The sequence below is a fragment of the Paenibacillus methanolicus genome, from assembly GCF_008124765.1.
Classification (GTDB): domain Bacteria; phylum Bacillota; class Bacilli; order Paenibacillales; family Paenibacillaceae; genus Paenibacillus_Z; species Paenibacillus_Z methanolicus.
Genome location: NZ_VNHS01000003.1, coordinates 1 through 57,671, shown reverse-complemented (window position 1 = coordinate 57,671; position 57,671 = coordinate 1). Strand labels below are relative to the sequence as shown.

At 59.2% G+C, this 57,671-nt stretch carries 43 protein-coding genes (1 of these 43 running past the window's edge); 28 read left to right on the top strand and 15 right to left on the bottom strand.

Features of this window, described 5'->3' with window-relative positions; all coding sequences use genetic code 11:
- From BCM02_RS09290 to BCM02_RS09255, 8 genes are all read left to right on the top strand, one after another.
- Positions 1 to 752 carry the final stretch of a response regulator transcription factor gene (locus BCM02_RS09290; RefSeq protein WP_148928815.1) on the top strand. Its footprint begins 859 nt before the window's first position, so the window shows 752 of its 1,611 coding nt (coding positions 860–1,611); its start codon lies off the left edge, out of view; its stop codon occupies positions 750 to 752.
- Positions 753 to 938: 186 nt separating this feature from the next.
- Positions 939 to 1,865 (top strand): Gfo/Idh/MocA family protein, encoded by a 927-nt coding sequence (locus tag BCM02_RS09285; protein WP_148928814.1) that lies wholly within the window; start codon positions 939 to 941, stop codon positions 1,863 to 1,865.
- Between the two features lie 16 nt (positions 1,866 to 1,881).
- Positions 1,882 to 2,886, top strand: coding sequence for a Gfo/Idh/MocA family protein (locus BCM02_RS09280; RefSeq protein ID WP_148928813.1), 1,005 nt, complete (start codon positions 1,882 to 1,884; stop codon positions 2,884 to 2,886).
- A 342-nt stretch (positions 2,887 to 3,228) separates the two neighbouring features.
- The gene (locus tag BCM02_RS09275) at positions 3,229 to 7,845 is read left to right on the top strand and encodes a carbohydrate binding domain-containing protein (RefSeq protein ID WP_187434111.1); all 4,617 of its coding nucleotides are present in this window, start codon (positions 3,229 to 3,231) and stop codon (positions 7,843 to 7,845) included.
- A gap of 176 nt (positions 7,846 to 8,021) precedes the next feature.
- Positions 8,022 to 8,573, top strand: coding sequence for a hypothetical protein (locus BCM02_RS09270; RefSeq protein WP_148928811.1), 552 nt, complete (start codon positions 8,022 to 8,024; stop codon positions 8,571 to 8,573).
- A 50-nt stretch (positions 8,574 to 8,623) separates the two neighbouring features.
- Positions 8,624 to 9,784 carry a serine hydrolase domain-containing protein gene (locus BCM02_RS09265; RefSeq protein WP_246183288.1) on the top strand — a complete coding sequence of 387 codons (1,161 nt, stop codon included), beginning with the start codon at positions 8,624 to 8,626 and terminating at the stop codon, positions 9,782 to 9,784.
- Positions 9,785 to 10,089: 305 nt separating this feature from the next.
- Positions 10,090 to 11,691, top strand: a complete 1,602-nt coding sequence (locus tag BCM02_RS09260) for an ABC transporter substrate-binding protein (RefSeq protein WP_187434110.1) — start codon at positions 10,090 to 10,092, stop codon at positions 11,689 to 11,691.
- Positions 11,692 to 11,923: 232 nt separating this feature from the next.
- On the top strand, positions 11,924 to 12,793 hold the full coding sequence (locus tag BCM02_RS09255) for an SDR family oxidoreductase (protein WP_148928810.1): 870 nt from the start codon (positions 11,924 to 11,926) through the stop codon (positions 12,791 to 12,793).
- Between the two features lie 157 nt (positions 12,794 to 12,950).
- Here the strand turns inward: BCM02_RS09255 and BCM02_RS09250 are convergent, their stop codons facing one another.
- Positions 12,951 to 13,400 (bottom strand): GNAT family N-acetyltransferase, encoded by a 450-nt coding sequence (locus BCM02_RS09250; RefSeq protein WP_148928809.1) that lies wholly within the window; start codon positions 13,398 to 13,400, stop codon positions 12,951 to 12,953.
- 248 nt (positions 13,401 to 13,648) lie between these two features.
- On the opposite strand from BCM02_RS09250, the gene BCM02_RS09245 reads away from it, so the two are divergent.
- From BCM02_RS09245 to glpX, 4 genes are read left to right on the top strand one after another with little or no spacing between them, the layout of a single operon-like run.
- On the top strand, positions 13,649 to 15,718 hold the full coding sequence (locus tag BCM02_RS09245) for a bifunctional aldolase/short-chain dehydrogenase (RefSeq protein ID WP_148928808.1): 2,070 nt from the start codon (positions 13,649 to 13,651) through the stop codon (positions 15,716 to 15,718).
- Between the two features lie 27 nt (positions 15,719 to 15,745).
- The gene (gene rhaA, locus BCM02_RS09240; protein WP_148928807.1) at positions 15,746 to 17,008 is read left to right on the top strand and encodes an L-rhamnose isomerase; all 1,263 of its coding nucleotides are present in this window, start codon (positions 15,746 to 15,748) and stop codon (positions 17,006 to 17,008) included.
- A 24-nt stretch (positions 17,009 to 17,032) separates the two neighbouring features.
- Positions 17,033 to 18,508, top strand: coding sequence for a rhamnulokinase (locus tag BCM02_RS09235; RefSeq protein ID WP_148928806.1), 1,476 nt, complete (start codon positions 17,033 to 17,035; stop codon positions 18,506 to 18,508).
- Between the two features lie 54 nt (positions 18,509 to 18,562).
- Positions 18,563 to 19,564, top strand: coding sequence for a class II fructose-bisphosphatase (gene glpX, locus BCM02_RS09230; protein ID WP_148928805.1), 1,002 nt, complete (start codon positions 18,563 to 18,565; stop codon positions 19,562 to 19,564).
- 73 nt (positions 19,565 to 19,637) lie between these two features.
- Here the strand turns inward: glpX and BCM02_RS09225 are convergent, their stop codons facing one another.
- The gene (locus BCM02_RS09225; protein WP_148928804.1) at positions 19,638 to 20,078 is read right to left on the bottom strand and encodes an SRPBCC family protein; all 441 of its coding nucleotides are present in this window, start codon (positions 20,076 to 20,078) and stop codon (positions 19,638 to 19,640) included.
- 230 nt (positions 20,079 to 20,308) lie between these two features.
- On the opposite strand from BCM02_RS09225, the gene BCM02_RS09220 reads away from it, so the two are divergent.
- Positions 20,309 to 20,914 carry a GNAT family N-acetyltransferase gene (locus tag BCM02_RS09220; protein ID WP_148928803.1) on the top strand — a complete coding sequence of 202 codons (606 nt, stop codon included), beginning with the start codon at positions 20,309 to 20,311 and terminating at the stop codon, positions 20,912 to 20,914.
- Positions 20,915 to 20,986: 72 nt separating this feature from the next.
- On the opposite strand, the gene BCM02_RS09215 is transcribed toward BCM02_RS09220, so the two are convergent.
- Positions 20,987 to 22,258 (bottom strand): sensor histidine kinase, encoded by a 1,272-nt coding sequence (locus tag BCM02_RS09215; protein WP_148928802.1) that lies wholly within the window; start codon positions 22,256 to 22,258, stop codon positions 20,987 to 20,989.
- Entirely contained in the window at positions 22,258 to 22,938 is a 681-nt protein-coding gene (locus tag BCM02_RS09210; protein ID WP_148928801.1) for a response regulator transcription factor, read from the bottom strand. Before BCM02_RS09210 ends, BCM02_RS09215 begins: the two co-directional genes overlap by 1 nt.
- Positions 22,939 to 23,178: 240 nt before the next feature.
- On the opposite strand from BCM02_RS09210, the gene BCM02_RS09205 reads away from it, so the two are divergent.
- From BCM02_RS09205 to BCM02_RS09195, 3 genes are all read left to right on the top strand, one after another.
- Complete coding sequence (locus BCM02_RS09205; protein ID WP_148928800.1) at positions 23,179 to 24,012, top strand: polyphosphate polymerase domain-containing protein; 834 nt, start codon at positions 23,179 to 23,181, stop codon at positions 24,010 to 24,012.
- Positions 24,006 to 24,689: a DUF4956 domain-containing protein gene (locus BCM02_RS09200; RefSeq protein ID WP_148928799.1), complete on the top strand. Its 684-nt coding sequence runs from the start codon at positions 24,006 to 24,008 to the stop codon at positions 24,687 to 24,689. Before BCM02_RS09205 ends, BCM02_RS09200 begins: the two co-directional genes overlap by 7 nt.
- A gap of 64 nt (positions 24,690 to 24,753) precedes the next feature.
- The gene (locus BCM02_RS09195; protein WP_148928798.1) at positions 24,754 to 26,793 is read left to right on the top strand and encodes a carbohydrate-binding domain-containing protein; all 2,040 of its coding nucleotides are present in this window, start codon (positions 24,754 to 24,756) and stop codon (positions 26,791 to 26,793) included.
- A gap of 710 nt (positions 26,794 to 27,503) precedes the next feature.
- On the opposite strand, the gene BCM02_RS09190 is transcribed toward BCM02_RS09195, so the two are convergent.
- The 4 genes from BCM02_RS09190 to BCM02_RS09175 all read right to left on the bottom strand — a co-directional run bounded on the left by BCM02_RS09190 (position 27,504) and on the right by BCM02_RS09175 (position 30,627).
- On the bottom strand, positions 27,504 to 27,980 hold the full coding sequence (locus BCM02_RS09190) for a nitroreductase family protein (protein WP_246183287.1): 477 nt from the start codon (positions 27,978 to 27,980) through the stop codon (positions 27,504 to 27,506).
- Complete coding sequence (locus BCM02_RS09185) at positions 27,949 to 28,344, bottom strand: hypothetical protein (RefSeq protein ID WP_148928796.1); 396 nt, start codon at positions 28,342 to 28,344, stop codon at positions 27,949 to 27,951. Before BCM02_RS09185 ends, BCM02_RS09190 begins: the two co-directional genes overlap by 32 nt.
- Before the next feature lie 169 nt (positions 28,345 to 28,513).
- Positions 28,514 to 29,587: a bifunctional glycosyltransferase family 2/GtrA family protein gene (locus tag BCM02_RS09180; RefSeq protein WP_148928795.1), complete on the bottom strand. Its 1,074-nt coding sequence runs from the start codon at positions 29,585 to 29,587 to the stop codon at positions 28,514 to 28,516.
- A 35-nt stretch (positions 29,588 to 29,622) separates the two neighbouring features.
- Positions 29,623 to 30,627, bottom strand: coding sequence for a phosphodiester glycosidase family protein (locus BCM02_RS09175; RefSeq protein ID WP_148928794.1), 1,005 nt, complete (start codon positions 30,625 to 30,627; stop codon positions 29,623 to 29,625).
- A gap of 351 nt (positions 30,628 to 30,978) precedes the next feature.
- On the opposite strand from BCM02_RS09175, the gene BCM02_RS09170 reads away from it, so the two are divergent.
- The 3 genes from BCM02_RS09170 to BCM02_RS09160 all read left to right on the top strand — a co-directional run bounded on the left by BCM02_RS09170 (position 30,979) and on the right by BCM02_RS09160 (position 35,442).
- A complete protein-coding gene (locus tag BCM02_RS09170) occupies positions 30,979 to 33,273 on the top strand; it encodes an arylsulfatase (RefSeq protein WP_148928793.1) in 2,295 nt (764 codons plus the stop codon).
- 86 nt (positions 33,274 to 33,359) lie between these two features.
- Positions 33,360 to 34,181, top strand: a complete 822-nt coding sequence (locus tag BCM02_RS09165) for a phosphatase PAP2 family protein (RefSeq protein ID WP_148928792.1) — start codon at positions 33,360 to 33,362, stop codon at positions 34,179 to 34,181.
- Between the two features lie 361 nt (positions 34,182 to 34,542).
- Complete coding sequence (locus BCM02_RS09160) at positions 34,543 to 35,442, top strand: hypothetical protein (protein WP_148928791.1); 900 nt, start codon at positions 34,543 to 34,545, stop codon at positions 35,440 to 35,442.
- Positions 35,443 to 35,572: 130 nt separating this feature from the next.
- On the opposite strand, the gene BCM02_RS09155 is transcribed toward BCM02_RS09160, so the two are convergent.
- Positions 35,573 to 35,788, bottom strand: coding sequence for a hypothetical protein (locus BCM02_RS09155; protein WP_148928790.1), 216 nt, complete (start codon positions 35,786 to 35,788; stop codon positions 35,573 to 35,575).
- 217 nt (positions 35,789 to 36,005) lie between these two features.
- Here BCM02_RS09155 and BCM02_RS35200 point away from each other — a divergent pair, with 217 nt between their 5' ends.
- The gene (locus tag BCM02_RS35200; protein ID WP_187434109.1) at positions 36,006 to 36,152 is read left to right on the top strand and encodes a hypothetical protein; all 147 of its coding nucleotides are present in this window, start codon (positions 36,006 to 36,008) and stop codon (positions 36,150 to 36,152) included.
- A 153-nt stretch (positions 36,153 to 36,305) separates the two neighbouring features.
- Here the strand turns inward: BCM02_RS35200 and BCM02_RS09150 are convergent, their stop codons facing one another.
- Positions 36,306 to 37,211, bottom strand: coding sequence for a helix-turn-helix transcriptional regulator (locus tag BCM02_RS09150; RefSeq protein WP_246183286.1), 906 nt, complete (start codon positions 37,209 to 37,211; stop codon positions 36,306 to 36,308).
- 130 nt (positions 37,212 to 37,341) lie between these two features.
- Between BCM02_RS09150 and BCM02_RS09145 the strand changes: the two genes are divergently transcribed.
- From BCM02_RS09145 to BCM02_RS09110, 8 genes are all read left to right on the top strand, one after another.
- Positions 37,342 to 38,838 (top strand): tagaturonate reductase, encoded by a 1,497-nt coding sequence (locus BCM02_RS09145; protein ID WP_148928789.1) that lies wholly within the window; start codon positions 37,342 to 37,344, stop codon positions 38,836 to 38,838.
- A complete protein-coding gene (locus BCM02_RS09140; RefSeq protein ID WP_148928788.1) occupies positions 38,831 to 40,324 on the top strand; it encodes a UxaA family hydrolase in 1,494 nt (497 codons plus the stop codon). The genes BCM02_RS09145 and BCM02_RS09140 overlap by 8 nt, the downstream gene beginning before the upstream one ends.
- 178 nt (positions 40,325 to 40,502) lie before the next feature.
- Positions 40,503 to 41,702, top strand: a complete 1,200-nt coding sequence (locus tag BCM02_RS09135) for a tetratricopeptide repeat protein (protein ID WP_148928787.1) — start codon at positions 40,503 to 40,505, stop codon at positions 41,700 to 41,702.
- A gap of 29 nt (positions 41,703 to 41,731) precedes the next feature.
- The gene (locus BCM02_RS09130) at positions 41,732 to 42,460 is read left to right on the top strand and encodes a glycosyltransferase (protein WP_246183285.1); all 729 of its coding nucleotides are present in this window, start codon (positions 41,732 to 41,734) and stop codon (positions 42,458 to 42,460) included.
- Positions 42,457 to 43,581, top strand: a complete 1,125-nt coding sequence (locus BCM02_RS09125; RefSeq protein WP_148928785.1) for a glycosyltransferase family 4 protein — start codon at positions 42,457 to 42,459, stop codon at positions 43,579 to 43,581. Before BCM02_RS09130 ends, BCM02_RS09125 begins: the two co-directional genes overlap by 4 nt.
- A 40-nt stretch (positions 43,582 to 43,621) precedes the next feature.
- Positions 43,622 to 44,134, top strand: coding sequence for a hypothetical protein (locus BCM02_RS09120; RefSeq protein ID WP_148928784.1), 513 nt, complete (start codon positions 43,622 to 43,624; stop codon positions 44,132 to 44,134).
- Between the two features lie 57 nt (positions 44,135 to 44,191).
- A complete protein-coding gene (locus tag BCM02_RS09115; RefSeq protein ID WP_148928783.1) occupies positions 44,192 to 44,701 on the top strand; it encodes a hypothetical protein in 510 nt (169 codons plus the stop codon).
- Positions 44,702 to 44,718: 17 nt separating this feature from the next.
- Positions 44,719 to 45,456, top strand: coding sequence for a class I SAM-dependent methyltransferase (locus BCM02_RS09110; protein WP_246183284.1), 738 nt, complete (start codon positions 44,719 to 44,721; stop codon positions 45,454 to 45,456).
- 85 nt (positions 45,457 to 45,541) lie between these two features.
- On the opposite strand, the gene BCM02_RS09105 is transcribed toward BCM02_RS09110, so the two are convergent.
- The 5 genes from BCM02_RS09105 to BCM02_RS35660 are packed head-to-tail and all read right to left on the bottom strand — an operon-like array spanning position 45,542 to position 57,645.
- The gene (locus BCM02_RS09105; RefSeq protein ID WP_187434108.1) at positions 45,542 to 46,582 is read right to left on the bottom strand and encodes a glycosyltransferase; all 1,041 of its coding nucleotides are present in this window, start codon (positions 46,580 to 46,582) and stop codon (positions 45,542 to 45,544) included.
- A 27-nt stretch (positions 46,583 to 46,609) separates the two neighbouring features.
- The gene (locus tag BCM02_RS09100; RefSeq protein ID WP_187434107.1) at positions 46,610 to 48,481 is read right to left on the bottom strand and encodes a glycosyltransferase family 2 protein; all 1,872 of its coding nucleotides are present in this window, start codon (positions 48,479 to 48,481) and stop codon (positions 46,610 to 46,612) included.
- A gap of 30 nt (positions 48,482 to 48,511) precedes the next feature.
- Entirely contained in the window at positions 48,512 to 50,320 is a 1,809-nt protein-coding gene (locus BCM02_RS09095) for a tetratricopeptide repeat-containing glycosyltransferase family 2 protein (protein WP_187434106.1), read from the bottom strand.
- On the bottom strand, positions 50,277 to 52,304 hold the full coding sequence (locus tag BCM02_RS09090) for a glycosyltransferase family 2 protein (protein ID WP_148928779.1): 2,028 nt from the start codon (positions 52,302 to 52,304) through the stop codon (positions 50,277 to 50,279). The genes BCM02_RS09095 and BCM02_RS09090 overlap by 44 nt, the downstream gene beginning before the upstream one ends.
- A gap of 58 nt (positions 52,305 to 52,362) precedes the next feature.
- On the bottom strand, positions 52,363 to 57,645 hold the full coding sequence (locus BCM02_RS35660; RefSeq protein ID WP_246183283.1) for a DUF6385 domain-containing protein: 5,283 nt from the start codon (positions 57,643 to 57,645) through the stop codon (positions 52,363 to 52,365).
- Positions 57,646 to 57,671 lie beyond the last annotated feature (26 nt).

Below are 57,671 nucleotides of genomic sequence, written 5' to 3'. Positions count from 1 at the left end.
AGCCGCTATCAGCGGCGCAGCTGGCCGCGCTCCTGCGGGAAGGATTGGAGGGAGCCGCCGGGTACTTCTACCACCCGGGATCGCCGATCGTGGCGAAGCGGACGCCGGCGCTGCAGCGTCTGGACGCGGAGAAGGGCCGGGAGCGAATCGCGGCCGCGGTTCGGGCGCTTACGCGCGAGCAAGCGGAAGATTTCCAAGGCGTCGTCTTCGCCATGACGCAGCTTGGCGACCCGCCGATTCATCCGTCGGATCTGCTGCGGATGACCCGGCAAATGCTGAACCCTGAGCTTGTGCCGCTGCCCGGCTTGGTGACGTCCCGCCTCGAGGAAATCGACCGACTCGCGAGCTGGTCGGATTACTGCCGGTGGTGGACGGACACGGCTGAGGCGGTGACGGCATGGTTCGCCGGCCGGAAGAAGCCGCCTGTCCCGACTCGCAAAGAAATCCGGTACATGCTAAGTTACATCCATGAGCATTTCAAGGAGGACGTGCAGCTGACGGAGCTCGCGAAGCACGTGCATATGCATCCTTCGTATGCGGGGCAGATGTTTAAGCAGGAGGTCGGCGAGAACTTCTCGGATTACGTGAACCGGGTGCGGATGGACAAAGCCGGCGAGCTGCTGGAGCGAACGGCGATGAAAATCTACGAGGTGTCCGGCGCCGTGGGGATTACCGATTACCGCTATTTTTGCAAATTGTTCAAAAGTTACGCGGGCGTCACGCCTACGCAGTATAAGCATCGGCTAACGTAATCGCAGCCTTGCCGTCAGAATCCGATTCTGACGGTTTTTCTATAGATGGACCACGATTTCTTGACCTGGCCGGCTAGTCTGCCGGGGCGCTCCCGCCTATACTGGACTCGCAGGCTTGTTGATTAGGGGAGTTTCGGAAGGAAGAAGGGGAGGATTCCAATGGCATATCGAAGGAGGCAATTGCACATGAACGAGCCGACGCTGCGTATCGGCATGATTGGGCTGGATACCTCGCATGCAATCGCATTCGCCGAGCTGCTGCACGACGGGCAGCATGCCTATCACGTCCCGGGCGGACGCATAACGGCCGCTTATCCGGGAGGCTCGAGCGATTTCGAGCTTAGCTATTCGCGCGTGGGCGGATTCACGGATCGGCTGCGCGACCAATATGACGTGGACATCGCGGATTCGCCGGAAGCGGTCGCGGAAGCGTGCGACGCGATTTTGCTCACCTCGGTCGACGGCCGGGTGCATCCGGAGCAGTTCCGCCGGATCGCCGGATTTCGCAAGCCGGTGTTCGTCGACAAGCCGCTGGCGGTTACGTCCGCCGACGCCGAGGCGATATTATCGCTTGCCCGTCAGTACGGCACGCCGGTGATGAGCTGCTCCGCGCTCCGATTCGCGGAAGGGTTGTCGGAGGCGCTGCGGGACGAAGCGGCGGGACGAATCATCGGGATGGACAGCTACGGCCCGATGGCGCAGCAGCCGACGCAGCCCGGCTTGTTCTGGTATGGCGTCCATCTGGCCGACATGCTGTTCCGCTCGCTTGGCCCGGACTGCGTGCAGGTGAGCGCCGTGAGTAACGACGCGCATGACCTGATCGTCGGCGAGTGGGCGAACGGGGCAATCGGAACGATGCGCGGCAATCGCATGGGCAACGACCGGTTCGGCGTGATGCTGCATCGGGAGAACGATACGCGATCCGTGGATGTGTACGCGCATCCCAAGCCATATTACGCGAGCATGTTGGAACAGATCATGGGGATGTTCCGGACGGGCGTGCCGGCCGTAGCGCTGGAGGAGACGGTGCGGATCATGCGCTTCCTGGAGGCGGCCAATGAAAGCCGCGCGACCGGCCGCGCCATTCGCGTGAAGGCCCATATCGCGGAGTAGAGGAGGATTGCGAAACATGACGGAAACATTGAGAGTCGCGCTGCTGGGCGCAGGCGCGATTGCCGATTCGCATTTGGACGCGATTGGACTCGCGCCGCCATTTACGGCGGTCGCCGTGGCGGATCTCGACGAGACGAAGGCGCAGGCGGTAGCTACCCGGCACGGCTTTGCGGCCTATCGCGATTACCGGGAGATGATCCGACATGAACGGCCGGATGTGGCGGTGATCGCGCTGCCCCATTTCCTGCATCGGGATGCCGCCGTATTCGCCGCCGAGCATGGCTGCCACCTGATGCTCGAGAAGCCGATGGCGCTGTCGGTCGCGGAATGCGATGCGATTATCGAGGCGGGCAGACGCGCCGACATCCGGATTCTCGTAGGCCACACGCAGCATTACATCGCCGAGAATATCGAGGCCAAGCGCATCATGGACAGCGGGGAGCTGGGGGAGCTCGTGATGATTCACGATACGCGGCACACGCATTATTTTCAGCCATCGCGTCCCGGGTGGTTCTTGGAGCGAGCGTTGTCGGGCGGCGGCATTCTGGCGAATCTCGGCACGCATTCGATCGACAAGCTGCAGTGGCTGAGCGGCCGGTATGTCCGCAAACTAAGCGCGTCCGCTAGTTATTATGGCGATCGGGGCGACGTGGAGGGCAGCGGGATGATATACGCGGAGCTGGAAGGCGGCATTCCGGCCGCGATCGTGCAATCCGGCTACCTCGGCGCGCAGCGCAACGAGACCGAACTGATCTTCACGCGCGGCATGCTGAAGGTGGCCACAGGCGAGAGCTTATGGATCAGCCGGGGCGGCGGCTACGAGGAGGTAGACGTGGACCGCTCCGTCTCGCCGTTCGCGCTGCAATATTCGGATTTGCTCGCGGCGATCAAGAGCGGGGGGCAGCCAAGCTGCACGCCCGCGTATGCCCGGCAAGTGATCGCGGTACTGGAGGCGGTCTACCGCTCGGCTCGAACCGGCACGGAGCAGAAGGTGGGACAGGTAGAAGAACCGTCGGGGTAGCCCGGCGGTTTTTGGCCTAGGGGGATTGGTTGATGGGCCGCTTGCTGAGGCTGGATTGGGATTCGTTGTCGCGTGCGCGTTTACTCTTGGCCGGTACCCTAGTCTGTATCTCCACGCAATCCGCTCACCTTGAATTGTTGGACATTTTGTTGAACGGATTCCCTATTTCGGCATTTTCGGCCGTTCTATAATGAATTGAAGACCGCTATGAAAGCGCTTCACTTCATGGCGGATCTATCAAAAAACGGATGAGAAAGGAATGATGTCACGTTGCATCGATTCAAAGCATCGCGTTTTTTAGCCGTTGTCTTGACGTGGGCCATGCTGCTTCAGGGGGGGAGTTTGACGACCGCGCCTGCGAAGATTAGCGCAGAGGCGCAACCGCAGCCGCTTCCGGCGAATGCCGGATTCGAACAGGTGTCCGGCGGGCTGCCGGTCTCATGGTCGGTTATGAGCGGTACCGTCGCTTCCTCCGCGAGTATTGCGCACAGCGGCAGTTACAGCGTGCAGTTGACGGACGGGAGCGCGACGGCCTCCGTCGGACTGCGCAGCCAGAAGATTCCGGTGGAGCCGGGCAAGGAGTACGAGGCATCGGTCTACAGCAACAACGTATCGGGCGCCTCGCAGCTCTATTTCGAATTTTGGGATGCCAACAATCAGCTTATCCTGAACCCGCTCCCGATCGCGGGCAATAACACGATGAATCAGTGGAAGCAGCTGGTTATCAATCAGATCGCGCCGGCAGGAGCGAAGACGGCGAGCCTGCGCGTGTATTCCGGGCAAGGGAACGTCGGGACTTCTTATTTCGACGATGCTTCGTTCCAGCTGGTCGTGCAAGATCCGAATTCGCTGCTGAAGAACGGCGGCATGGAGCTCGAGACCGACGGCAAACCGCGCAGCTGGAGCGCCGTATTCGCGGGGCAGCCGTTCGAATCCGCGCAGGCCAGGAAACGAACGGGCGAACGCAGCGTGAAAATCGTGGATACCAATGCTAGCGGGGGAATCGGGATCCGCAGCGAACTCATGCCCGTGACGGCGGGCGTGAAGTACGAGGCGGAGGTATTCGCCTATATTGAATCCGGGGCAGCGACGATCTTCATCGAATATTGGGAAGATGTCGGGAAGATCATGACGGATAAGAACGTCATCGTGAAGGAGGATACGCCCGGCCAATGGAAGCCGATTCGCGCGGCGGGACCTGCGCCGGCCGGGGCGAAATACGCGACGGTGCGCTTGTATTTGGCTGCGGACAACGTCGGAACGACGTATTTCGACGATGCCAAGTTCGGTCTTGCGCCGCCCAAGGCAAGCGCGAACTTGAATAACGGTCGCTTCGAGCGGCTCGAGAACGGCAGACCGGCCGACTGGCGCGAGGTCGATGGCACGGTGGACGTGAGTACGTCGCCTGTCCAGGAAGGCGCGCGAAGCGTCAAAGTCGTTAACGCCGCAGGCAAAACCGCGGGGCTTCGCAGTCACCTGATACCGGTATCCGCAGGAGCGCTCTATACGGCGAGCGTCTACGCCAGCGCCGTATCCGGTACTCCGGAACTTCGGATGGAGTTCTGGGACGCCGACAAGGTGTTTCTCTCCCAGGCGTCCCAAGCCGGCGCATCCGGCAACGCCTGGACGACCGTGTCGCTATCGCCAGAGATTCCCGAAGGCGCCGCCTATGCCAGCTTGCGTCTTAGTACGTTGTCATCCGCCGCAGGCGAGGTCTACTTCGATAACGCGACGTTCACAAGCATCGGGCAGAGCAGCAAGACCGCCACGACGCTCTACGACGCGGAGAAGGTCGCGAACGCCCGTTACAATGTCCAGCAATACCCATGGGCGACGGAGATGAAGAATGCAGCGGTAGCCAAGGCCGATGCTTATCTTGCCAAAGGGTGGGATTACCTGTGGAAGTCGGTCCCGTCCCAAGGACTGCCGCGCAGCTATGCCGTCAATAAGAACACCACGAGTCCGGTAACGGGCGTCAAAATCGATGGCCGCGGCAACTATCCGTTCGAGCCTGATCCGAACGCGCCATGGAAAATCATCGATCCGATAGCCAAGGTAGAGGGCACCAACGAAAACTACCGATTCCCGACGAACGACTTCCAGGCGTACTATGAAAGCGGTCTGGACGAGCACGGTTTGTTTCAGCGGGAGCTGGCGGATCCGGCCTTGCTGGTAAATACGCTGTATCCCGACAAAGGCGCAAAATGGGGCGTCGACGACGGATTCGGTTGGAAAGCGTCGGATGGAACTATCCACACGTTCGTCGCTTATTACGTGCATTGGATGGCGTGGTACGGAGAGCGGTCGTTCGTGCAGCAGGCGCTGAACACGCTGCGCGATGCTTATTTGTACACCGGTGACGCGAAGTATGCCAAGGCCGGCATCGTCCTGCTCGACCGGGTGGCGGATGTGTATCCGGAGATGGACATCAGTCAATATGACAACAGCATCTACGTGAATTCATCGGGCAAATCCTACGGCAAAGGCAAAGTGCTCGGCGGAATCTGGGAGACCGAACTGGTGAAAACGTTCATCAGCGCCTATGATGCGTTCTTCCCGGCCATGGAAGATCCGCAGGTTGTCTCGTTCCTAGACGGCAAAGCGCGGCAATACCGACTGACGAACAAGAAAAACACCGGCAGCCTCATTAAGCGCAACATCGAGGACGGCATTATCGAGCAAGTATACCCGGCCGTGAAAAAGACGCAAATTCTCGGCAACGACGGCATGCATCAGAGCGCCCTCGCGATGGCGGCGGTCGTCTACAACACGATGCCGGCGACCGGCGAGTGGTTGGATTTTATTTTCAAAAGCGGTCAAGTCATGCAGGGACCTACCCAGTTAACGGGAGGCAACATGCTCAATTCGTTCGTGCGGGACGTCGACCGCGACGGCATGGGCAACGAAGCTTCGCCGGCTTATAACGCGCTATGGCTCCACAATCATCGCATGACGGCGGATGTCCTGGACGGCTACGGGCTGTACCCGAACGCCAACCTGTATGACAATCCGAAGTTTCGCAAAATGTTCTCCGCCGCGGGCAAGCTCATTCTGAGCGATCAATATACGCCGGCGATCGGGGACACGGGACGAACGGGCAATCCGTTCATCGTCGAGCGCCTGACCGATTCGATCAAAGCGTTCGAGAAATTCAACGATCCGATCTACGCGCAGCAAGCTTATTTCCTCAACAACAATTCGAGCGCGGGTCTGCACGCCGACGTCTTCACGGCGAACCCGAACGCGATCGCGAACCAAGTGCAGGCGGTCATCAACCAGCATGGGCCGCTTTCCTTGAAGAGCGACAATATGTTCGGTTATGGTTTTGGCGCGCTTCGCGATGGCAAATCGAAGACGGAAACAGGCGGGACCGCGAGCACGCTGCGGGACTTGTGGATGTACTACGGCGCTTCGACACATCATGGCCATATGGATACGTTGAATATAGGTCTCCATGCGTACGGACTGGACTTGGCGCCTGATCTCGGCTATCCGGATTACGCCGACAACGTGAGCACACATCGTTCGCAGTGGATGCACAATACGATCAGCCACAATACCGTCGTCGTCGATAAGAAGAAACAGATGTCCCAAGCAGACGACGCCTTAACGGTGCATGCCGACGATACGGATCGGGTGAAGCTGATCGACGTCCAAGCGCCGGGAGAGTATACGCAAACTTCGCTGTATCGACGGACGACCGCGATGATCAAAATCGACGCTCAGCGTTCGTATGCCGTGGACTTCTTCCGGGTCAAAGGAGGCAACGACCATTATTTCAGCTTCCATTCCGCGGAAGGAACGGTCGCGACGCAAGGTTTGCAGCTGACGGCGCAGCCGACGGGGACCTATGCGGGTCCGGACGTCGATTACGGAGTGCGGGCGCCTGACGACACGGTGACGGCGAACGGACCGGACGGAGCAGGGTACAAAGGGAGCGGCTTCCATTACTTGAAGAACGTGGAGCGCGACGCTTCGCCGTCCAATCTATTCAGCATCGATTGGAACGTGAAGGATACGTGGAACGTCTATGGCCAAGGCGCGGGGGCTCCGACGGACGTGCATCTGCGGCTTACGATGGTCGGTCAGACGGGCGACGTGGCGCTCGCCGACGGCGTGCCGCCGACGAACAAGGTTGGCAATCCGGCGGCGGTGCGGTATTTGATCGCCCACAACGGGGGCACGAACATCGAGAGTAACTTCATCTCCGTCATCGAACCCTACAGAGTTGCTCCGTATATCAGCATCATAGAGCCGCTCATCGTGAAACATGCCGGCGCAGCCGTGAGCGATATCGAAGCGCGCGCCGTTCGCGTCACGTTGGCGAATGGAAGGACCGACGTTGTAATCAGCGCGCTGGATGCAAGCAAGACCTATACGATCGAAGGCGCGAACTTGTCTGCCACGCTTACATTCAAAGGGGCCTTCGGCTGCTATAGCGAAACGCCGAACGGTCCTACGCACACGTACGTGCACGATGGCGCCTATATCGGCACGAGCGGCACGACCCCGAACCGGGCGGGAGCCGTGACTGGCACCATCGAGGATTTCACGAGAACGCTGGCCGTGAACAACGAGATCATCGTGAATGCTTCTGCGCTGCCGAGCCAGTTGTCCGAATTGAACGGGAAGACGATCATCATTCAGAACGACGGCCGCGCCAATGCCGCTTACCGAATCAAAGGCGCAACGGTAATTAGCGGAACGCAAGTCAAGCTCGATATCGGCGACGTAACGCTGATCCGCGCCTATGCGAATCCGGATGATTTTCAGCAGGGGTATGTGTACAATATTTCGCCCGGCATGACATTCCGTATTCCGCTTACCTATGCCATTGGATATCTCAACGGAGGATCGGCTCAGCTGCCAGGCAATGTGTCGGACCCTAACGAACCAATCGAACCAATCGAACCGATCGAACCGCCGGGAACGGAACCCGTCGAACCGCCAAAAGATTAATTCGCCCTCTTAGGGGAAGAAGCGAGAAGAATCTATAGCACTTCTTAGAGGAAGAGCGCGCGCCGCTCTTCCTTTTCGACGTTTCCTCTCGTTCGATTAAGAGTCGCGATCCCGCGGGAAGGAGAATGAAAATCGTGGTAGAATAGAGCGTGTTGTTGGATAAACGAGAAAAGTCGGTGAACGAAATGCACCAGGATGATCGCGATCAAGCCCAAGCGCTGTTCAAACGCCATCGCGGCAATATGATTCGCATGCACAAGGAAGGCGTCCTTCAAACCTATAAAGCGTACGACGTGCCAAAGGAAACGGAAGCGGAATGGACGGCGGAACTCATCGACGAATTAACCAAGTCGTTATCCATTCTCAAAACGGACGCGCTCGAAGAGCTGGAGGCGATGTACAAAATCGGCCAACAGCCGGACATTTACGAAGGCATCCTCAAATTCGCGTCCAAGCAGGTATTGAGCGCGGATAGCATCGTGAGGCTGATCTATGCCGATACGATTTTGAACTTGTTCAAGCTGATGCGGCAGGCGCCGCCCAAAGAAACGCATTACAAGTCGCTCCAGGTGACGACGGAATTGTTGGAGGACGTCATCGCGAAGCCGCTCGTTCTGGATCAGGGCCGAGAGCTGAAGCCATATGGCTTATCGGACAAAAAATCGTTGAACATCCGGGCGCGCCAAAGTTTGGACGAAGCTCGAGAGGTATTCGGCCGGTTCAAGTAGAAGAGGAAGACGAAGTTAAAATTCGCCAATCGCCGGAGGTGCCGTACAAAATGAATGTGGAACGGTTAGAACGTTTGCGCCCGCTGCTGCGCCGCTTCGTCGATCAGGGACCGGCAGGATGCTCCTGCTTGGTCGTACATAACGGGAACGTCGTGTTCGAGGATCATGTCGGGTATGCCGACGAAGCCAGCGCGCGGCCGATCGGGCCGGAGACGATATTCCGCATCTTCTCGAATACGAAGGTCGTCACGTGCGCGGCCGCGCTGATCCTGCTTGAACGCGGAATGTACCTGCTGAATGACCCGCTGGAGGAGTACTTGCCGGCATTCAAGCAGCCGCTCGTCTATCGCGAGGAACAAGGGGAATGGAAGGCGGTACCTTCGACGCGACCGATTCGGGTGAAGGACCTGTTCACGATGTCGTCCGGACTGACCTATCCGGGCGAACACGGTGAGACGGAGCGGGCGACGAAACGGCTTGAAGAAGAACTTAAGGCAGCCAATCGCTTCGATAACCGCTCGCTGGCTCAAGGGCTCGCCGCGATCCCGCTCGCTTTCGAACCGGGGACGCGCTGGCAGTACGGCTATAGCCATGACGTGCTCGGCGCGCTGATCGAGACGCTGTCGGGCAAGACGCTCGGACAATTCATGCAAGACGAGCTATTCGGGCCGCTCGGGATGAATGATACGTTCTTCCGGATTCCGGCTGACAGACGCGATCGGCTGGCGACGATGTATATCCGGGACGAAGCGGGTGTCCGGTCGCCAAGCGGAGAGTTCGAGGCGAACTATCAGCCGGATGCGACGTTCGAGAGCGGCGGGGCGGGCTTGTTGTCCACGCTCGCGGACTACGGCCGTTTCGCCGCCATGCTGGCGCAGGGCGGCGAGCTGGACGGCGTACGCATCCTCGGCGCTCGTACTGTCGATCTGATGGCGGTCAATCAGCTGTCCGGTCAACAATTGGCGGATTACAACTGGCCGTATTTGGCCGGTTACGGGTACGGTCTCGGCGTACGGACGATGATGGATCCGGCGGCCGCGGGCAGCGGCGCCTCGATCGGGGAATTCGGCTGGAGCGGACTTGCCGGGACATGGACGATGATCGATCCGAAGGAGAAGCTGGCGGCGGTCTACATGCAGCAGATGCTGCCGAATCTTGAGGCGATTCATCAGCCGCGGCTGCGCAACGTGATTTACGGCGCGATGGAATAACGAGATGACAAGGTGAAACGGCCGGCGCCTTCAAACTGCGGCGGCGAGCGTTTCGTTCCGGAGAAATATTGGAGCAGAAAGGCCGATTGCCGGTTGTCCGGCGATCGGCTTTTTGCCGTTCGCGGCTAGGCGTCATTCTAGAAAACGCGGTTCGGAATGACTGTCATTTATATTGACGATCATTGATTTCGTATTACATTTCGTTGTTCCGCGCAATTAAGAAAAACGCTTTCATAACCTATAATTATATTTGTAAGCGTTACCATATTGAAAACGAACGGCTATACGAAGGGGGAACTCGCGGAATGCTGCACAAACAAAGAACGGTAATAATGGCTATGCTCCTCACGCTCGTCATGGTGCTAAGCGCGTGCTCGGGCAACAATGGCGGAGGTAACGGAAACAATGGAGGCAACGCGGAACCTGCCAACGCGCAAGCGGCGGAAAGCACCGGCAATGCTGCCGAACCGGCCGCTGCAGGAAGCGAAGGCGGCGCCGACACGACCGAGGAAGTCGCGCTGAAAATGATCTTCGTCGGACCGAAACCGGCCGACTACGACGCCGTGTTCGCGGAGTTGAACAAGAAGCTGAAAGAAAAAATCAACGCGACGTTGGAAGGCGAATTTCTCGACTGGTCCGATTGGGCGCAGAAATATCCGCTCAAGCTCGCCGCGAACGAGGATTTCGATCTGATCTACTCCGCGAACTGGGCCGGCTACCACGACCAGGCGCTGAAAGGCGGCTTCCTGGAGATCACCGAGGACATGATCGCCAAGTATTTGCCTAAGACGCTGGAAGCGATGCCGCAGGTGAGCTGGGACCAAGCGAAGGTGAACGGCAAGCTGTATATGGTGCCGCAGAACCGCGGCGAGTCGGTGGAGAAGCTGATTTTGTACCGCGAAGATCTGCGCAAGAAATATAACCTGCCGGCGATCGACAGCCCGGAAGCATACGCCACGTACTTGAAGACGGTCGCCGAGAAGGAGAAGGGCATCGCGCCGTTCACGCCGGAGACGGGCGATTGGAAATACCACAACCTCGATCGCGTCCTGCTGAAGCAGCAGAACGAGTGGAACATGTTCGACCTGGATATGCCGTTCGCGTTCAAGCTGTCGGACGCGAAGGGTCAAGTGTTCAACGTGTATCAAACGCAGGAGTTCAAAAATCTGCTGGCTTACTATAAAGACCTCGCGGACAACAACGCTTGGGCGAAAAACGTACTCAACAGCAAAGACGACCACCAACAAAAGTTCAAGCAAGGCCTGACGGCGTCGATTACGCACAACAACGGCACGCTCGGCAACCTGATGACCCAAATGAAGCAGGAAAATTCGCCTTACGAGGTCGCGCTGGCGGACGTGACGCCGGATAAAGCGAAATCAATCGCGATCTCGACGCAGAACGGCACGTCGATCCACGCGACGAGCAAGCATCCGGAGCGCGCCTTGATGCTGATCGACCTGATGCAGAACGACAAGGAGATTCACGATCTGATCATGTACGGCGTGCAAGGCGTCCATTACGAACCCGTCGGCGACACGGTCTTCAAGGCGACCGACAAAAACGCGAATTTCACGGGCTTCTCCAACTGGAGCTTCAACTCCCCGCTCAACCGGGACAACGAAGCGTTCCCGAGAGAAGCGTCCGATCTCGTCGCCAAGTGGGAAAGCGGCGTCTACCACTATCCGCTGGAAACGTTCGTATTCGACAATACCAAGGTGAAGAACGAACTCGCGAACATCGGCAACGTCATGCTGCGTTACGCGCTTCCGCTCGAATACGGCGTCGTGAAAGACGTCGATAAAGGGCTTGCGGAATTGAACGAACAGCTGGAAGACGCGGGCGTCGAGAAAGTACGGCAAGAGCTGCAAGCGCAGATCGACGCATTCTTGGCGGCGCAGCAATAACCATTAGATTCGAATGCGCGGCTGAGCGCCGTAAATAAAGTAGAGAGCCAAAACCCGGATTCGCGTCGACGCGAATCCGGGTTTTTCGCGCGTCGCGAAAGACCGGAGCCGCGAACGGTATGGAGGGCGTGGCGCATATGGCGAAACGAACGAGGTGGTTGACAAAAAACCAAACATGTAACTATAATAGTTACAGCTAAGGCGAGAACAATAACGAGTGGAGGACAACAATATGAAATTATTAGTTACCGGGGCTACAGGCAAATTGGGCTCGAAGGTGGTCGAAGCGTTGCTGAAGAAGGTTCCGGCGAGCCAATTGGCGGTCAGCGTGCGCAATCCGGAGAAAGCGGCTGAACTGAAGGCGCAAGGCGTCGAGGTGCGGCAAGGCGATTTCGACCGTCCGGAGACGCTGGATGCGGCGTTCGCGGGTATTGACCGTCTGCTGATGATCTCGGCGGACGGCGATACCGAGACGCGCATTCGGCAGCATACAGACGCGGTCGCGGCGGCGAAACGGGCGAACGTCGGCTTCATCGCGTACACGAGCGCGACGAACGCGCGCGAGAGCTCGCTGTTCCTGGCCGAGGTGCATCGCGTGACGGAAGAAGCGATGATCGCGACGGGCATTCCGTACGCGTTCCTGCGCAACAACTGGTATTTGGAGAACGAGCTCGGCAGCATTCAAGGCGCGCTGGCCGGTCAGCCGTGGCTGACGTCTGCGGGCGGCGGGAAGGCGGGCTGGGCATTGCGCCAAGAGTACGCGGAGGCTGCAGCGGCCGTATTGGCAGGGGAAGGACACGAGAACGCCGTCTACGAGCTGGGCGGTCCGCTCCGTACCCAAGAAGAGCTGGCAGCCGCGGTTAGCGCGGTCATCGGACGCGACATTCCGGTTCATCAGGCCGACGATGCCGAATATGCGTCGATCATGGCGGGAGCGGGCGTACCCGATTTCGTCGTTCCGATTCTGGTCGGCATTCAGAAGGGCATTCGCGAAGGCGCGCTCGAAGTGGCCAGCGGCGATCTCGAGAAGCTGATCGGCCGTCCGGTAACGACGCTCGATCAAGCATTGGCCGCGCTCGTGAAAGAACTGCCGTCCGCATAATCGAGCACGACAGCGTTTAGACAACCAACCGGCGACCGCGATCCCGGACGAGATGGCCGTCTTGACGGCAAATTGCCGATAACTGCGAGGGGCCGTCCCAGGCGTCATGAATAATGACTGCCGGGACGGCCCTTTTTCGCGGTGTAGCGACTGCTCCTTATTCGAAACGCAATTTCATATCGATATGCGGAATGTTATCCTCCAAATAAACGTCCGATACGTTCGCGAAGCCGAACGAATGATAGAACTTCTCCAGGTAGGCTTGCGCTTGAATCTTAACCTCGGTCTCTCGCCAATCCTCGCGTATGTAGTCCAATCCTCGCTGCACCAGCTCGGCGGCGATTCCCTGCCCTCTATACTTTTGACTGACCAGCACTCTACCGATAGAAGCTTCCTTATAAGCAAGTTCCGGGGGCAAAATGCGCAGATAGGCAACCACGTTCCCCTCTTCGTCCACCCGATATAGATGAACCGACTCCAAATCTTTGCCGTCCGTCTCGGGGTAAGGGCATTGCTGTTCCACGACGAATACTTGCGTACGCGCCTGCAATATGCGGTAAAGCTCCAGCGTCGTCAGCTCGCCGAATGTTTTTAAGATCCAGGTCATGTCGGGTTCTCTCCTTAAATTGCGAAACTTCGCGATCTGTTGACATGATACACGAAAAGAGGAATGACCGCATCGTCAAAACAGCTCTTGCGCACGACTTGTTTCCGTTTCGGGCGCGGTTCGCTTCGCAAAATCGCTTTTTGTTTTTGTTTTCTTTTGTTTTTTATTTAATTTTCTATTTTCAAAACAAAACAAACATGTTACTATCCGATTATAGAACTAATTCCATACATTCGGAGGTAAACAAAATGGTGCAAAGCTTGTGGCAAGAGGCGGAAGCGTCCCAACATACGAACGGACTCGATCAGCTGGTGTACCGGTCCAACCTGATCGGCGCCGATCGCCGGGTGTGCAATATTTTCGGCGGCAATACGTCGAGCAAGACGACCGTGCAGGATTTTCGCGGGCGCGATATCGAAGTGATGTACGTGAAAGGAAGCGGCTCCGATCTCGGCTCGATGAAGGCGGGCAACTTCACGGGTCTTCGCATGGACGACATTCGACCGCTGATCGAGCGAGAATCGATGTCCGACGAAGAGATGGTCGCCTACCTCGGCCATTGCATGATCGACGCCAAACATCCGCGCGCCTCGATCGAGACGCTGCTGCACGCGTTCCTGCCGTTCAAGCATGTGGACCATACGCATCCGGATGCAATTATCAGCCTGTGCTGCGCGGACAACGGCAAGGAGCTGGCGCGCGAGATCTTCGGCGACCGCTTCGTCTGGGTGCCTTACGTGCGTCCCGGATTCACGCTGTCGAAGATGATCGCCGAGGGCGTGTTCGCGAATCCGAACGCCGAGCTCGTGCTCATGGAGAAGCATGGCCTGGTTACGTGGGGCGAGACGAGCGAAGCGTGCTACTCGCAGACGATCAACATCATCAACGAAGCGGAAGCGTTCATCGAAGCGCGCGTGAACGAAGCTCGTCTGTTCGGCGGTCAGAAGCACGAGGCGCTGCCGGCGGATGTACGTCGCCAGATCGCGTCGCAAGTGATGCCGACGATCCGCGGCGCGGTATCGGATGGCAAGAAAATGATTCTCTCCTTCGACGATCAAGCGGACGTGCTCGCGTTCGTCGGCGGCTTCGATGCGCCGCAGCTGTCGCAGGTCGGCGCCGCTTGTCCGGACCACCTGGTGCACACGAAGGTCGTGCCGCTGTTCATCGACTGGACGCCGAACGCGGACGACGTCGCGGGTCTGAAAGCGAAGCTCGTCGAAGGCGTTGCCGCTTACAAGGAGCAGTACAAAGCGTACTTCGAACGCAACAAGAACGAAGGCGACGTCATGTTCGAAGCCGCGCCGCGCGTGATCCTGATCCCGGGCGTCGGCATGGTGAACACGGGCAAAAGCTGGGCGCTCTCCCAAGTGAGCGGCGCGCTGTACCACCGGGCGATCGCGGTCATGCGCGGCGCGACGGCGCTGGGCCAATTCGTCTCGCTGAGCGAGAACGAATCGTACAACGTGGAATATTGGCCGCTCGAGCTGTATAAGCTGTCGCTTGCGCCGGCCGAAGCCGAGTTCTCCCGCAAGGTGGCGTTCATTACCGGCGGCGCCGGCGGCATCGGCAGCGAGACGGCGCGCCGCTTGGCTTCAGAAGGCGCGCACGTCGTGCTGGCGGATCTGAATCTCGAAGGCGCGCAGAAGGTCGCGCAGGAGATCAACGACAAGTACGGCGAGAACCGCGCATTCGCCGTGAAGATGGACGTAACGGACGAGGCGGCCGTCCAAGCCGCTTATGCGGAAGTCGCGCTCGTCTACGGCGGCGTCGACATCATCGTCAACAACGCCGGTCTGGCCACGTCCAGCCCGTTCGACGAGACGTCGCTGAAGGAATGGAACCTGAACATGAACGTCCTCGGCACAGGGTATTTCCTCGTGGCGCGCGAGGCGTTTAAACTAATGAAGGCACAGGGCATCGGCGGCAACATGGTGTTCATCGGCTCGAAGAACTCGGTCTACGCGGGCAAGAACGCGACGGCCTACAGCGCGGCCAAGGCGCTCGAAGCCCATCTGGCGCGCTGCATCGCGGCGGAAGGCGGCGAGTTCGGCATTCGCGTCAACACGATTCTGCCTGACGCGATCCTGCAGGGATCTGCGATCTGGAACGGATCGTGGCGGAACGAGCGGGCGGCCGCATACGGCATCGAGCCGGACCAGCTGGAGGAATACTACCGCAAGCGCACGACGCTGCTCGTGAATATTTATCCGAAGGACATCGCCGAAGGCATCGCGTTCTTCGCCTCGTCGAAGTCCGACAAGACGACCGGCTGCATGCTGACGATCGACGGCGGCGTGCCGGCGGCGTTCACGCGCTAATCGCGCCAATAAGGAGGAGAATATCCGATGACGGAACCGGCCATTCAACAAGCCTACGAGGCAGCCAAGGCGCTGTACGCGCAGCATGGCATTGACACGGACGAGGTACTCAAGAAGCTGGAAACGATCAAGATCTCGATGCATTGCTGGCAAGGCGACGACGTGCGGGGCTTCCTGAACCGCGGCCAGGAGCTGACCGGCGGCATCTCGGTAACCGGCAGCTATCCGGGCGCGGCCCGTACGCCCGAAGAGCTTCGTGCGGATCTGGAACAGGCGTTCGCGCTCATCCCGGGCAAGCATAAGGTCAATCTGCACGCGATCTACGCCGATACCGACGAGCAAGTGGAGCTCGATAAGCTCGAGCCGAAGCATTACGAGCGTTGGGTCGCGTGGGCGAAGGAGCAGGGGCTCGGATTGGATTTCAATCCGACCTGCTTCTCGCACGAGAACTCGAAGGACGGCTTCACCCTTAGCCACCCGGACGAGAACATTCGCCGATTCTGGATCGACCATTGCAAAGCATCCCGTCAGATCGGCGCTTACTTCGGCGAGCAGCTCGGCCAGACCTGCGTGACGAACGTGTGGGTGCCGGACGGCTTCAAAGATAATCCGGTCGACCGGATGTCGCCGCGAAAGCGGCTGAAGGCGTCCTTGGACGAAGTGTTCGCGGAGCCGATCGATCCGCGCTACAACCTCGACGCCGTCGAGAGCAAGCTGTTCGGACTCGGCTCGGAAGCGTACGTCGTCGGTTCGCACGAATTCTATATGGGCTACGGCTTGCAGAACGACAAGCTGATCTGTCTGGACGCGGGCCACTTCCATCCGACGGAAGTGATCTCGAACAAATTGTCTTCGCTCGCGCTGTTCACGAGCGGCATTCTGCTTCATGTCAGCCGTCCGATGCGCTGGGACAGCGACCACGTCGTCATCATGGACGACGAGCTGCTCGAGATAGGCCGGGAGCTGGTCCGCCACGATCTGCTCGGCATCACCCATATCGGCCTCGACTTCTTCGACGCGAGCATTAACCGGGTCGCGGCATGGGTCGTCGGGACGCGCAATACGATCAAGGCGCTGCTGCGCGCGATGCTGGAGCCGGTCGAAGCGCTGAAGCAGGCGGAGCTGGAAGGCGATTACACGACGCGCCTCGCGCTGACCGAGGAATTCAAGTCGTATCCGTTCGGCGCGGTGTGGGACTACTACTGCGCGTCGAAGGGCGTGCCGGTCCGCGAACAATGGATCCGGCAGGTCAAAGCCTATGAGCAAGACGTACTGGTGGCGCGAGGTTAATCGGATGTAAGGGAGGATACGCGCATGTCTAGCGCATTGGCATTCGATTTGGGCGCGAGCAGCGGCAGAGCGATTCTCGGCCGGCTGCAGGACGGGAAGATCGTGACGGAAGAGCTGCACCGCTTCCCGAACGACCCCGTCCAGGTCGGCGACCGTCTACAGTGGGACCTTCTCCGCCTTTATCACGAAATCAAGCAGGGGCTGCTCAAAGCGAAGCATGCCGGCGTAGAGCCGGCGAGCATCGGCATCGATTCGTGGGCGGTCGATTACGGCCTGCTTGCCCGCGACGGCAGTCTGCTCGGCAATCCGAACCATTACCGGGATCGCGCTTCCGAAGGGATGATGGAGAAGCTGGGAGAGGAGATCGGCGAAGCGGAGATCTTCGCGCGAACGGGCATTCAGTTCTTGCCGTTCAACACGATCTACCAATTAACCGCGCAGTCGCGCGCCGGGTCGCCGCTGCTGGAGTCTGCCTCGCATCTGCTCATGATACCGGATTTGCTGCGTTATTTCCTGACCGGCGAACGGTACCATGAATTCTCCAACGCGACGACGACCCAGCTGTACAATCCGGTCTCGGAGCAATGGGACGGCGCGCTGCTGGGCCATATCGGCGTGTCGGAGACGTTGTTCAGCCCGGTGCTGAAGCCCGGCGCTCAGGCAGGCGTCGTGCAGCCGTCGGTCCGCGAGGAGCTCGGGATCGGGCCGATTCCCGTTTATGCGGTCGCCGAGCACGATACGGCGTCGGCCGTCGTGGCGGTGCCGGCTCTGGAGCGGTCGTTCGCCTACTTGAGCTGCGGCACTTGGTCGCTGCTCGGCACGGAGATCGAGCGGCCTGTTATTACAGATGAAGCCCGCGCGCTCAACTTCACGAACGAGGGCGGCTTCGGCGATACGTACCGGCTGCTGAAGAACATCATGGGGCTGTGGATTTTGCAGGAAAGCCGTCGGGCTTGGGAGCGCGAAAGCAAGTCGTTCACGTTCCCCGAGCTCGTGCAGCAAGCCGGCGAGGCGCCGGCGTTCGCCGCGTTCATCGATCCGGATGACCCGAGCTTCATGGCGCCGGGCGATATGCCCGCGCGCATCCGACAGTACTGCGAGCGGACCGGACAGGAAGCGCCGCAGACGCCGGGCGCGATCGTGCGCTGCATTCTGGAGAGCCTGGCGCTGAAGTATCGGTATGTGCTCGAACTGACGGAGCGGTTGTCCGGGCAGCGATTCGGCGGACTTCACATGGTGGGCGGCGGCATTCACAATACGCTGCTGTGCCAGTGGACGGCCGACGCGATCGGCAAGCCGGTCTGGGCGGGACCTTCCGAAGGCAGCGCCATCGGCAACCTCGCGGTGCAGTGGATCGCCCGCGGCGACTTCAAGGATATATGGGAAGCAAGAAGCGTCATCCGGGACTCGTTCCCGGTTACCACCTATGAACCCGGAGCCGGCCAAGCCTGGGAAGCGGCATACGAGCAATTCTCGCGCGTGACGGGGCTCGATCGCTAATCGATCGACGCTGCTCGCGGCGGGACGGCAAATGACGTTTGGGGGAGACGTAACATGGAGAGAGAACTTGCGCTGGAGATCGTGCGCGTCACGGAGGCGGCGGCGCTCGCGTCCGCGCCTTGGATGGGACGCGGCAACAAGAACGAAGCGGACGGGGCGGCGACGTCGGCCATGCGCCTGATGTTCGATTCGGTGTCGATCGTCGGCACGGTCGTCATCGGGGAAGGCGAGATGGACGAAGCGCCGATGCTGTATATCGGGGAGCGCGTCGGGACGCTCGACGGGCCGGAGGTCGACGTGGCCGTCGACCCGCTCGAAGGGACCGAGATCGTCTCGAAGGGGCTGAACAACGCGCTGTCCGTGCTGGCGATCGCGCCGAAGGGGCAGCTGCTGCACGCGCCTGACATGTATATGGAGAAACTGGCGGTCGGTCCGCAGCTGCGCGGGAAGCTGAGCATCACGGATCCGCCCGAGGTGACGATCGAGAAGGCGGCGAAGGCGCTCGGCAAGCCTGTATCGGACTTGACCGTCATGATTCTCGACCGCGACCGTCACAAGGAGCTGATCGGCACGCTGCGTTCGATCGGCGTCCGCATCAAGTTCCTGTCGGACGGCGACGTCGTCGGCGCGATCTCGCCGTCCTTCCCGGAGACGGGCATCGATCTGTACATGGGTTCGGGCGGCGCGCCGGAAGGCGTGCTTGCCGCCGCCGCGCTCAAGTGTCTCGAAGGCGAGCTCCAGGGTCGTCTCATGCCGGCCGACGAGGCGGAATGGAGCCGCTGCATCGAGATGGGAATATCGGACCCGCTCAGCGTGCTCTTCATGGACGACATGGTCGGCACCGGCGACGTCATCTTCGCGGCGACCGGCGTGACGCCGGGCGAGTTCCTCGGCGGCGTCCGTTATTTGTCCGACCAGCGTGCCGAGACGCATTCCATCGTCATGCGGGCGAAGACGCAGACGGTGCGGCATGTGAAGGCGACGCATTTTCTGCCCAACAAGCCGTATCTGCAGTCCGTTCGCGCGCCGAAGGCGCAAGTGGAAAGCATCGGCTAGCGCGCTTAAGTCATAGGGTATCGCAATAGGAAGACCGCCTGCAGGGGCGGTCTTTTTGGCGTGCTGCAGGGGGTTACCCGCGGCTCTCCAGCAGCTTCTTCAACAGGCGTAGATCGTTATTGTTCGCCCGGCGCATCATGAAGGCCATGAGCGGGGAGACGAGCGCCGAGAATCCCCGCGGCGTCCCGCGGTTGCGCAGCGTCATGCGGGTGGCGCGCTCGCCGGCGCTTTCCCACGCGTAGGTCGTCTCCATCGGGAACGGACCGTCGGCGGTCTGCATGACGAGAAGTTTCCCGGGCTCGTACGCCGCGATTTCGTAGACGTACGACAGTTCCTTGCCGAGGAACCGGGCTCGGAATGCGGCCTGCGCGCCAATTTCCACTTGATCGCCGCGCGCCCATTCCGCCGAATCGATATTGACGTACCATTCGGGCGCGTGGACGGGATTCGCGGCATAGGCGGCGGTCCGTTCGACCGGCGCGCCGATGATGATCTCGGTTAAGACATCGACCATGAAGCGTGCTTCCTTTTCGAATAGAGTGGTTGACAATTGCGTGTTGTTCAAAAGATTAGTATAACCGGGGGTCGCATGCATCATGCAAGGTTGATCGCGCTCCTGCGATTATTCCTTATTCGCCCGATCCGATGACAATGGCCATCCGCAGCCTTCTTTGCCATAAATTAATTAGGGGACTCGTCCGGCATCCGTTATGATAGAGAAAAAACGAAAGGCGGCGCGGCATCATGAGCGTGAAACTATTAACGGCGAATACGGGGTTGGAAGGCGATACGGTCATGCTGGAGCCGCTCGAGCCGGGGCACCGGACGGCATTGGCCGAACTATTGAACGATCCGGCGATTTGGCAATTTACGTGGAGGACGGTCACCTGCCTGGAAGAGGGAGAAGCGCTCGTGGACGAAGCGCTGCTGGCGCGGGCCGCAGGGAAGCAATTGCCGTTCGCCGTTATCGATAAAAAGAGCGGCCTCATCGTCGGCACGACGCGCATCGCGGATATGAGCCCGGTTCATCGGCATGCGGAGATCGGCTATTCATGGCTGACGCCGGGCGTATGGCGCTCGTCCGTGAACACGGAGTGCAAGCGGCTGCTGCTCGCCTACTGCTTCGAGGAGTTGAACGCGCTGCGCGTGCAATTCTCGGTCAGCCACTTCAATGAACGGTCGCAACGCGCGGTCGAACGGATCGGCGCCGTACGGGAAGGCGTCCTGCGGCGGGCAAGGGTGAAGCCCGACGGTTCGATTCACGACGTCGTCCTCTACGGCATCGTGGACGGCGAATGGCCGAATGTGCGGGATCGAATCGACGGCTTGTTGGGTAAACAATATGTTTGAATATAAACCAAAAAACGAACTGCTCGGGGACAAGTCCCTGTCGGCAGTTCGTTTTTCTTTTTGCAATGACTTCTAATCCAGCTGCACGGTGAACGTCGTGAGCTCGTTCGGCACGCTCTTCGCGGTAATCTTGCCCCGGTGCTGCTCGACGATCGATTTGGCGATCGCAAGGCCGAGGCCATAGCCGCCAAGCTGACGGGCACGGGAGGCATCCGCCCGGTAGAAGCGGTCGAAGATGCGGTCCAGATGCTCCGGCGCTATGCCGGGGCCGGTATTGCATACCGCTAGCTGGATATGGCCGTGATGGCGCTTCAGCGACAGTTGAACGGAACCGTGGGGGTTCGTATATTTGATCGCGTTGTCCAGCAAAATCATGACGACCTGCTTCATCTGCTCGCTGCTGCCGGTCACCGTCAGACCGGGTTCGATATCGTAGTCGAGCGTGAGCTCCTTCTCGAAGATGACCGCTTCCATCGTCAGAATCACCCCGTCTACCGCATCGCTCAGATCGAACGGGACGTGGATCACGCTTGCGCGCGCGTCGTCCATCTGGGTCAGGTAGAGCAGATCGTTCGTGAGCGTCTTCATCCGCTCCGTCTCCGATTTGATATGATGCAGCCACTTGGTCTGATCGTTGATCGTGTCCTCGCCGTTGGCTAGAAGCACGTCCGCGTTCGTGTTGATAACGGTCAGCGGCGTCTTCAATTCATGTGAGGCGTCGGCGATGAACCGCTTCTGCTTCTCGAACGCTTCCTTGACCGGCGCGATGGAGCGTCCGGCGAAGTAACGGGAGGCGAGATAGATGACCCCGAGCATGACGATCGCGACTGCGGAGAACGTATAAACGAGATTAGTCAAGATGTCCTGCTGCGGCGTGACATCCATGCAAAATACGCTGTATCCCGTCGGAATCGCCATGACGCTGTAAGCCCATCGCGTACCGTCGATCGTGAACTGGCCGTCGTCGTCGCTGCTCGCGGCCGCGTGTTTCACCGCTTCGGCGTACAAGCTGTCGTCGAGCTCGAAGCGCGAGTTTTTCTCCGTAATCGTCCAATCCGCGTCGGTCTTTGCTTCGAAGGCGACGAAGCGGGGGCCTTGATTGCCGCCTTGAAAATCGCCGCCTTGAAAGGTGCCTTCCTCTTTCGGCGGTCCTCCTTGACCTTGACCTTGACCTTGGCCGTCCATCTTGCGGTTCGAATCCGCCATCCGGTGCAAATCCATCCGAATGTCGTTCTGAACGTCGCGGTACGTGATCGTATAAATCGTGCCGAAGGCCACGAACATGATGAACGTAATAATGATCATGTTCATGAGCAGGAATCGGTTGCGCAGTCGATTGAACATCAGCCGCTCACCTCTTCCAGCACGTAGCCGACGCCGCGGATCGTGTTGATGCGCACCGAAGATTGAAGGAACGTCAGCTTCTTCCGCAAGAACGAAACGTACACTTCGACGTTATTGTGCTCGGCGTCCGAATCGAAGCCCCACAGCTTCTCGATGATCTGCTCCTTGGAGGTGACCGCCTGCTTGCGCGTCATCATCAGCTCGAGCAGCTGACTTTCCTTTAAGATGAGCTTCAGCTCTTTGCCCTTGCAGGCGAGTTTCAAATACGCCGTATTCAACTCGATATCCCCGAAGCGCAGCCCGTCCTCCGGCACGACCTCGCCTTTGCGCCGCAGCGCCGCGCGGATACGCGCCAGCAGCTCGCCGGTATTGAACGGCTTGGCGATGTAATCGTCCGCGCCGTAGTCGAGTCCGGCGATTTTATCCGGAATCTCGCCTTTGGCCGTCAGCATGATGACCGGCGTGGCCATGCCTTTCGCGCGCAGCCGCTTCAAGATCGAGATGCCGTCCATGCCGGGAAGCATGATATCGAGCAGCAGCAGATCATAAATATCGCTCAGCGCGAAATCGAGTCCTTCTTCGCCGTCGTGCACGATGTCTACCGTATAGTTTTCCTTCTTTAATATTTGCGAGAGGGCCTCGGCAAGATTGACCTCGTCTTCTACGATTAATATTCGCATGGCTACAACCCCTTATGTCGTCCTGTCCTTAGTGTAGGGCGGGAACCTTTAATGAACCTTAAGCCGCGGATCGTTTCGCTTCATTATAATAGAACCGTTTGTCCGCTTCCAACGCGGGTTTTCGATAAAAGTTTACGAGGCCTTAACAATTTAAGATTCGCTAAAGGTTGGGGTCCTAAGATACAGGTATAGCAGGACGGCGCTTACGCCGGCAGCAAGGAACGAAAGGGGCGCTGAACGATGGCGATCGAAGTATTTAACCGATACGAGAACAAATATTTGATGGACACGAAAGCCTTTCATAAGCTGCATGACCGATTGATGGACTACGTGGAGCTCGATGCGTACAACAAAAACGACCAGTTCTACTCCATCAGCAACCTGTACTATGACACCGAGCATCATTCGCTTATTCGGAATAGCCTCGCAAAACCGAAATACAGGGAGAAGCTGCGGGTTCGAGCTTACGGGGTGCCGGCAGGGGACGCGAAAGTGTACTTGGAACTGAAGAAGAAGGTGTTCGGTCTCGTCAACAAGCGGCGGACGGCGCTGAAGCTGCACGAAGCGTACGAATTCGTCCGGACGGGCAAGCCGCCCGCGTTCCGGGATGGGATGAACCGGCAAGTGATCGCGGAGATCGAATACTTCCTGTCGCGGTATGAGCTGAAGCCGATGACGTATCTGGCTTACGACCGGATCGCGATGTTCTGTAAGGGCAATCGGGATTTGCGGATTACTTTCGACACGAACATTCGGTCGAGGCGGCATGATCTGGGGCTCGAGCTTGGCGACCACGGCGAGCAGCTGATGGAACGGGGACAGTGGCTGATGGAGGTCAAGGCGGAGAAGACGGTTCCGGTCTGGTTGGCTAAGCTGCTCGACGAGCACCAAATGTACCGGACGAGCTTCTCGAAATACGGCAACGAGTACAAAAAATCGATTCGCCACGCGCACCTTATCCACGCGGATGCGGAAATTGCGGCGACGGACAAGTATACGCCAGCATTCCTGGCACCTGAAATTTTGACATCATCCCATATGACATCTGAAGAGGAGCGTATCGTACCATGTTAGAATCCATTTTCGCATCCAGCACGACTGCCACAGAGTTGACGTTTACTCACGCATTATTGACCTTTGCCATCGCCATCCTGCTCGGCGGCGTCATCAGCTGGACTTACATGAAGACGCAGACCGCCCATTCGCCGAGCTTCACGCTGACGATGATGGTGCTGCCGACGATCGTCGCGATCATCATTCTGCTAATTGGCAGCAACATCGCCCGCGCCTTTAGTCTTGCCGGCGCCTTCTCGATCATCCGGTTCCGCAGCGCGCCGGGCGATTCGAAAGACATTTCGTACGTGCTGTTCTCGATGGCGGCCGGCCTTGCTTGCGGCGTCGGCGCTTACGGTTACGCGGTACTGTTCACGGTTCTGCTGTGCATGCTGATGTTAGTACTGAAGGCGATGAAATTCGGCACGAACAAAGACGCGGTCAAAACGCTCAAAGTGACGATTCCGGAAAGCCTCGGTTACGAAGAAGCGTTCGACGAAATCTTCCGCAAATTCGGCGTGGAGTACGAGCTCAAGAAGGTACGAACGACGGAACTTGGCAGTCTGTACGAAGTGGTCTACGCCGTGAAACTCAAACCCGATTTGAATCAAAAGGAATTGCTCGACGCCGTCCGCACCCGCAACGGCAACCTGGATATTACGCTGACGATGAGCCCTGCAGCCGTGCAGGAATATTAAGAAGGTTGTTCTTGAATGGCCGACTTGTTGAACTCGCAAACAAAAAAAGAGAGGCTGATTCGATATGAAACGTTCCCATACCATGAAAATGCTGTCCATCCTGCTGTTAGGTGCCATGCTGGCCGCCGGTTGCAGCTCCAATGCTGCGAATACGGCGAGTAAAACGGCCGCGACGACCAATTCCACTGCCGCCATGACGGCAACCGCGGAACAGACGGCGGGTGCCGCTTCCGCGGTGGAATTGGCGAGCGCCAGCGCCGCCGACCAGGCGGATTTCAACGAGAATGACTCACTGATTGCGTGGAGCGCGGATAGCGCGACGACCGTCGCGTTCAGCGGTTCGGCCGCAACGGTTACGGGCAGCGGAGCGAAGGCCGAAGGCGGCGTCGTCACGATCAGCACCGCCGGCACGTACGTCGTCAGCGGGACGATCGCGGACGGTCAATTGGTGATCGATGCGCCGGGGGATGCGAACGTGCATCTCGTGTTGAACGGCGCGAACATTACGAATAACGACGGTCCGGCCGTCCATGTGAAGGAAGCCGGCAAGGCGATTATCACGCTGCAAGAGGGCACGGATAACAGCTTGACCGACGGCGCAACCTATGCGGATACGTCCGAAGAAGCGCCGACAGCGGCGTTGTACAGCAAAGGCGATGTCACGATCAACGGTACAGGTAAGCTTACGGTAACGGGGAATGCGAAAGATGGCATCACGAGCAAAGACGACCTGAAAATCATGAGCGGTACGATTACGGTCAACGCGAGCGACGACGCTATCGTCGGCAAAGATCTGGTCGCGGTGAAAGATGGCTCCCTGATCGTGGCAGCCGGCGGCGACGGCATGAAGACGACGAACGATACCGACGCGGACAAAGGATACGTCGCGATAACGGGCGGCACGTTCCATATCACGTCGGAGAATGACGGCATCCAAGCAGCGTCCTCCATTCTGATCGCGGACGGCACGTTCGAGATCGTCTCGGGCGGCGGCAATACGAAATCGACGAAGACGCATGAAGAGCAATTCGGCGGACCTGGCTTCCGCGATCAAGCGCAAATGCAGACGGAAACTACTACGACGGCGGCGACGGAAGAAACCGAGTCCGCGAGCGCGAAAGGGCTGAAAGGCACGGCCAACGTGGCGATCGCGGGCGGCAGCTTCACCATCGACGCGGCCGACGACGCGATCCATAGTAACGCCAACATCGCCATCTTCGGCGGTCAGTATAGTATTGCCTCGGGCGACGACGGAATACATGCCGATACGGCGCTCGCGATCTCGAGCGGCACGATCGCGGTCACCAAGAGTTATGAAGGCATCGAAAGCGCGAGCATCGCCGTCTCCGGCGGCGAAATTCACGTGACGGCAAGCGACGACGGCGTGAACGTAGGCGGCGGCAACGACGGTTCCGGCGCGGCGGGCGGCGACATGTTCGCCTCCACTGGCGGCGTGCTCGATATTAGCGGCGGCTATATCTTCGTCGATTCCGAAGGCGACGGCCTCGACTCGAACGGCAATGTCGTCATGTCGGGCGGCACGGCGGTCGTGAACGGTCCGACGATGAACGGCAACGCGCCGCTCGATTACAACGGCACGTTCGCGCAATCCGGCGGCACGCTCGCGGCAGCCGGCAGCGCGGGCATGGCCCAAGCGCCTTCCGATACGTCGAAGCAGCTCGCGTTGATGATGACGTTTCCGAGCACCCTGACGGCCGGCACCCTCGTAACGGTAACGGATAGCGCAGGCAAGACGATCGCGGCGTTCCAGCCGACGAAGACGTTCGGCAGCTTCGTGTTCTCCTCGGCGGCGCTCGCTAGCGGCGAATCCTACACGATCTCTACAGGCGGCACGTCCAGCGGCAGCGCGACCGATGGCCTTTACGAAGACGGCACGGTTAGCGGCAGCACGAAGGTCGTTGCGTTCGAGATGGGCGAGAAGGTCACGTACGTGAACGAATCCGGCGTTACGACCGCGCCAAGCGGCTTTGGCGGCGGACGCGGCATGGGCGGAGGCGGCGGCAAGCGGGGCACACCGCCGACGGATATGCCGAACGGCGGCACGCCCCCGGCGGATATGCCGGTTGGCGATCAGACCAACTGATAAAGGGTATAAAGCGGCTTCCTTTAGGGGGCCGCTTTATTGCGTTTAAAAATCGCTCCCCCAAACCCCCTCCGCCGAGGGGGCTCCAAAGGACTTCGCCCTCTGGACTCCCTTTTTCGTGCTGGCTCGCAGGGGTGGTGGATGGCGGATGATTTCGAGCGGGGCACGCTTTTGTCCTTGCGGACAAAGCTAACGTTGGGTGACGGTCTGAAATGCCATTGCTGAGGGTTGCCATGGGATTGCAAATCACATTGAGACCCGGTGACCAATAATGGCTGGGCGGTCGGGGAGTGGGAGAAGTATTGGGAAGACCACGCAGAACGAGAGATTAGTTTGGGATCTTGGAGCGCATCTCGGAGACGCTGGAGTTGATTCTGGTGAATTTGGAAGGCGGCGAATACGAAGCGGTTTATCCGTTGATCCAACGGGTTCGAGCGTTATGAAGGTGGAGTATTGGAAGAGTTTTGGTTTGAATTCGCTCGCGCTTACTCCGGCCGCGAGTTGAACAACTTGTATGACCTCAATCATTATTTCATCGATATCGTGTTATAGTGCGCTTTTCGGGCCGAACGGCAGAAGAAAAAGTATCTTCGCTTGGTAGAGGGGGAGCTTACGGCAAAAGCAAGGAAGTCCGACCCGTTTTCCCAGCCGAAGGGAAAGCGGGTCGGACTTTTATTGGTTTGCTTGACGGCATACTCCCTGCGTCGAACTTAAGGCAACCGCGATATTTTCGTTGCGATCGGCGTTCTCGGCTTCGCCGCGGGGATGTCCTTCGGATAACCGATCCCGAAAATGCCGATGACGTCGTAGCCTTCCTGGACGCCGAGAATCGCGCGGTTGTGCGGCAGCGCGCCCATGGAGGCCCAATAGGCGCCGACGCCCGCTTCATGGGCGGCCAGCAGGAAGTTCTGGGCGAAGCAGGAGACGGCCATGACGTTCTCGTCGCGCTCGGACGTCGTGGCGGCCGGCTTGGAGAGCAAGGCGAGCACGACGGGCGCGCCGCCGAAATCCGTTTTGTGGCGAAGATTCGCGCGCGTCTCGGGTCCAATTACGAGTAATTCCCATGGTTCGTTCATGCGGTGGTTCGGGGCGTAGCTGGCCGCTTCCAGCCAAGCTGTCCATTGGCGTTCCTGGATCGGACGGTCGTCGAACTGCTTAATCGTTCGGCGGGATTGAATGGTCTTCATGATTGGCGTCGCCATCTTCGTTCGCCTCGCTTTCGAATACGGCCTCGATGGCCTCGCCCTCGGCTTCGTCCTGTCCTTCATGCAGCTCGAACGTATGAATGAACTCTTGAATGATCGCGTCGACGGCTTTCAATTCGCCGCTGATGACCGTCTTGATCGCCTCGAACTCCGGCTGCTGCAGCTGCTGCGACAGCGTGGCGCGGCGCAGCTGGAGCTTATCCAGGAACGCGACCGCCCGGCCGCGTCGGAACGTCTGAGCGCTCTTCATATGCCGGTGCTCGCCATGTCCGCGGCCGCCTTTGCCTTCTCCGTGTCCGCGATGCCCATGACCGCCGTGGTGATGCCCGTGTCTTCCTTCTCGCATGCCGATTCCTCCTTGATGAAGTGTATACGTTTGTATACGAATCAGTTATGTATACAAATGTATACGAACAATACCCGTAATGTCAAGCAAGCGCGCGCGTTGACATCCCAAAGAGACTACTCCGCGTCAATCCATGAACGGACGGAATAGCCTCGTTGTTCTCGTTCTTCTATACATGCTTCACGCGTTCTATAGTGCCCGAGCAAGTTTTGCCGGCTGTTTCTTTCGGAGCCGCGAAGACGAACTTGCGCTGCGACCAGTAGCTGAACAAGAACAAAGCGCCTTCGGTTAACAGTTTCGCGATAGCGAGCGGGATGCCCCAGCTCTCGTGGAATAGATGCATCAAGCCATAGTTGAGCACCATGATGAGCACGACGAGCGCGAAATATTTCGGCATTGAAGCGAAGACCGCCGACTTCTTGTTCTTGTCGAAGACGAACCGGCGATTCATCGAGTAGTTGAAGATCGAGCTGGCCGTCCGGGCGCCGATGACCGAGAACAGAAGCTTGCCGGTTAATAGCTGAAGCAGCATGAGCAGACCGAAATCGAGCAGGGCGGACATGAGCGAAGACGAGCAGAATTTCAAAATTGGCGCGTATACTTTCGCGGAATCGGCGATCGGGCGGAAATGCGACGACTTGTTGTTCTCCAAATAAACGGTATCGATCGTCACCTCGCGCATCGGGTAACCGTCCTCCTGCGCTTTCAGCAGCATGTTCATTTCGTATTCGAAACGCTCGCCCGGGAGCTCGCACAGCCAATCCAGCATGGATGCCGGAAATCCGCGTAATCCGGTCTGGGTGTCCTGGATGCGGTTGCCGGTCGTCAGCGCGTAGACGAGGCGGGTCGTGCTGTTGCCGAACCGGCTGCGCAACGGCACCTTGCCGGTAAAATGGCGGCAGCCGAGCACGATGCCGCTGCGCTGGCTCGCCAGAACGTCGGCGATCCGCATAATATCCGCAGGCAAATGTTGCCCGTCGCTGTCCGCGCAGATGACGCCCTCGGTTTCGCCGATCTCCTTCAAATAGCCGAAGCCGGTCTTCAGCGCTCTGCCTTTGCCGCGGTTGACGTTGTGCGTGAGCACGGTGCAGCCGGCGTCGCGAGCCGCATCGAAAATGTGGGCGTAAACGGGTCCGCTACCGTCGTCCACGAGAACGATGCGATGCCAGCAGGTTTCTTTCAAATGGTCGACGAGGGTCAGAAGTCGTTGGTCCGGTTCATAAGCGGGTATCAAAATGGTCATGGTGATCGGTCTCCTTTATGATGGTCATTCGCCGGCTATTCGGCAAGATAAATAATATCGCTGACGCCGCGTTCCTCGCCTTGTCTTCCCGGGCTGTTCACGACGCGTCCGTTGAAATACATCGTGGACGAGCCGCCGCCGTCGAGATTGTAGGCTTCCGTCGCGCCCAAATCTTCGAACAGCTGCGCGAATTCGTTCAACGTCATGCCCCGGCTGTAATTCGCTTGGCGTCCGTCGACTACGACGAACGCGTAGTGGTTCGGCGAGATGATGCCGACGCCCGTCCGCGGATTGGCGCCGTCGATGGAGCGATTGCCGAAGTTGTTGTCGATCTTCACGTCGTCCAGATTCGTCGCGACCGCGCCATCCTGCACGAGGACCGGACCGAACGAGAACGTATTCGTGACGCCTTCCGCCAGCAGCTCCTCGGCCGAAATGTCTTCTTCGTTATAGGAAGCCATCGTGCCGTCGCTGTACATCGCCAACCCGATGCGGGCGGGTTCATCGCGGTATAAGGTGCCGTTGCGGATGATGACGCCGTTGTCGCGAAAGCCATAGTAGTCGCCGTTTATGGCGAAAATGGCGTTGTTCGCAGAGGCGATGTCGGACGTATTGGCGATAATGTTGCGACCGAACGCGTTATCCGCGAATGCGGTCAGCAGATTGGCCGCGCTCTTGAGCTGCACTTCGGCGACGTAGTAGGTAATCTTGTCCTCGCCCGAACCGGTCTCGACCTTCTGGATGGCGATGCTCATATTGTCGCTGGTGTAGTTCCAATCGTCTGCGGTTGCGGCGGTTGATTGCTCCGCGTCCGCCTTCGAGGTCGTCGTTGCCGCAGTTTGCGCCGTTGAGCCGGTCGCGTCGGTGTTGGCGGCCACGGTCGTGCTGGCGGCCGTCACCGTCGGCTGAGCGACGACCACTTCCACATGCTCGATGAGATAGCGGTCCGCAAGTCCGTAGAGGATGCCGCCGACCGTTAGGACGGAGACGGTGAGGCCGATCGCCAGCTTTCGTTTCGGTTTTCTATTTGGATTGTTCATCGTAATCTCTCCTCGCAAGTCATTCTGTCGATAGGTACACAATAGGCCCGGTAACTTAAATGCAGCTTAAATGAATGGACGGGCTTCAAAACGTACATAGGGACCGATTGAACGGCTTGAAAATTCGAGGTTGACACGGATTCCGGCATGGTGGTAACATCTGGAACAAAGCACTAACTGACGCCCGGTTCAGGTTGTGCGCAATAGCCGAATTGACTGGACCTCCAGAGATTCACCGCTGCCGCTCGCGGCCGTGCGCGTGAGTCTTTTTTTATGGGCTCCGACGCTTGTTCGCCGTCGTTAATCCGATTAAACCGGTGAGTAAAGACAACTATTTCGAGGAGGCAATCCATGTCAACCAAACAGCCAGTATCCCCAGCTTTCCAAGGCGTCATCGGACGCACCGTGCAAGAATCGGTACCGGATTGGTCGAACGGGCCGAAGGCGCCGGAGAGCGCGCCGAATGTCGTCTTCATCGTGCTCGACGATACCGGGTTCGCGCATCTTGGCAGCTACGGCTCTACGATCGCGACGCCGAATTTGGACCGTCTGGCCGGCGGTGGACTCCGCTATACGAATTTCCATACGAACTCGATGTGCTCGCCAACCCGGGCGTCGCTCTTAACCGGACGCAATTCGCACGCGGCCGGCGTTGGCATGATCGCGGAGTTTCACAACGGTTTCCCGAACACGCGCGGTTCGATAAGCAAGGAGACCGGGACGATCGCGGAAATCTTGAAGGAGCAGGGCTACAATACGGCGGCGATCGGCAAGTGGCATCTCGTGCCGGGCTCGGAGCAATCGTACGCGGGTCCGTTCGACAACTGGCCGACGGGACGCGGATTCGAACATTACTACGGCTTCCTGAACGGCGAGACCGATCAATATTATCCGGAGCTGGTCGAGTACAACCGCGCGGTCGCGGCGCCGAAGAAGCCAGAACAGGGCTATCATTTGAGCGAGGACCTGACGGACCGCGCCATCGAATACGTGCGGGAGCAGAAAGCGGCTGCGCCGGACAAGCCGTTCTTCCTTTATCTTGCTTATGGCGCGACGCATGCCCCGCATCAGGCGCCGAGCGAATTCATCGATAACTATAAAGGGAAATTCGATCAAGGATGGGACATCGTGCGCGAGGAGTGGTTCGAGCGCCAGAAAGAGCTTGGCGTCGTTCCGCCGCAGACGGAACTGCCGCCGCGCAATCCGCTCGTGCAGCCGTGGGACTCTCTTAGCGCTAACGAGAAGAAGTTCTATGCCCGCCTGCAGGAGGCGTTCGCCGGGTTCCTGGAGCATACGGACCATCATATCGGACGGCTGGTGGACACGTTGGGCGAGCTGGGCCAATTAGACGATACGATCATCGTGCTCATCTCCGACAACGGGGCCAGTCCGGAGGGCGGACCGAACGGCTCGCTGAACGAGCATAAAGGCTTCTATGGCGTGCCGACGGTAGTCGACGAGGAGATCAAGCGGATCGACGAGATCGGCGGACCGACGACCTACAACCACTATCCGCTTGGATGGGCAAGCGCGGGAAATACGCCGTTGAAATGGTACAAAACGTGGGTGCACGCGGGCGGCGTGAAAGATCCGCTTCTGATCCATTATCCGCGCCGCATCAAAGCCGAGAACGGCATTCGCTCCCAGTACCATCACGTGGCGGATATCGTGCCGACGGTGCTGGAATTGATCGGCGTGGACGCGCCGCGCGAAATCGGCGGAGTCCCGCAGCTGCCCCTGCACGGCGTCAGCTTGGCGTACACGTTCGACGATGCCGATGCCCCGACCCGCAAGCGAACGCAATATTACGAGATGCTCGGCCATCGCGCGATCTGGCATCAAGGCTGGAAGGCCGTCACCAATCACGTGCCGGGCACGCCGTTCGAGGCGGACGCATGGGAGCTTTACCACGAAGAGGAGGATTTCGCCGAGAACCGGAACTTAGCCGGCCAGTACCCGGAGAAGGTGCGCGACCTGGTCGAGCGCTGGTGGACGGAAGCCGGGAAATACGGCGTGCTGCCGATCGACGGGCGGGCGATGATGGAGCGGGCGTTCGACATCGTGAAAGGCAGACCGCTTGGTCCGCATGCTACGGCGTCGGATGGCGGTGCGATCGAATACCGCTTCGTTCCTTCGTCGCTCGCGCTTCACACGACGGATATTCCGATTTTGAACAACCATCCGCATACGATCGAAGCGATTCTCGAGCGTGACGACGTGTTGGAAGAGGGCGTGCTCGTCGCGGATGGCAACCGGTTTGGCGGATACGCGCTCTATATCAGGCATAATCAGCTTGTCTATCACTACAATTATTTCGGAGACCGGCATTATACGATCGTCTCGAACCGGGAGCTGCCGGCCGGACGCGTGAAGCTGACCTACGAATTCGTCCCGACCGGCGCAGGACGGGGGAATGTACGCTTGTTCTTGAACGGAGAGCCGATCGGAAGCGGCGACGTGGTTACCTCGAACAGCTCCAACGGAGCAGGCTCGTTCACGGTTGGCCATAATGCGCAGACCGCGGTCGGGCTCGATTACGAAGCGCCGTTCCCGTACAGCGGCAAGCTGATCGAGGTTGTGATTCGCGTCCAGCCGTTCCCCGCGCAGCAGGCGAATCAGCTCGTGCAGGGGATCGCGGCGGAGTAGACGCATTTCGTGTATTCCTCTCCCCGATCCGTGCGAATCCGTGATAAAATCGGAATGCGCGTATAGAGTCGAAACGAACTGCGGGGTTGAATGAGCTGGACACCAAGACAATCTACTGGATGATGAATATCGCGTTTCTGGCGGCGGTCGTCTCGGATTACCGCGAAGACCGGAACGAGATGACCTGGAGGCGGTTCCTGCCGCTCGGTCTGCCGCTTCTAATCGTGATCGGTCTGCTGTTTCAATATGCGGCTCCGTTCTGGTACTGGTTCGTAGCTCATTGGTTGGACGGCGGGCATCTGTGGCATTGGGACGACGCATTCCGGGCGATGCCGTTCAACGACGGCGCGATTTTCCGGATCGTGCAGCCGGAAAGCTTCACGTGGTTCATGCGCTGGATCTATGATTACGGCTTCATTATGGCGTGGGGCGCCGCGCTGCTGCGAAGCTTCCTGGCGAAGGACGCGCTGAAAATGATCCGTTACACGCTGTCGAGCCATATGCTGCAGCTTCCGTTCATCGTGCCGTTCTACATGACGATTCTGCTGAACGAGGTTTGGTTCGTTCTCGGCGAGCCGGACGGCATGGCGCGGAATTTGGCGGGCGCCGAACTGCTGAGCACCGTGCGCAATTGCTTCCCGAGCATGCATACGTCCGTGTCGTTCGCCGTGCTGCTGCTGGCGCTTCGCGAACGGGGAAGGCTGTATAAGTGGATCATGGTTTCGTACTGTTCGCTCGTGATCTACTCGACGCTATACCTCACGATCCATTGGGTGCTGGATGTCATCGGCGGATTGGCATTGGGGGCGTTCACGGTCATGGCGGTGGACAAGCTGATGGACCGGGCGGAACGTTCGGCATCCAAGCGGCGATCGGCGGGACAGACCGTGACGAACGTCGCGAAGTAGCATCCCATCGTGCGGCGTAACGTAAGAAGGCCATCTCGGAGAGACTCCGAAATGGCCTTTTTGCCTTTGAATACAGGAGAGTTTAGCGGTTTCACGTAAAAACTCGCTGTATTACTTTATCGCTGAATGCTGCATTCCCGGTCATACGACCGTGAACGCAAACCAATCAGCTTCGGCTGAATGCTGCATTCCCGGTCATACGACCGTGAACGCAAACCAATCAGCTTCGGCTGAATGTTGCATTCCCGGTCATACGACCGTGAACGCAAACCAATCAGCTTTGATGATAATCTTTTAATCTTTCGTACCCCCTCGAACCGGGCATTGCGCCCGAACCTCCTTAAGGAGGGGAGCGATTGAGATGGAAACGAAACGTTGTTTATTTTGCGAACAAATCGTGCCGGCAAGGTTGGTAGGGGAGGAGCTGCTGTTTGAGAACTGCTTCTGCGCGCCAAGCGGTCAGTACCGATTGCGGCACGATTACTACGCGACCGGCCAGGAAGCCGGGTTTCGGGCGAAGTCGGAATTATTCCCGCTCGTGTCGGGCTACATCCGCGAACGTACGGAATACGACGAAGCCGTCGCGTTAACGGAGGAGACGATCGCGTCCATCCGTACGTCGCCGGACGTGCCGGGTTCGATCGAAGAGAAGGCGATTCGCCTGATTCGCTATTTGTACCGGAATGCGCAAGGCGCGAACGTGCCGGTGTTCATTCACCGGTTGACGGAGCGGTATAACTTGACCTATTCGCCTAATTTGCAGGAGTTCATCTATATAATCGATTGTTTGCGGCAAGAGGGTTTGATCGAACGGAGCGGTTCTTCCCTTAAGCTGACCGAGGAAGGATGGGCGAAGGCGGCCGAAGCCGAAGGGAAGCTGGGGGCCAAAAGGTGCGCCGTGCTGCTGCCCCGCGACGAGCAGCTTCGCCAAGCGTGGATCGACGACATTCTTCCGGGACTTGCGAGCATCGGCTATCAGCCGATGTTGAACACGTGGGAAGAGCAGCGGAGAGGGGATGAGGACGCGGCGACGATGCTGGCCGGCTGTAAATTCGCCATCGCGGACGCAACCGGACAGTCGCCGTCCGTGTTCTACGCGGCAGGCTTCGCGCAAGGCAATCGCATCCCGGTCATCTGGACGGTGCGGAAGGAACAGGCGGATGGCGTAAGCGTGCCGCCGGGGCAAGCGCGGCCGATCCGCTGGGCGGACACGGAAGAACTCGCCGCCAAGCTGCAGCTTCAATTTCGCAAGGAGGAGTAAAGAAAGACGTGGCGAGGGTGGATCGACAAGCGCCGCAGGCATGCGCCTGCAGCGCTTGGTCGTATAGAAGATAGGCAGGCGAAAGGATCGTATGTGAAGCGGGGGTTTCCGGGAGGATCGAGCGGGGAGATTAGAGCTGCATCGCGAGCGATAGGCCGGGATTGTTGATCAGCCGTCGTTTCAGCATCGTATGCAGATTTGGTTTGGCGGCCTTAATGGCGAGGACCGTCTCGACGACGGGGCCGCGGCTGCGCTGGAGCGTGCAGAGCAGCTCCACGCAGCATTCGAGGTCGCGCGTGCTTTCGTTGAGGGAAGCAAGCCGTTGGTGAATATGTTCGGTGGTCAAAACGTGTCACTCCATTTCGGGGGTTTTGTTACGAGGTGTATGTATCATAGCACGGGTGAAAATGTAGTTTCTGTAGCGAACGATACAAAAACAACCGTTTTTCCACTCTTTAGATAGTCTTTAACATTGCAGGCGTTCGCCGCGACGGGCGCTTATCTTCTCGCATAATCTGCCCCAATGGGACAGTCGATGCCCAAGGAACGGGAGGTTGAAGCGGATGAAGCTATCGCAACTGGCGCGCGTGCTGACGTTCATGTCGGAGAATAAAGGCATGAAGAAGATGGTGGCGGACCTTAAAGTGATGTCGAAACAGGTTGGTCCGGCTCTGCAGATGCGGGAAGAACTGAAGAAAAAAGGAAAGTAAGCGAAGAGGGGAACGATCGCCGGGGAGGCAATCGTTCCCCTTTTCATTGCGAAAAAAGATTAGCCGTCGCGTGATTAATCAGCTTGTAAGTCTCGGGAATGAAACGCGTACCGCCGCTTATAGACGGCGCCTTCCGGTTACCTTGGCGGCGGGCTAACGCGAAGCGGCATCGTCGGCCGCGGCATGACCTCTGCGGTACGACGAAGGCGTCACGTCCGTCAGCGCCTTGAATACCCGGTGAAAATGGGGAATGCTCGCGAACCCGCACCGCTCCGCGATGTCCGCGATCGTGCCGTCGGTCCCGGTCAATAGCTCCTTCGCCCGGATGATGCGCTTGGCGTTGACGTAATCGGTCACGTTCATGCCGGTGAATTGCTTGAACGTCCGCGAGAAGTGCGACGCCGATACCGCGGCCGCGTCGGCGAACGCGGTCAAGCTGTGAGGTTGTTCCGGCGCCGCGTCGATCGTATGCAGCGCGCTCCGGATCCAGGAAGGAACATGCACGCCGTCGGCCGGTCTGTCCGCGAACTGCTGGTTCAAATATCGGCCAAGCAGCAGCAGCAGCCTCCCGAGCTCCAGTCGAATAGCCGCGCGATAGCCGGCTTCGCGGCTCTCATGCTCCTCGTGGATGGTATCCAAGGCCGACTCGATCGCTCGGCGGAGGTCTTCCGGAACCGAGAACCGGTGTCGGCCTTGCCGCCTTGCGATATCGAAGCCTTGCAGCAGCGGCCGTCCATCGTCGTACGGTCCGCCTTCCATAAGCGCGGGCGCGAAGAAGACCGCCGTCGAGACGATCGGATCGGCCGCCTCCGGGAACGCCCGATGAACCGTATTGCCGGGAATGAGGAACAGGTCGCCGGGCTTCTTGTCGTAGAGCGTCTTGTCGATGAAGAACGTGCCGCTGCCCCGATGAACGTAGACCAGCTCGTAGCGATCGTGCAGATGGTCGGGGAGCTCGTGCTGCGGATGCTTCAAGGCCCGGTAGATGATATGGAAAGGGAATAGCGGATCGCCGAAAAAAGGTCTGCGGAAAGGTTCCAGCGCGACCAACTCCTTCACCTTCGATTTCTACTTCCACAATATCAAAATACAGTACAATTATGCAATCCAGCGCAATATGATTCTGATATTTGATTATTTATAATGGAAACAGTATCTAACGAAAGCGATTGCAAAGGGGAATGTCAAGATGAAAACGTTAAGCGAACGAACGCTGGGCCTGGCGGAGCGCGAAGCGCTGGAAGCGCTCCAGAACGCGCCGGTGACGATTCTGCAGATCGGCGAAGGCAATTTCCTGCGCGGCTTCGTGGATTGGATGATCCAATCTTGCCGGGCGCAAGGGTTATACGCGGGTAGCATCGCGGTCACGCAGCCCAGACCGGAAGGCAAAGCGAAGATCGACCAGCTGGCGCGGCAGGATGGCCTCTACACGTTGGTCACGCAAGGTCTCGAGAACGGCGCGCCGGTATCGCGCAAGGAGACGATCCAGGTATTCTCCCACGTCTTCGATCCGTATTCGGAGTGGGCGCGGCTGCGCGATATCGCCGTTAGCGCCGACCTGCAGGTCGTCGTGTCGAACACGACGGAGGCTGGGATCGTCTACCGGCCGGAGGAATTAACCGACGGACCGATTCTCTCCTATCCGGGCAAGCTCGCCTTCTTGCTGCACGAACGGTTCCAAGCGTTTCAAGGCGCTCCGGACAAAGGGCTCGTTCTACTGCCTTGCGAGCTGCTCGAGCGCAACGGCGACGCCTTGAAGCAAGTTGTGCTGCGATACGCCGAAGACTGGAATTTCCCGGAAGCGTTCAAGACGTGGGTAGCGGAACATAACCGGTTTTTGAATTCGTTGGTCGACCGCATCGTGACCGGATACCCGGAAGAAGCTCGAGCCGAAGCTTGGTTCGCCGAGTGGGGATACCGGGATGCCATGTTGTGCACCGCGGAGCCGTACCATCTGTGGGCGATCGAGGCCGAACCGGAGATGGAGGCGCTGTTGCCGCTTCGCAAGGCGGGGCTGAACGTCCACTGGACGGACGATTTGAAGCCCTATCAGCAGCGGAAAGTTCGGATTCTGAACGGCGCCCACACCTGGATGTCGCCGATCGGCATTTTGCATGGCGTGGAGCATGTCCGTGAGCTGCTGGAACATCCCGTGCTCGGCGCGGAGGTGCGGAGGACGGTGCTGGAGGAGATCGTGCCGTCCCTCCCTTACGACGCCGAGGAGCTGCGCGGTTATGCGGCTAGCGTGTTCGACCGGTTCGGCAACCCGTATATTCGACACCGGCTGGCGGATATCGCGATGAATTCGATCAGCAAATTCAACGCGCGCTTGCTGCCATCGATCCGCAGCTACGGCGAGTCCGGCAAGTTGGTTCCGATAGGACTTGCGTTAAGCTTGGCCGGCTTGCTCCGTTATTACAAGATCGAGAAGCAGGCGGACGGTACCTATGCGGGAACATCGTTAGAAGGCTTGCCGTATGCCGTGCGCGACGACGCGCGAGTTCTGGAGCGGCTGGCGGGGCATTGGGTGCGGCAAAGTTCGGAGCAGCGGGAGCTTGGCGACGTCGTGAGCGGGCTGCTGGCGGACGCCGAGCTGTGGGGGACGGATATGTCCGTCTGGCAAGACTTGAACCAATCGGTTACACGCGAGATCGAGCGCATGGAGCGAGGTGGACGCGATGTCTGATTGGGTGCGGTTGTCCGAACGGGACCAAGTCGTCATCGCGCTGCGGCCGCTCGCGGCCGGCGAACGGCTTCAGCTGGAGAATGGCGCGATCCTAGCCGTCAGAGAAGATATTCCCAAAGGCCACAAGGTGCTGACCGGACCCGTTGCCGAAGGCGCGGACGTCTTCAAATTCGGTTACTCCATCGGGAAAGCCAAGTCGGACATCGAGCCCGGCGCATGGGTGCATACGCATAACTTGAAGACGGGGCTTGGCGCTATTCTCGACTACAACTACGAACCGGTGCCGGACGAGGCGAAGGTCCCGTCGGAGCCGGTCGCGACTTTCCAAGGCTATGTGCGTCCGAACGGCGAGGTTGGCATCCGCAACGAGATATGGATCATCAATACGGTCGGCTGCATTAACAAGACGTGCGAGATTCTAGCCAAGCGCGGCGATGCCAGAGCCGAAGCGCCGGTGGACGGCGTGTTTCATTTCGCCCATCCGTTCGGCTGCTCGCAGCTCGGCGACGATCTGAAGTACACGCAGCGGCTGCTCGCCTCGTTGGTGAACCATCCGAACGCGGCCGGCGTGCTCGTCGTGGGTCTCGGCTGCGAGAACAACGGCATCGCCTTGTTCCAGGAGGCGATCGGCGACTATGATCCGCGCCGCGTGAAATTCATGAGCGCGCAGGAGGAAGAGGACGAGCTGGAGCAAGGCCTGGCGTTGATCGATGAGCTCATCGCGTATGCCGGCGCGTTCGAGCGGGAGCCGGTTCCGGTGTCCCGATTGAAGCTGGGTCTGAAATGCGGCGGATCGGACGGATTCTCCGGCATTACGGCTAATCCGCTCGTCGGCACGATCGCCGACCGGCTGACGGCGGCCGGGGGCACGGCGATTCTGACCGAGGTGCCGGAGATGTTCGGGGCGGAGACGATTCTGATGAACCGCGCGGCGGACGAGACGGTATTCCGCGAGATCGTGGCGCTCATCAACGACTTCAAGCACTATTTCGTCCGGCATGGTCAGGAAATCTACGAGAACCCGTCGCCAGGGAACAAGGCGGGCGGCATCAGCACGCTGGAAGAGAAATCGCTTGGCTGCACGCAGAAGGGCGGCCGCGCGATCGTCCGCGGCGTCGTGCCTTACGGCCAACGGACGCGGGGGACTGGTCTTCAGCTGCTCGAAGCGCCGGGGAACGATCTGGTCTCCGTCACGGCGCTGGCGGCTTCGGGCGCGCATGCCGTTCTGTTCACGACCGGACGCGGCACGCCGTTCGGCGGTCCGGTGCCGACGGTGAAGATTGCGACCAATTCGGATCTGGCGCTCCACAAGAAGAATTGGATCGATTACAACGCGGGACGGCTGTTAGAGGACAAGGCGATGTCCGAGATGACGGATGAGTTGTGGACGCAGCTGCTTGATCTTGCCTCCGGCACGTACAAGACGCATAACGAACGCAACGGTTTTCGCGAGATCGCGATTTTCAAGGACGGCGTCATTCTTTAAATGCGCGTTCAAAGGTCGACAATTCATCACATCTATAATCGAACGCGTGCTGGCATGTTGCCCTTACTGGGTAGCATGCCTGTTTTGCTTATTACGTCATGTTTTTCCAGATCCGCCGATATATTTAGAGAGGACCCTGAAAGGCGAACGGACAGGGAGAAGGAGGCTTGCGATCCGCATGAATATCGTGTTTTTTCCCGATCGACCTTGGGAATCGTTCGCTTACCGGCATTTGGCGGATTGGCTAGCCTCGCACGGCGCCGTCTATGCGGCTTATCCGGCCGGAGGGAGCGGCGGGGCGGACAACGTCCGGATCATTAGCTACCGCGAAGCGGCGGAATTGACAAGCGAGGAGTGCGCCGCATTCGTCGCGCATCCGTTTGCGCCTACCGTCGTCCCGATCTTCCGCTATCCGATCGTGGTCGCGCTGCATGCAGAGGCGCCGGAGGGGGCGTCCTCTCGATGGAACGAGCACGCCAAGAGGCTGAAGGCCGCGGCGGCCTTGATCATAACCGATTCCGAGCGCGTCTATACGGAGTTGCTGTTTCAGTATGAAGCGGTGCTGGTCATCGGCTCGCCGCGGGAATCGACGGACGCATCGTGGCCGTCTCGAGACGGAGAAGCTCTGCTGGAGGCAATGGCGCTGTGCCGCTTAGGAAAGGCGATCGACTTCGTCATGCGTCGTCAGTGGGATGAGCAGCTCCGATACTATGAGCGGTTGTCGGCACTCGGCGATTCGCAGGAACTCGTCTGGTACCTACAGTCGTTCTATCGGTATTTACTGGGCGAAACGGACGAAGCGGCGGCCAGCCTGCAGCAATGCTATGCGGCTTGTCTGCTGGCGGCCAAGCCGGACGCGCTTGCTACGCGATTCCGATTCTTGGCGGCGATCCGGCTGCGGAGCGGCGATCTGGAGAAGGCGCTCGACGCGTATGGCATTACTTGCACGACCGAGGAAGACCGAGCCCGTTATGAACGGTTGCTGGCGCTATATGGGCAAGGAGAGAGGGCTTTGGCCATTGGCGAGCTTCTGCTGCATGTCGGCGATGCGCGTACGGCCAGAAGGCTGCTTGCGGCTAGCGGCCATCCGGATGCGCGGCGGCAGCTTCGATCGGCCGCCGTATTGTCAGGCGATCTCCGGGCGGCGATCGGGACTTACGGAGCGGCTCCGATTGAAGCCGCGAATTGGCGGGATTTTGCGGAACGGGAACTTCTGCTCGGACAGCTCGCCTTGCTGGAAGGCGATCGGAGAGGCGCGATGCGTTCGTTCTGGCGAGCGGCGGCGCATACCGGCTCCTATCGGGACCTGCTGGAGCTGGCGGACATCGACAGGGAGCTTGCCCGTCTGCAAGCGTCGGACGGCGTACTCGTCTCATGAAGGCGTATGTAGGGAGGGGGGAAAGACCGTTGAACAATATACGACGCGGCGCCGGCAATCGGATACGCGCCTTCATGCAGGTGCGCAATGAAGCGGACCGTTATTTGGAGCTTGTCCTCCGCGAGCTGTCGGATGTCGTGGACGATATCGTCATCGTCGACGATGCCAGCACCGACGATACGGTGAAGCTGTGCCGGTCCTTCCCGAAGGTCGCGCGGATCGTGGAGATGACGGAATCGCATTTCGGACGGGAATCGGAGCTGAAGGCGCGGTTGTGGAAGGCGGCCTGCGCGGACGGTCCGGGTTGGCTGCTTGCCGTCGACGCGGACGAAGTGTTCGAAGACCGGATGAAAGCCGAAGCCCGAGCGCTTGTCGATCAGGATCGCTACGATTGGGTCGGATTTCGCATGTACGACTTTTGGGGCGGCACGACCCATTACCGCGAAGACGACCTGTGGCGCCTGCACCATCGCCATACCGCGGCGCTCGTCCGGTATTTGCCGGGGTATTATTATTTCTACCCTTCGCGCGGCCACCATGTTCCCCGCATCCCCATGACGTACGGCGCGCTTCCCGGTTATTTGTCCGACATCCGAATCAAGCATTACGGCTGGGCGGGCGACGAAGCGGAGAGGCGCGGCAAATATGACCGCTATCTCGCGCACGATCCCGACGGCACGCTGGGCAATGCCGCTCAGTATGCGTCGATTCTGGATCCGAATCCGCGTCTGGTCGAATGGAAGGAGGAGGAACGGTGAGCAAGGTCGGCATATTGACCCACAGCTTCGCCGATGCGTACAACGGCCGGTTAGACCGGATTTTCGGAGGCGGTTTGGAACGGTACATTTTCAATCTGTGCGGCGTCATTCGCGAGATGGGCGCGGAACCGGAAGTGCACCAATTGTCCTTCCAGGGCGATTTCGACCGTGCGGTGGAGGGCATTCGGGTCAAAGGTTACGCGTGCACGCACTCCGTTCGCGAGACGTTCGGGCGCATGAGCCGAGAGGCGGAAGGCCGGTTAATCTACTCCAGCCAAATGTGGACGATGCTGGACTACCGGCCGGGAAGCTTAGGCATCTGCCATGGGATCAATTGGGATGAACCGCGCATTGACGGAGCACCGAAGGAAGCGGTACGCCAGGCGATCCAACATGCGCTCAGCGAGCTTACGATGATCGTGACGGTGGATTCCCACTTTCTCACCTACTGCCGCTCCGCGTGCCGGTACGACGATCGTGAGAAGGTGCGACTTATACCGAACGCCGTGGATACGGATATCTTCGCGCCTGCCGGGGAGCGAGCGAATTACGGCGAGCTGCGCGTCTTGTTCCCGCGGCGGATCAGCGTAGAACGCGGGATCGTGCCGATGATGCTGGCGGCCGATCGGCTGCTGGATGCCTATCCGCAGGCAGTGATCGAATTCGCGGGCGAGACGATTGGCGGCGATCCGCTGTGCGAGGCGTTTCGAATCTGGCTGGATCGGCATCCGGAGCAGGACCGGCTGCTGCACCGGGTGTATCCGTTCGGCCAAGTCGCGGAAGCCTATCGGCGGGCGGATATCGCGGTCATTCCGAGCGTATTCTCCGAAGGGACGTCGTACGCCTGCCTCGAAGCGCTAAGCTGCGGCATCCCCGTCGTGGCGAGCCAGGTGGGCGGTCTGAACGACTTGATCTTGAACGGTTACAATGGGCTGCTCGTCCATCCGGGCGAGCAGGAGCTGGCCGACGCGATCGGCCGGCTGATCGAAGATGCTGATCTGCGCCTCCGCATGGGGGCACGAGCAAGAGAGACCGCCCTTGCCTTCGGCGAAGACGAATGGCGCGCCAAGTGGAGAGCCGTGCTGACGACGTTCCTTGCCCATACGCATGCCGCGGTGTAGGCGCGGATTGGCCCGATAACAGGGACAGGGAGGTGGCTGCATGCCTAATTTCGGCGCGTTCGGCAATATCAACCATCCGCTGACCGTCGCGGGAGCGGCCGAGACCGGCTCGAACGAAGGCGTGTTATACTACGCGACGACCAACCTGCAGAACGTCGGTCCCAACGGTTTCCTCGTCCTCCAGGTATCGAATCCGACGACGGCGAACCGCGCGGTGCGCATCGTGCGCGTGCAGGGAGGCGGACTGGTCAATTCGACCTTGTATTATGTGCGCAACGGCACGCTGAACGGCGGGGTCGCCTTGAGCGCTTTTAACGGCAACTTCGGCTTCTCGGACGTCAGTCAAATGATCCCGAGCTTCAGCACGTCGACCGCGCTTCCGGTTACGGGCGGCGCCACGCTGTCCGTGTCTATCCAAACGACCGGCACGCCGGTCAATGACGAGAACGGCCGGCTTATTATTCCGCCCGGAGGCCGGTTTCTCGTCGTGCTTCAGAAGAACGTCGCCGGAACCAACGCCATGAGCATCGCCGTCAGTTGGACCGAATTTTAGCGTAGATGGCGACGCGACGCTCGTGTTGAAGGTCTCTTTTTTAATAGAGGTGATCGCATGCCCAACTTTAATGGATCAGGCAGCATTAACCAGCCGCTTGCCGCCGCCGGCATACCGGAGAGAGGATCGAACGAGGGCGTCATGTACGCGGCCACCACCGCGCCGAGAACGGTGACGGCCGGCAGCTTCCTTTCTTTGCAACTATCCAATCCGACCACGGCGAACCGGACCGCCAGAGTTGCGAGCGTCGACTCGGGCGCCCAAATCTCTACGGTGCTCTTTTACGTTCGCAACGGCACGTTAAACGGCGGCGTGGCGTTAAGCGCTTTTAATGAAAATTCCTCCTATTCGGACGTCAGCCAGATGATCCCGTCCTTCAGCATCTCGACTGTAAACCCGGTCACGGGCGGCGTCACGCTAACTTCGGTTTTCCAGGCGGCGGGACCGGCGGAGAACGTAGAGAACGGCCGGATCGTCGTGCCGCCGGGCGGGCGGTTCATCGTCACGCTGCAGAACGCGCAAACGACGGCTTTGTTAAATGTATCCGTCAGCTGGATCGAAATCTAATCGGGGAGGCGCCGGAATTGCAGAACATCGATCAAACGCAGGTATGGGACAAAATCTGGTCCGCGGAGCCGTCCTATCACTGGGATGCGCTGAGTCTGGCCATCTACGACGCGCTGCGCAAGGTATCCGGCGACCTAAAGGGGAAACGCGTGCTGGAGGCAGGTTCGGGATCTGGCAAAATTTCGCTCTGTCTCGCGATGGACGGCGCGGATGCGGTGCTCGCGGATTATTCGGAAGCGGCGCTCGGACAGAGCAGCCTCGCGTTTCGCCGGAAGGGGCGGACGGCGACGTTCCTGCGGGAAGATATTCGACAGCTATCCTTGGCCGATGACGAGGTAGATGTATGCTGGAACGCGGGCGTGCTGGAACACTACGAGCAGGAGGAGCGGACCCGAATCGTGGCCGAGATGGCGAGGGTCACGCGGCCGGGGGGCCGCGTCGTCGCGTTCGTGCCGAATGCCCGCTGCCTGCCGTATCGGCTGGGCAAAGCATATGCCGAGCAGACCGGCGCGTGGGCATACGGCGTGGAAATTCCGCTGGCGTCGCTGCGGGAGGAATTCGAAGCGGCGGGGCTTGAGGAGATCGAGGAGTCCGAGCTGGCATTCGAGACCGGTCTAGACTTTCTGGATTTTCTACCTGAGCGGGAAACGTTGAAAACCGTGATACGGCAGTGGGCGCAAGGTCTGGAAGTCGAAGAACGCGCGTTATTCCCGGGTTATCTGATCGTCGCCTCCGGCAAGGTGAAGGAGCGCTAGTAGGCGAAAATAGCCTAGCAACGGCAAGAGGCTCCGCGGTCGCGGAGCCTCTTGCGTTCGAGCGCAGCATGCGCGGATAAGGTCGTTATCCCGGAATCCGGCTCAGCTGCCGAATCGCTTCCGCGACGGCGCGCGCCCGCTGCTCCCAACTATGCCCGGAAGCCGCTTCTTGCCTGGCTGCGACGGATGCCTGGGAGCGGTCGGACAAGAGCGCTTCGTCGAGCTGCGCCGCGAAGGCGGCATGCTCCCCGGAAGGGACGACGCGCACGACATCCCCGTGTGCGAGGACTTCGCGGAGATCCGTCGAGACCACGGGCAGTCCGGCAGCCAAATATTCATACATTTTGATCGGATTGGCGTGCTCGGTCAGCTCGTTCTTCAAGAAGGGGATGATCGCCGCATCGAACTGTCTGGCGTACGCCGGCAGCGATTCGTATTCCTTGTCGCCGAGCCACCGGACGTTCGGCATCGACGCGAGCGCTTCGGGAATCGGGCAGCTGATGTCGCCGATGAAGACGAACAAATAGTGCGGCCGCTTCTCGGCGAGATAGCGAATGAGCTCCCAATCCAGCCAGCCCGCCACGGCGCCCCAGAAGCCGATGACCGGAGCGGTGGATCCGGCGAGATAGACGGCCTCCTCTTCCTTGTACAGCGGAGCACCGAGTTTGTCCGCCGCTGGCTTGAACAGCTCCGTCTCCGCCCCGTTGCGAACGAGCAGCGCGCGGTCGCCGTGTTTCGAAGCGTCCGCGAACAACAGCTCCGACGCGCACAAGACGAGATCCGCTTCTTTGATTTTGCGTTCCTGCCAAGGCTCGAACATCGCGAAGGGACCGACGGTCGCATCGGCGAGGTCGCAGACGAGCAGGGAATGCGAGAAGCGGTGCAGCTCATCCAGATAAGGGCCGTGAGACACCCACATCGTATAGGTCCGCCGCGGCAGCGCCTGAATATCTTGGCAGATGACGAAATGCTCGTTGAGCCGAATGAAAGGCCGTTCTTGGTTCTGCGTCACGTTGCAATACACGACGTCGAAGCCAAGCAAGCTGAGCTGGTAGAGCAAATGCTGCGGACGCTGGCGATGGGGGAGGAAATCGAAGCAGGGCAAATACAGAATCGGATCGGTCATGCGCATCATTCCTTTCCTCGGATGGAATCAGAACAGCGGAATCGTTAGACTCCGATAAAGCAGGCGTGCGTCGTCCCGGTCGATGTGTCGGATGGTATTCGCCATTCGCGGCGGAAGTATATGTTGGGCAAGGAGGGAATGCGTTAGCGCCAAAGCAGCTGCAGTGTCGGGCGGGGCGGCGTCCATCCGGTTCGCTCGCTCAAGCCATGCCATACCCTCCTTGTAGAGGCCGGCATGCGCGGCAAGCGCTCCGAGGGAGGCTTCAACGCTCGCCGGAAGCGATGTTGGTTGAGCGCATTGCAGGAGCGTACGAATGAAGCGCGACGGCGCGTCCAAGCAGGCATAGAGCCGATGAACGGGCGCTTGAGGGGAACTCGAAGCCGGCGCGATCGTCTCCATCCAGATCGCCAGCGCCTCCCATGCCCGCATTTGCAGGAGTACGTCTTGGCAGCGACGATAGACCGGCTCCGTGAGCGTTCCGGCAAAATCCGGCGGGGCGATGACGGCGTTCGGTTCGGCGGACATGCTTTTGGCGCCCAGTCCCCAATCGACCCATTGTCGTTCAGGTAGGTCATGTGCATGGGCAAGCTCGCGCTGAGCTAAATCCGCATCTTGGCGCGCGAGCGCTATAGCCGACCAAATGACGGCATGTCTGGAACGAACAGCATCCGGAGCCAGCTCCCATAGGCGTTCGGCCAGACCGTGGTCGGGTGCGAAAAGCGACTCTTGCAGAAGCGTCATCCATTGGCGAGGCGGGATGAATGCGCTTCTTGCCGCAAGCAGTCCCATGAGCGGCTGCTCTTGACCGAGAACGGCGGCGAGCAAGGAGAGCCGCGACCAAGCCGGCGCGTAATCCGGCCGATGCATCAGGGCGGCGGCGTAATTGGAGGCGGCATCGCCGTAATTTCGCAGCAGTTCGTGCGCCATGCCGGCCAGGTGCGCGCTCCGGTAGGTGCCCGATCCGGATAACGCGCGCGAGGAAGGGCTGTGGTCGATCGGCTTCGAAGCTCGATTTAGCATCATCAGCGCTTGCGTTGGTTGGCGGCGTTCGATCCGTTCGCCCGCCGCGAAATCGAGCAGCTCGGGATGGTCCGGTTCGCGCGCTTGTATTTGCTCTAGCAGCGACCATGCTTCGTTCGCTCTGCCGAGCTGCTTCAGCGCGTAAGCTGCCTTCAGCGTCATATCCGCCATCGGAAGAGCCCAGTCGCGATGTCGCTGCCCCTCTTGTCGTTCGCCTAGGAGCGGCAGCAAGTAACCGAGCGCGTCCTCATACCGCTGCTGCTGGTAGAGCTCCACGGCATAGGCATAGCGTATTTCCGGATCGTCGGGCGATTTGCGGAGCGCTTCCCGAATGATCGCCGTGTTGCGGGCGGTTTTGTTTTTCTCCCGGAGCACCGGATTCAGATAGCCCTCGTGCAGGACGAGGAGCCGCGATCTTAATACGCGAGCATCCGGCAATGCCAGTATGGAGGGCAGCGCTTGTTCGTGGATCGGCCGGTCGAACCGGATGCGCGGATCATTGCGAAACAGCCGGCACGCCTCGTCCGTCATCGATTCTCCGCCGGGTGCGTCGCCGATGAAGCTTTTTATTTGTACCGTGTACCCGTGCACGTCCGTCCGCGAGGTTAATGCCCGCAAGTAGCCGCCTTGCTCCGGCGCTATCCGCTCGTCGGCATCCAGGCACAGAATCCACGGATTCGTCGCCATCGCCAGCGCCCGGTTGCGCGCGAGGGCGAAGTCGTTCTTCCACGGGGCGCTCGCGACGCGAGCTCCATAGCCAAGGGCAATGCGGACGGTATGATCCGAAGATCCCGTATCCACGATGACGACTTCGCCGACGATTTTTCGGACGGATTCTAGGCAAGCGGGCAGCCGCTGCTCTTCGTCTCTGACGATCATGCACAATGTAATATCGCTCGCCATTCGCGTTTACGCTAACGAACCGTCTTCGAACGGGAGCACTAGTCGAACGGCGCCGGCAAGCTCTCGCGACTTGCGGCCTCGGGCCAGCTGCTCCAGATGCGCGTCCGCCAGACCGGACAACGCGCGGGCGCAAGCGGCAGCTGCTTCGATTCGGCCGGCGGGGGCGGCGCTTGCGATTCGGGATTTCCAGGATTCGGCGATTCGGCTTGATGCCGCATGCTTGGCGTTCGCATGGGCGGCCGTTAGGACATCTCGCCATTCGCCCCGTTCCGCGTTGGACATGCCCGGCGCCATGCCCGGTGACGGGTCGGCGGGTTCGCCGACGATTGCCGCATAGGGGGCATCCCGATCGCTTGCATGCTGCCTAGTCAGCTGCCGCCAGTATTGTCTCGCCTCCAAGTGTCGACCGTCCATGCTGCAGATTAAAATGCGGAGGCGGAGCGTATCATCGTGATCGTCGAGCGGGGAGTTACGCGACAGGAGGTCCAGCCGCTCCGACGCGTCTTCGCTCAGTCCGGACAGGAGTTCGGCCATCGCCGCGCGGCAAGCGATATCGTCCGGCTGAAGCAGGTGCTTCGTACGTTCCAGCCACGCGAGCGCGGCACGTGAGCAGCCGGTCGCGATCATGACGTCCATGATGCCGGTTGCCGCTCCGGCATCGTCCACTCGTATGCGCTCCAACAGGAGCGGAACGATATCGGCCTCTCTGCCGACAAGGCGGAGCAAGTGACATAGCCGGTAGAGCGGCGGCGCGAAGGCGCTTCGGCAGCGAAGGGCATGGAGATAGCTGTCTGCGGCGGCTTGGCTATCCAACGCCGCTTCTTGCAGTAGCCCGAGCTGGTATGCCGACAGATGCGCGCCAAGGCCTTCCTCGGTATGGTAGCCGGAGGGCGGGGGGCCTGCTTTGACCGCTCTGGCGAACGCGTCTTTGGCGGCCGCCAGGTCGCCGCGGTTCAGATGGAATATGCCTGCATAGTGATACAGATCCGAATAGGCGGGATAGACGGCCGCGCCTTGCTCGCAGATCGCCGCGCCTTGCTCGAACTGTCGCAGCGCGAGATGGCACTTGGCTTCGCATTTGTACAACAGATGCGCGTAGCTCGTCTTCGGATCGGTCGTCATTCGGGAGGTGCGGAACGCTTCCAGCGCTTCTTGCACGCGTCCGAGCCGCATCCATTCCACGGCGATGTTGTACAGATGGAAGGGATCGTTAGGCTTCTCCTTCAGCGTTTCTTGGAGCAGCAGCAAGTTGCGTTCGGTTTTGTTCTTGCGCTGAATCACCTCTTCGCGGTAGCCGTAGTGATTCACCCGCACGTCGGATAGCATGAACGCCGCGGCCGGGTTTCGGGCTTGGATGCTGGGCGTAATTTGCTCGTGTATGCGTCCGGCGAACCGATGCTGCGGATGGTTGCGGAACAGCCGAATCGTCGGATTGATGACCGCGGGGCTGTCTTCGCGGTCGCCGGCGAAATTGTACACGTGCACGAAGAAGCCTTCGACGCCTCCGCTTGCGGCCAGTTGACGGAGTTTCGGCGCCGAAGCCGGATCTAATTCCTCGTCCGCGTCGAGGATGAGGATCCATTGACCGCGCGCGTGCTCGAGCGCGGCGTTGCGGGCGAGCGCGAAGTCGTCCTGCCACGGAAAAGCGAAGACGTTGGCTCCGAGGCCGCGCGCGATGTCGGGCGTTCCGTCCGTCGAACCGGTATCGACGACGATGATCTCGTCGACGGCCGAGGCCGCGCTCCGAAGGCAACGCGCGATGACGTCGGCTTCATCTTTCGCGATCATGCACAAGGAAATTAGGGGTGCGGACATCCGCATTCCTCCTTTGGGCCGGGGTCCACGGCGTATGCCAATCGAGCTTGCCGAGCAATTCCAAGCTGGCCGTTGTCTTATGTAAGTCTCCGCGTAAGAGCGGAGAGTCGGGGTGGTGATATAGCGCGTCGTGCAGGACGCTGCGGGCATTGTGCAAATAACTGAGGGCGGCGCCGATCCTCGCGCGATCGGATGCCGCGGGCACGGCCAGCTCGAATAGCGGAGCCGCTTCGCCGTAATGCCCGCGGTCATATAAGAGTTCCGCCAAGTCGGCGGCGGCGTCGCCGTCCAGACGTTCCTCCTCTAGCAGGTTCAGCAGCAGTCCGGAGGCGAGGTGGACATATCCGGCGCGATATAAGCAGCGGGCCGTATACGGGCGCAGCGCGGCGTCGGAGCCGGCAAGCTGCTTCGCGACTTCCAGCAAGCCGGCTCGCACCGCCCGGTCGATCCAGGATCGGACGTCCTCCTGCTGATCGGACGCCGCGGGCTGCGCGCGCTGCCACAGTCTGCGCTCGATGTTCAACAGATGCCGGCGCTCGTCGTGGGGGAGGACCCACAACCACTCGTCTTTGATCGCCGCTCCACCGCTCCATGCCGCCAGCGCCAGCAAGCGAACGGTTTCGAGGATGGTGCCGGTCTGATCGCTTTCGAGCAGCGGCCGTAGCTGCTCGATCGCTTTATCTGGATGGCCAAGATGCAGATGCGCGTACGCTAAGTGCTGCGTTAGTGCGGGTTCCTGCGGATGTTTGGCGGCATCGTCCAGCGCATTCAGCAGCTCCCGATAATGGCCGATATGGAGCATCGCTTCCGCGAATAGGAGCAGTCCGCTCGGCAGGTCGCGAACCAGTAGCAGAAGCCGTTCGGCGATGACGGTGCCCGGGATGCGGAGCGCTTCCAAGGATGCCGCCCACCCCAGAGTCGCCGGCTTATAGGCCGCATGGCTGGCCAATGCTTGCTCGTAGGCGGATTTGGCCTCCTCAAGTTGCCCGAGTTTGGTTAACGTATCGCCGATAAGGGTCTGCGCGCGAAAGGTCGCGCAGCCGGCTTCGACGGGGTAAAGCGCGGAATCGGACGGGCAAGCGGCGGCTTGCCGAAGCGCCTGCAGCGCTTCCGGCAGTAGTCCTTGCGCCCGGTACGCCTCCCCGAGCAGGTAATGGAGATCCGGATAATCCGGGTAATTGCCGCTCTCTTCGGCGAGCAGCAGACCGGCTTCGTTCGGCCGCTCCATCGCTAGCAGCAGTCGGGCGATATCCCGAACGAGTCCGGGACGGTAGGCAATGGCGGGCGGTGCCAGCGATCGGGCGGTCATCATCGCTTGAAGCGCTTGTTCCTGGTCTCCGCCGTGCGCCTTCGCCACGCCCCAGTTATACAAGGCGAACGGATCATCCGGCGTTTCCGCGAGCATGGCGGCCAGAATTCGCTCGTTGCGCGCTTGTTTGTCCGTTTGGTCCTTGATTTCGTGAAAGTACCCCAGATGCGTCAGTTTCAGGTTGGACGGCGCGATCGTGTCTTGACCGGAGCGTTCGAGAATGGCGGGCAAAATTTGCTCATGGAGGCGTTGGCGGAAGCGGCGTTCGGGACGGTTGCGAAACAGGCGCACCATCCGGTGCTGCAGCCGTTCTTCCGGAAGACGGCCAAGCACGTTGTCGATCGTCACCCAGAACGCTTCCGCCGAGGTGGTTTGCAGCGTGCCGCGCAAGGAGTCCGCCCCGGCGGCCAGCACTTCGTCGGCGTCCAGGCATAGGATCCATTTGGCCTCCGTGCGATCTAATCCGATGTTCCGGGCATAAGCGAAATCATCGGTCCAATTCGCGGCATAGACGCGGGCGCCGTACGATAGCGCGAGCTCGACCGTCCGGTCGGTGGAACCGGTATCCACGACGACGATCTCGTCGGCGATCCCCTTGATGCTCGCCAGGCAAAAAGGGAGAAGCAGCTCTTCGTTCCGCACGATTAGTTGAACGCTCAGCAACGGCTCGGTCATCGTTAGCCTCCTCCCGCGATTTTGAATCGTGGAACGTGTCCGTAAAACGGTACTTAATCTATGAGCCTTGGGCGTTGAATATGACGTCGATCGTGGACGCGAGCAGCGTCGTGGCCGACCGGTAGCTTAGCCGGGTGTACTTCAGGAACCGCTGCGGAACGAGTACGTCGACCGTGCCGCCCGTAATATTGACGCCTTCCACGTCGCGGAACCAATGCGTCCCGTCCGCGCTCACCTCCACGAACGCGTCGACCACCGCGCCGGCCGGACTTTGGTTGTAGATGAAGAACGAGTACGTTTCGAGCACGGACGTGGTGATGGCGGCGAGCGGCGTCAATGTCAGCACCGTGCCGACGCCTACGTTCAGGAACGCCTGCTCAATGAAGTTATTTTGCGAAATGGCGGTAATGGTGCCGCCAATGACGGTGACGGCGTTGAGCGTGCCGCCCGTGATGGTGGCTGCGATGAGTTGTTGGATGGTGTTGATGGTGCCGCCGACGACGGTGACGGCGTTGAGCGTGCCGCCCGTGATGGTGGCTGCGATGAGTTGTTGGATGGTGTTGATGGTGCCGCCGACGACGGTGACGGCGTTAAGCGTGCCGCCTACGATGGTGGCTGCGATGAGTTGTTGGATGGTGTTGATGGTGCCGCCAATGACGGTGACGGCGTTGAGCGTGCCGCCTACGATGGTGGCCGCGATGAGTTGTTGGATGGTGTTGATGGTGCCGCCAATGACGGTGACGGCGTTGAGCGTGCCGCCTACGATGGTGGCCGCGATGAGTTGTTGGATGGTGTTGATGGTGCCGCCAATGACGGTGACGGCGTTGAGCGTGCCGCCTACGATGGTGGCCGCGATTGTTCCGCCGGTAACATTCACGTTTAATGTGCCGCCGACAATGGTAGCTGCTAGAATTTGCGAAATGGTGTTGATCGTGCCTCCGATAACGGTGACGGCATTGAGCGTACCGCCGCTAATGGTGGCCGCTAGAATTTGTGAAATGGTATTGATTGTACCGCCAACAACAGTGGAGGCGAGTAATTGTTGGATCGTGTTGATGGTGCCTCCGACGATGGTGACGGCGTTGAGCGTCCCGCCGCTAATAGTGACGGCTGAAGTGATATTGGCCGCAATCGATCCGCCGGTAACATTCACGTTCAACGTACCGCCGACAATAGTGGCTGCTAGAATTTGCGAAATGGTGTTGATGGTGCCGCCGACAACGGTGGAGGCGAGCAACTGCTGGATCGTATTGATGGTGCCACCGATCACCGTCACGGCATTAATCGTTCCACCCACGATGGTCGCGGAGAGAAGCTCCTCCACAACATTTAAGGTGCCGCCGCTAATCGTTACGCTGTTCACGATGGCGGCAATCGTTCCGCTGAGCACATTGACGTTTAGAGTACCGCCAACGATCGTGGCTGCTATTACTTCTGAGATGGTGTTAATTGTCCCGCCAATAACAGTGACGGCATTAATCGTTCCACCCACGATGGTCGCGGAGAGAAGCTCCTCCACGACATTTAAGGTGCCGCCGCTAATCGTTACGCTGTTCACGATGGCGGCAATCGTTCCGCTGAGCACATTGACGTTTAGAGTACCGCCAACGATCGTGGCTGCTATTACTTCTGAGATGGTGTTAATCGTCCCACCAATAATGGTGACTGCATTGAGCGTACCGCCCACGATAGTCGAGGCGAGCAACTGCTGGATCGTGTCGATGGTGCCACCGATCACCGTCGCGGCATTAATCGTTCCACCCACGATGGTCGCGGAGAGAAGCTCCTCCACGACATTTAAGGTGCCGCCGCTAATCGTTACGCTGTCCACGATGGCGGCGATCGTTCCACTGAGCACATTGACGTTTAGAGTACCGCCAACGATCGTGGCCGATAGAACCTCCGAGATGGTGTTAATCGTCCCGCCAATAACGGTGACGGCATTGATCGTTCCACCAACGATGGTCGCTGATAGCAGCTCCTCCACGACATTTAACGTGCCGCCGCTAATCGTTACGCTGTTCACGATGGCGGCAATCGTTCCACTGAGCACATTGACGTTTAGAGTACCGCCAACGATCGTGGCCGCTAGAACTTCCGAGATGGTGTTAATCGTCCCGCCAATAACGGTGACGGCATTGAGCGTACCGCCCACGATAGTCGCTGATAGCAGCTCCTCTACGACATTTAACGTGCCGCCGCTAATTGTTACGCTGTCCACGATGGCGGCAATCGTTCCACTGAGCACATTGACGTTTAGAGTACCGCCAACGATCGTGGCCGATAGAACCTCCGAGATGGTGTTAATCGTCCCGCCAATAACGGTGACAGCATTGAGCGTACCGCCAACGATCGTCGCTGCAAGCAACTCTTCCAAGACATTCAAAGTACCGGCGCTAACGATCACATCGTCGACGAAGGCGGCCAGCGTTCCGCTGACCACATTGACGTTCAAGGTGCCGCCAACGATGGTAGCCGCTAAAATTTCCGAGACAGTATTAATAGTGCCACCGATGATCGTGACGGCGTTAAGCGTTCCGCCAACGATGGTGGAGGAAAGGACTTCCGCGACCGAGTTGATGGTGCCGCCAATAACGGTCACGGCATTAAGCGTACCACCCGTGATCGTCGCGGAAAGCAGTTCTTCTACAACATTAATAGTGCCTGCATTGATGGTTACGGAATCAACGATGGCGGCTACTGTTCCGCTAGTTACATTCACGTTCAATGTGCCGCCGACAATGGTGGCCGCAAGAATTTCCGAGACTGAATTAATCGTGCCCCCGACAATTGTGACGGCGTTAAGCGTACCGCCAGTGATCGTCGCGGCAAGTAACTCTTCCAGAACATTCAAAGTACCGGCGCTAATGATCACGTCATCGACGAAGGCAGCCAGGGTCCCACTGACCACATTCACGTTCAGGGTGCCACCAACGATGGTAGCCGCTAATATCTCCGAGACGGAATTAATCGTGCCGCCAATGATCGTGACGGCGTTAAGCGTTCCGCCAACGATGGTGGAGGAAAGGACTTCCGAAACCGTGTTGATGGTGCCGCCAATAACGGTCACGGCGTTGAGCGTACCGCCAACAATCGTCGCGGATAGCAGTTCTTCTACGACATTAATAGTGCCTGCAGTGACAGTTACGGAATCGACGATGGCAGTTACCGTTCCGCTAGTTACATTCACGTTCAGGGTGCCACCAACGATGGTAGCCGCTAATATCTCCGAGACGGCATTAATCGTGCCACCGATGATCGTGACGGCGTTAAGCGTTCCGCCAACGATGGTGGAGGAAAGGACTTCCGAAACCGTGTTGATGGTGCCGCCAATAACGGTCACGGCGTTGAGCGTACCACCAGTGATCGTCGCTGCAAGCAACTCTTCCAGAACATTCAAAGTACCGGCGCTAATGATCACGTCATCGACGAAGGCAGCCAGGGTTCCACTGACCACATTGACGTTCAAGGTGCCGCCAACGATGGTAGCAGCAAGAATTTCCGAGACCGCATTAATCGTGCCACCGATGACAGTGACGGCGTTAAGCGTTCCGCCAACGATGGTCGAGGAAAGGACTTCCGAAACCGTGTTGATGGTGCCGCCAATAACGGTCACGGCGTTGAGCGTACCACCAGTGATCGTCGCTGCAAGCAACTCTTCCAGAACATTCAAAGTACCGGCGCTAATGATCACGTCATCGACGAAGGCAGCCAGGGTTCCACTGACCACATTGACGTTCAATGTTCCACCAACGATGGTAGCCGCTAAAATTTCCGAGACCGCATTAATCGTGCCACCGATGACAGTAACAGCGTTGAGCGTTCCACCAACGATGGTGGTAGAGAGTACTTCCATAACCGTGTTGATGGTTCCGCCGATAACCGTCACGGCGTTGAGCGTACCGCCAGTGATCGTCGCAGCAAGTAACTCTTCTAGAACATTCAAAGTACCGGCGCTAACGATCACGTCATCGACGAAGGCGGCCAGGGTACCGCTGACCACATTGACGTTCAAGGTGCCGCCAACGATGGTAGCCGCTAAAATTTCCGAGACGGCATTAATAGTGCCACCGATGACAGTAACGGCGTTGAGCGTTCCACCAACGATGGTGGAAGAGAGTACTTCCGTAACCGTGTTGATGGTGCCGCCAATAATGGTCACGGCATTGAGCGTACCGCCAATAATCGTCGCAGCAAGTAACCCTTCCAGAACATTCAAAGTACCGGCGCTAACGATCACGTCATCGACGAAGGCGGCCAGGGTTCCGCTGACCACATTCACGTTCAAGGTGCCGCCAACGATGGTAGCGGCTAAAATTTCCGAGACGGAATTAATCGTGCCACCGATGACAGTAACAGCGTTGAGCGTTCCACCAACGATGGTGGAGGAAAGGACTTCCGCGACCGTGTTGATGGTGCCACCAATAACCGTCACGGCATTAAGTGTACCGCCAGTGATCGTCGCGGAAAGCAACTCTTCCAGAACATTCAAAGTACCGGCGCTAACGATCACGTCATCGACGAAGGCAGCCAGGGTCCCACTGACCACATTGACATTCAAGGTGCCACCGACGATGGTGGCAGCAAGAATTTCCGAGACCGCATTTATCGTGCCGCCGATGATGGTAGCGGAAAGAATTTCCGAAACCGTATTTATAGTGCCACCGATGACAGTAACGGCGTTGAGCGTACCGCCAACGATAGTGGAGGAGAGTACTTCCGTAACCGTATTGATGGTGCCGCCAATAACGGTCACGGCATTGAGCGTACCACCAGTGATCGTCGCGGAAAGCAGTTCTTCTACGACATTAATAGTGCCTGCGGTGACGGTTACGGAATCAACGATGGCAGTTACCGTTCCGTTAGTTACATTCACGTTCAGGGTGCCACCAACGATGGTAGCCGCTAAAATCTCCGAGATCGCATTAATCGTGCCGCCGATGATCGTGACGGCGTTGAGCGTTCCGCCAACGATAGTGGAGGAGAGGACTTCCGAAACTGTATTGATGGTGCCGCCAATAACCGTGACGGCATTTAGCGTACCGCCAGTGATCGTCGCAGAGAGCAGTTCTTCAACAATATTAATAGTGCCTGCAGTGACGGTTACGGAATCAACGATGGCGGCCAAGGTCCCGCTGACCACATTGACGTTCAGGGTGCCACCAACGATGGTAGCCGCTAAAATTTCCGAGACCGAATTAATCGTGCCGCCGATGATCGTGACGGCGTTAAGCGTTCCGCCAACGATGGTGGAGGAAAGGACTTCAGCGATCGTGTTGATGGTGCCACCAATAACCGTCACGGCATTAAGTGTACCGCCAGTGATCGTCGCGGAAAGCAACTCTTCCAGAACATTCAAAGTACCGG

Excerpts from the sequence above, each read along its gene's own strand:
- BCM02_RS09285 (WP_148928814.1), top strand. The coding sequence starts at position 939 with ATGAACGAGCCGACGCTGCGTATCGGCATGATTGGGCTGGATACCTCG.
- BCM02_RS09280 (WP_148928813.1), top strand. The coding sequence starts at position 1,882 with ATGACGGAAACATTGAGAGTCGCGCTGCTGGGCGCAGGCGCGATTGCC.
- BCM02_RS09265 (WP_246183288.1), top strand. The coding sequence starts at position 8,624 with ATGAATGTGGAACGGTTAGAACGTTTGCGCCCGCTGCTGCGCCGCTTC.
- BCM02_RS09260 (WP_187434110.1), top strand. The coding sequence starts at position 10,090 with ATGCTGCACAAACAAAGAACGGTAATAATGGCTATGCTCCTCACGCTC.
- BCM02_RS09255 (WP_148928810.1), top strand. The coding sequence starts at position 11,924 with ATGAAATTATTAGTTACCGGGGCTACAGGCAAATTGGGCTCGAAGGTG.
- BCM02_RS09250 (WP_148928809.1), bottom strand. The coding sequence starts at position 13,400 with ATGACCTGGATCTTAAAAACATTCGGCGAGCTGACGACGCTGGAGCTT.
- BCM02_RS09245 (WP_148928808.1), top strand. The coding sequence starts at position 13,649 with ATGGTGCAAAGCTTGTGGCAAGAGGCGGAAGCGTCCCAACATACGAAC.
- rhaA (WP_148928807.1), top strand. The coding sequence starts at position 15,746 with ATGACGGAACCGGCCATTCAACAAGCCTACGAGGCAGCCAAGGCGCTG.
- BCM02_RS09235 (WP_148928806.1), top strand. The coding sequence starts at position 17,033 with ATGTCTAGCGCATTGGCATTCGATTTGGGCGCGAGCAGCGGCAGAGCG.
- glpX (WP_148928805.1), top strand. The coding sequence starts at position 18,563 with ATGGAGAGAGAACTTGCGCTGGAGATCGTGCGCGTCACGGAGGCGGCG.
- BCM02_RS09225 (WP_148928804.1), bottom strand. The coding sequence starts at position 20,078 with ATGGTCGATGTCTTAACCGAGATCATCATCGGCGCGCCGGTCGAACGG.
- BCM02_RS09220 (WP_148928803.1), top strand. The coding sequence starts at position 20,309 with ATGAGCGTGAAACTATTAACGGCGAATACGGGGTTGGAAGGCGATACG.
- BCM02_RS09215 (WP_148928802.1), bottom strand. The coding sequence starts at position 22,258 with ATGTTCAATCGACTGCGCAACCGATTCCTGCTCATGAACATGATCATT.
- BCM02_RS09210 (WP_148928801.1), bottom strand. The coding sequence starts at position 22,938 with ATGCGAATATTAATCGTAGAAGACGAGGTCAATCTTGCCGAGGCCCTC.
- BCM02_RS09205 (WP_148928800.1), top strand. The coding sequence starts at position 23,179 with ATGGCGATCGAAGTATTTAACCGATACGAGAACAAATATTTGATGGAC.
- BCM02_RS09200 (WP_148928799.1), top strand. The coding sequence starts at position 24,006 with ATGTTAGAATCCATTTTCGCATCCAGCACGACTGCCACAGAGTTGACG.
- BCM02_RS09195 (WP_148928798.1), top strand. The coding sequence starts at position 24,754 with ATGAAACGTTCCCATACCATGAAAATGCTGTCCATCCTGCTGTTAGGT.
- BCM02_RS09190 (WP_246183287.1), bottom strand. The coding sequence starts at position 27,980 with ATGAAGACCATTCAATCCCGCCGAACGATTAAGCAGTTCGACGACCGT.
- BCM02_RS09185 (WP_148928796.1), bottom strand. The coding sequence starts at position 28,344 with ATGCGAGAAGGAAGACACGGGCATCACCACGGCGGTCATGGGCATCGC.
- BCM02_RS09180 (WP_148928795.1), bottom strand. The coding sequence starts at position 29,587 with ATGACCATTTTGATACCCGCTTATGAACCGGACCAACGACTTCTGACC.
- BCM02_RS09175 (WP_148928794.1), bottom strand. The coding sequence starts at position 30,627 with ATGAACAATCCAAATAGAAAACCGAAACGAAAGCTGGCGATCGGCCTC.
- BCM02_RS09170 (WP_148928793.1), top strand. The coding sequence starts at position 30,979 with ATGTCAACCAAACAGCCAGTATCCCCAGCTTTCCAAGGCGTCATCGGA.
- BCM02_RS09160 (WP_148928791.1), top strand. The coding sequence starts at position 34,543 with ATGGAAACGAAACGTTGTTTATTTTGCGAACAAATCGTGCCGGCAAGG.
- BCM02_RS35200 (WP_187434109.1), top strand. The coding sequence starts at position 36,006 with ATGAAGCTATCGCAACTGGCGCGCGTGCTGACGTTCATGTCGGAGAAT.
- BCM02_RS09145 (WP_148928789.1), top strand. The coding sequence starts at position 37,342 with ATGAAAACGTTAAGCGAACGAACGCTGGGCCTGGCGGAGCGCGAAGCG.
- BCM02_RS09140 (WP_148928788.1), top strand. The coding sequence starts at position 38,831 with ATGTCTGATTGGGTGCGGTTGTCCGAACGGGACCAAGTCGTCATCGCG.
- BCM02_RS09135 (WP_148928787.1), top strand. The coding sequence starts at position 40,503 with ATGAATATCGTGTTTTTTCCCGATCGACCTTGGGAATCGTTCGCTTAC.
- BCM02_RS09120 (WP_148928784.1), top strand. The coding sequence starts at position 43,622 with ATGCCTAATTTCGGCGCGTTCGGCAATATCAACCATCCGCTGACCGTC.
- BCM02_RS09115 (WP_148928783.1), top strand. The coding sequence starts at position 44,192 with ATGCCCAACTTTAATGGATCAGGCAGCATTAACCAGCCGCTTGCCGCC.
- BCM02_RS09105 (WP_187434108.1), bottom strand. The coding sequence starts at position 46,582 with ATGACCGATCCGATTCTGTATTTGCCCTGCTTCGATTTCCTCCCCCAT.
- BCM02_RS09100 (WP_187434107.1), bottom strand. The coding sequence starts at position 48,481 with ATGATCGTCAGAGACGAAGAGCAGCGGCTGCCCGCTTGCCTAGAATCC.
- BCM02_RS09095 (WP_187434106.1), bottom strand. The coding sequence starts at position 50,320 with ATGTCCGCACCCCTAATTTCCTTGTGCATGATCGCGAAAGATGAAGCC.
- BCM02_RS09090 (WP_148928779.1), bottom strand. The coding sequence starts at position 52,304 with ATGACCGAGCCGTTGCTGAGCGTTCAACTAATCGTGCGGAACGAAGAG.